The 57,671-nt window shown below is 70.4% G+C and carries 52 protein-coding genes (2 of these 52 running past the window's edge); 30 read left to right on the top strand and 22 right to left on the bottom strand.

Annotated elements, in window-relative coordinates; all coding sequences use genetic code 11:
• Positions 1 to 459, top strand: the 3' portion of a protein-coding gene (locus tag ACFOYX_RS33530) for a hypothetical protein (protein WP_322438782.1). Its footprint begins 1,767 nt before the window's first position; 459 of the gene's 2,226 nt are visible here — the last part of the coding sequence; its start codon lies off the left edge, out of view; its stop codon occupies positions 457 to 459.
• A 31-nt stretch (positions 460 to 490) separates the two neighbouring features.
• Here the strand turns inward: ACFOYX_RS33530 and ACFOYX_RS33525 are convergent, their stop codons facing one another.
• Together ACFOYX_RS33525 and ACFOYX_RS33520 are read right to left on the bottom strand one after the other, a co-directional pair.
• A complete protein-coding gene (locus tag ACFOYX_RS33525; protein WP_236648726.1) occupies positions 491 to 1,159 on the bottom strand; it encodes a spermidine synthase in 669 nt (222 codons plus the stop codon).
• A 79-nt stretch (positions 1,160 to 1,238) separates the two neighbouring features.
• Positions 1,239 to 2,177 (bottom strand): threonine/serine dehydratase, encoded by a 939-nt coding sequence (locus tag ACFOYX_RS33520; RefSeq protein WP_322438781.1) that lies wholly within the window; start codon positions 2,175 to 2,177, stop codon positions 1,239 to 1,241.
• Between the two features lie 69 nt (positions 2,178 to 2,246).
• Between ACFOYX_RS33520 and ACFOYX_RS33515 the strand changes: the two genes are divergently transcribed.
• From ACFOYX_RS33515 to ACFOYX_RS33505, 3 genes are all read left to right on the top strand, one after another.
• Positions 2,247 to 3,137, top strand: a complete 891-nt coding sequence (locus ACFOYX_RS33515; protein ID WP_322438780.1) for a LysR family transcriptional regulator — start codon at positions 2,247 to 2,249, stop codon at positions 3,135 to 3,137.
• Positions 3,138 to 3,192: 55 nt separating this feature from the next.
• Positions 3,193 to 5,664: a glycosyl hydrolase family 65 protein gene (locus ACFOYX_RS33510; RefSeq protein WP_322438779.1), complete on the top strand. Its 2,472-nt coding sequence runs from the start codon at positions 3,193 to 3,195 to the stop codon at positions 5,662 to 5,664.
• Between the two features lie 123 nt (positions 5,665 to 5,787).
• Positions 5,788 to 6,120: a nuclear transport factor 2 family protein gene (locus ACFOYX_RS33505; protein WP_322438778.1), complete on the top strand. Its 333-nt coding sequence runs from the start codon at positions 5,788 to 5,790 to the stop codon at positions 6,118 to 6,120.
• 20 nt (positions 6,121 to 6,140) lie between these two features.
• On the opposite strand, the gene ACFOYX_RS33500 is transcribed toward ACFOYX_RS33505, so the two are convergent.
• A complete protein-coding gene (locus ACFOYX_RS33500; RefSeq protein ID WP_322438777.1) occupies positions 6,141 to 6,884 on the bottom strand; it encodes an N-acetyltransferase in 744 nt (247 codons plus the stop codon).
• Between the two features lie 182 nt (positions 6,885 to 7,066).
• On the opposite strand from ACFOYX_RS33500, the gene ACFOYX_RS33495 reads away from it, so the two are divergent.
• On the top strand, positions 7,067 to 8,080 hold the full coding sequence (locus tag ACFOYX_RS33495) for an ornithine cyclodeaminase family protein (protein ID WP_322438776.1): 1,014 nt from the start codon (positions 7,067 to 7,069) through the stop codon (positions 8,078 to 8,080).
• Positions 8,081 to 8,104: 24 nt separating this feature from the next.
• On the opposite strand, the gene ACFOYX_RS33490 is transcribed toward ACFOYX_RS33495, so the two are convergent.
• The 5 genes from ACFOYX_RS33490 to ACFOYX_RS33470 all read right to left on the bottom strand — a co-directional run bounded on the left by ACFOYX_RS33490 (position 8,105) and on the right by ACFOYX_RS33470 (position 13,844).
• Complete coding sequence (locus ACFOYX_RS33490) at positions 8,105 to 8,572, bottom strand: ATP-binding protein (protein WP_322438775.1); 468 nt, start codon at positions 8,570 to 8,572, stop codon at positions 8,105 to 8,107.
• A 167-nt stretch (positions 8,573 to 8,739) separates the two neighbouring features.
• A complete protein-coding gene (locus tag ACFOYX_RS33485) occupies positions 8,740 to 8,880 on the bottom strand; it encodes a hypothetical protein (protein WP_322438774.1) in 141 nt (46 codons plus the stop codon).
• A 133-nt stretch (positions 8,881 to 9,013) separates the two neighbouring features.
• Positions 9,014 to 11,053, bottom strand: coding sequence for a multicopper oxidase family protein (locus ACFOYX_RS33480; protein ID WP_322438829.1), 2,040 nt, complete (start codon positions 11,051 to 11,053; stop codon positions 9,014 to 9,016).
• 20 nt (positions 11,054 to 11,073) lie between these two features.
• The gene (locus tag ACFOYX_RS33475) at positions 11,074 to 11,550 is read right to left on the bottom strand and encodes a DUF6220 domain-containing protein (RefSeq protein ID WP_322475069.1); all 477 of its coding nucleotides are present in this window, start codon (positions 11,548 to 11,550) and stop codon (positions 11,074 to 11,076) included.
• A gap of 143 nt (positions 11,551 to 11,693) precedes the next feature.
• Positions 11,694 to 13,844 carry an MMPL family transporter gene (locus ACFOYX_RS33470; protein ID WP_322438772.1) on the bottom strand — a complete coding sequence of 717 codons (2,151 nt, stop codon included), beginning with the start codon at positions 13,842 to 13,844 and terminating at the stop codon, positions 11,694 to 11,696.
• A gap of 274 nt (positions 13,845 to 14,118) precedes the next feature.
• Here ACFOYX_RS33470 and ACFOYX_RS33465 point away from each other — a divergent pair, with 274 nt between their 5' ends.
• Positions 14,119 to 15,369, top strand: coding sequence for a sensor histidine kinase (locus tag ACFOYX_RS33465; RefSeq protein WP_322438771.1), 1,251 nt, complete (start codon positions 14,119 to 14,121; stop codon positions 15,367 to 15,369).
• Entirely contained in the window at positions 15,366 to 16,058 is a 693-nt protein-coding gene (locus tag ACFOYX_RS33460; RefSeq protein WP_109805928.1) for a response regulator transcription factor, read from the top strand. Before ACFOYX_RS33465 ends, ACFOYX_RS33460 begins: the two co-directional genes overlap by 4 nt.
• A gap of 197 nt (positions 16,059 to 16,255) precedes the next feature.
• On the opposite strand, the gene ACFOYX_RS33455 is transcribed toward ACFOYX_RS33460, so the two are convergent.
• From ACFOYX_RS33455 to ACFOYX_RS33425, 7 genes are all read right to left on the bottom strand, one after another.
• Positions 16,256 to 16,714: a DUF4190 domain-containing protein gene (locus ACFOYX_RS33455; protein WP_322438770.1), complete on the bottom strand. Its 459-nt coding sequence runs from the start codon at positions 16,712 to 16,714 to the stop codon at positions 16,256 to 16,258.
• Positions 16,711 to 17,139 carry a hypothetical protein gene (locus ACFOYX_RS33450; protein ID WP_322438769.1) on the bottom strand — a complete coding sequence of 143 codons (429 nt, stop codon included), beginning with the start codon at positions 17,137 to 17,139 and terminating at the stop codon, positions 16,711 to 16,713. The genes ACFOYX_RS33455 and ACFOYX_RS33450 overlap by 4 nt, the downstream gene beginning before the upstream one ends.
• A complete protein-coding gene (locus tag ACFOYX_RS33445) occupies positions 17,136 to 19,571 on the bottom strand; it encodes an AAA family ATPase (RefSeq protein WP_322438768.1) in 2,436 nt (811 codons plus the stop codon). Before ACFOYX_RS33445 ends, ACFOYX_RS33450 begins: the two co-directional genes overlap by 4 nt.
• Before the next feature lie 132 nt (positions 19,572 to 19,703).
• A complete protein-coding gene (locus ACFOYX_RS33440; protein ID WP_322438767.1) occupies positions 19,704 to 20,516 on the bottom strand; it encodes an RNase H family protein in 813 nt (270 codons plus the stop codon).
• A gap of 53 nt (positions 20,517 to 20,569) precedes the next feature.
• On the bottom strand, positions 20,570 to 21,487 hold the full coding sequence (locus ACFOYX_RS33435) for a hypothetical protein (RefSeq protein WP_322438766.1): 918 nt from the start codon (positions 21,485 to 21,487) through the stop codon (positions 20,570 to 20,572).
• A gap of 160 nt (positions 21,488 to 21,647) precedes the next feature.
• Complete coding sequence (locus tag ACFOYX_RS33430; RefSeq protein ID WP_322438765.1) at positions 21,648 to 22,214, bottom strand: hypothetical protein; 567 nt, start codon at positions 22,212 to 22,214, stop codon at positions 21,648 to 21,650.
• A gap of 88 nt (positions 22,215 to 22,302) precedes the next feature.
• Complete coding sequence (locus ACFOYX_RS33425) at positions 22,303 to 22,836, bottom strand: DUF4352 domain-containing protein (RefSeq protein ID WP_322438764.1); 534 nt, start codon at positions 22,834 to 22,836, stop codon at positions 22,303 to 22,305.
• Between the two features lie 99 nt (positions 22,837 to 22,935).
• On the opposite strand from ACFOYX_RS33425, the gene ACFOYX_RS33420 reads away from it, so the two are divergent.
• The 6 genes from ACFOYX_RS33420 (at position 22,936) to ACFOYX_RS33395 (ending at position 33,893) form a co-directional block, all read left to right on the top strand.
• A complete protein-coding gene (locus ACFOYX_RS33420; RefSeq protein ID WP_322438763.1) occupies positions 22,936 to 24,876 on the top strand; it encodes an N-6 DNA methylase in 1,941 nt (646 codons plus the stop codon).
• A gap of 118 nt (positions 24,877 to 24,994) precedes the next feature.
• A complete protein-coding gene (locus ACFOYX_RS33415) occupies positions 24,995 to 26,956 on the top strand; it encodes an N-6 DNA methylase (RefSeq protein ID WP_322438762.1) in 1,962 nt (653 codons plus the stop codon).
• A 41-nt stretch (positions 26,957 to 26,997) separates the two neighbouring features.
• Positions 26,998 to 28,257, top strand: coding sequence for a restriction endonuclease subunit S (locus tag ACFOYX_RS33410; RefSeq protein ID WP_322438828.1), 1,260 nt, complete (start codon positions 26,998 to 27,000; stop codon positions 28,255 to 28,257).
• Positions 28,254 to 31,313 (top strand): type I restriction endonuclease, encoded by a 3,060-nt coding sequence (locus ACFOYX_RS33405; RefSeq protein WP_322438761.1) that lies wholly within the window; start codon positions 28,254 to 28,256, stop codon positions 31,311 to 31,313. The genes ACFOYX_RS33410 and ACFOYX_RS33405 overlap by 4 nt, the downstream gene beginning before the upstream one ends.
• Before the next feature lie 59 nt (positions 31,314 to 31,372).
• Positions 31,373 to 32,263: a hypothetical protein gene (locus tag ACFOYX_RS33400; protein WP_322438760.1), complete on the top strand. Its 891-nt coding sequence runs from the start codon at positions 31,373 to 31,375 to the stop codon at positions 32,261 to 32,263.
• Positions 32,264 to 32,309: 46 nt separating this feature from the next.
• Positions 32,310 to 33,893: a protein kinase gene (locus ACFOYX_RS33395; RefSeq protein ID WP_322438759.1), complete on the top strand. Its 1,584-nt coding sequence runs from the start codon at positions 32,310 to 32,312 to the stop codon at positions 33,891 to 33,893.
• A 31-nt stretch (positions 33,894 to 33,924) separates the two neighbouring features.
• On the opposite strand, the gene ACFOYX_RS33390 is transcribed toward ACFOYX_RS33395, so the two are convergent.
• From ACFOYX_RS33390 to ACFOYX_RS33375, 4 genes are all read right to left on the bottom strand, one after another.
• A complete protein-coding gene (locus tag ACFOYX_RS33390; RefSeq protein WP_322438758.1) occupies positions 33,925 to 34,116 on the bottom strand; it encodes a hypothetical protein in 192 nt (63 codons plus the stop codon).
• 132 nt (positions 34,117 to 34,248) lie between these two features.
• A complete protein-coding gene (locus tag ACFOYX_RS33385) occupies positions 34,249 to 36,162 on the bottom strand; it encodes a hypothetical protein (RefSeq protein WP_322438757.1) in 1,914 nt (637 codons plus the stop codon).
• A 573-nt stretch (positions 36,163 to 36,735) separates the two neighbouring features.
• Positions 36,736 to 36,951, bottom strand: coding sequence for a DUF397 domain-containing protein (locus ACFOYX_RS33380; RefSeq protein WP_322438756.1), 216 nt, complete (start codon positions 36,949 to 36,951; stop codon positions 36,736 to 36,738).
• Positions 36,944 to 37,831 carry a helix-turn-helix transcriptional regulator gene (locus ACFOYX_RS33375; protein ID WP_322438755.1) on the bottom strand — a complete coding sequence of 296 codons (888 nt, stop codon included), beginning with the start codon at positions 37,829 to 37,831 and terminating at the stop codon, positions 36,944 to 36,946. The genes ACFOYX_RS33380 and ACFOYX_RS33375 overlap by 8 nt, the downstream gene beginning before the upstream one ends.
• A 323-nt stretch (positions 37,832 to 38,154) precedes the next feature.
• Here ACFOYX_RS33375 and ACFOYX_RS33370 point away from each other — a divergent pair, with 323 nt between their 5' ends.
• From ACFOYX_RS33370 to ACFOYX_RS33360, 3 genes are all read left to right on the top strand, one after another.
• On the top strand, positions 38,155 to 38,454 hold the full coding sequence (locus ACFOYX_RS33370; protein ID WP_322438754.1) for a DivIVA domain-containing protein: 300 nt from the start codon (positions 38,155 to 38,157) through the stop codon (positions 38,452 to 38,454).
• Positions 38,451 to 38,702: a hypothetical protein gene (locus ACFOYX_RS33365; protein ID WP_322438753.1), complete on the top strand. Its 252-nt coding sequence runs from the start codon at positions 38,451 to 38,453 to the stop codon at positions 38,700 to 38,702. The genes ACFOYX_RS33370 and ACFOYX_RS33365 overlap by 4 nt, the downstream gene beginning before the upstream one ends.
• A 96-nt stretch (positions 38,703 to 38,798) precedes the next feature.
• A complete protein-coding gene (locus ACFOYX_RS33360) occupies positions 38,799 to 39,098 on the top strand; it encodes a DUF1330 domain-containing protein (protein WP_322438752.1) in 300 nt (99 codons plus the stop codon).
• 267 nt (positions 39,099 to 39,365) lie between these two features.
• Here the strand turns inward: ACFOYX_RS33360 and ACFOYX_RS33355 are convergent, their stop codons facing one another.
• Complete coding sequence (locus ACFOYX_RS33355; RefSeq protein WP_322438751.1) at positions 39,366 to 39,893, bottom strand: helix-turn-helix domain-containing protein; 528 nt, start codon at positions 39,891 to 39,893, stop codon at positions 39,366 to 39,368.
• A gap of 84 nt (positions 39,894 to 39,977) precedes the next feature.
• Here ACFOYX_RS33355 and ACFOYX_RS33350 point away from each other — a divergent pair, with 84 nt between their 5' ends.
• From ACFOYX_RS33350 to ACFOYX_RS33330, 5 genes are all read left to right on the top strand, one after another.
• Positions 39,978 to 41,411, top strand: a complete 1,434-nt coding sequence (locus ACFOYX_RS33350) for an MFS transporter (RefSeq protein ID WP_322438750.1) — start codon at positions 39,978 to 39,980, stop codon at positions 41,409 to 41,411.
• A gap of 152 nt (positions 41,412 to 41,563) precedes the next feature.
• Positions 41,564 to 42,304, top strand: a complete 741-nt coding sequence (locus ACFOYX_RS33345) for a DUF2267 domain-containing protein (RefSeq protein WP_322475072.1) — start codon at positions 41,564 to 41,566, stop codon at positions 42,302 to 42,304.
• Positions 42,305 to 42,383: 79 nt separating this feature from the next.
• Complete coding sequence (locus ACFOYX_RS33340) at positions 42,384 to 42,833, top strand: VOC family protein (protein WP_322438748.1); 450 nt, start codon at positions 42,384 to 42,386, stop codon at positions 42,831 to 42,833.
• A 33-nt stretch (positions 42,834 to 42,866) separates the two neighbouring features.
• Positions 42,867 to 43,259, top strand: a complete 393-nt coding sequence (locus tag ACFOYX_RS33335; RefSeq protein WP_322438747.1) for a DUF2267 domain-containing protein — start codon at positions 42,867 to 42,869, stop codon at positions 43,257 to 43,259.
• 90 nt (positions 43,260 to 43,349) lie between these two features.
• Positions 43,350 to 44,096, top strand: a complete 747-nt coding sequence (locus ACFOYX_RS33330) for a hypothetical protein (protein ID WP_322438746.1) — start codon at positions 43,350 to 43,352, stop codon at positions 44,094 to 44,096.
• Positions 44,097 to 44,150: 54 nt separating this feature from the next.
• Here the strand turns inward: ACFOYX_RS33330 and ACFOYX_RS33325 are convergent, their stop codons facing one another.
• A complete protein-coding gene (locus tag ACFOYX_RS33325; protein ID WP_322438745.1) occupies positions 44,151 to 45,365 on the bottom strand; it encodes a hypothetical protein in 1,215 nt (404 codons plus the stop codon).
• 113 nt (positions 45,366 to 45,478) lie between these two features.
• Between ACFOYX_RS33325 and ACFOYX_RS33320 the strand changes: the two genes are divergently transcribed.
• The 3 genes from ACFOYX_RS33320 to ACFOYX_RS33310 all read left to right on the top strand — a co-directional run bounded on the left by ACFOYX_RS33320 (position 45,479) and on the right by ACFOYX_RS33310 (position 47,431).
• Positions 45,479 to 46,060, top strand: a complete 582-nt coding sequence (locus tag ACFOYX_RS33320; protein WP_322438744.1) for an RNA polymerase sigma factor — start codon at positions 45,479 to 45,481, stop codon at positions 46,058 to 46,060.
• A complete protein-coding gene (locus ACFOYX_RS33315) occupies positions 46,053 to 46,772 on the top strand; it encodes a hypothetical protein (RefSeq protein ID WP_322438743.1) in 720 nt (239 codons plus the stop codon). The genes ACFOYX_RS33320 and ACFOYX_RS33315 overlap by 8 nt, the downstream gene beginning before the upstream one ends.
• Before the next feature lie 134 nt (positions 46,773 to 46,906).
• Positions 46,907 to 47,431, top strand: a complete 525-nt coding sequence (locus ACFOYX_RS33310; RefSeq protein ID WP_322438742.1) for a hypothetical protein — start codon at positions 46,907 to 46,909, stop codon at positions 47,429 to 47,431.
• Positions 47,432 to 47,540: 109 nt separating this feature from the next.
• Here the strand turns inward: ACFOYX_RS33310 and ACFOYX_RS33305 are convergent, their stop codons facing one another.
• Positions 47,541 to 47,960: an MmcQ/YjbR family DNA-binding protein gene (locus ACFOYX_RS33305; protein WP_322438741.1), complete on the bottom strand. Its 420-nt coding sequence runs from the start codon at positions 47,958 to 47,960 to the stop codon at positions 47,541 to 47,543.
• A gap of 138 nt (positions 47,961 to 48,098) precedes the next feature.
• Here ACFOYX_RS33305 and ACFOYX_RS33300 point away from each other — a divergent pair, with 138 nt between their 5' ends.
• The 6 genes from ACFOYX_RS33300 to ACFOYX_RS33275 all read left to right on the top strand — a co-directional run.
• Positions 48,099 to 49,214 (top strand): exo-alpha-sialidase, encoded by a 1,116-nt coding sequence (locus tag ACFOYX_RS33300; RefSeq protein WP_322438740.1) that lies wholly within the window; start codon positions 48,099 to 48,101, stop codon positions 49,212 to 49,214.
• Positions 49,211 to 49,519, top strand: coding sequence for a MoaD/ThiS family protein (locus ACFOYX_RS33295; protein ID WP_109804521.1), 309 nt, complete (start codon positions 49,211 to 49,213; stop codon positions 49,517 to 49,519). The genes ACFOYX_RS33300 and ACFOYX_RS33295 overlap by 4 nt, the downstream gene beginning before the upstream one ends.
• Before the next feature lie 810 nt (positions 49,520 to 50,329).
• Positions 50,330 to 50,581: a hypothetical protein gene (locus ACFOYX_RS33290; protein ID WP_322438739.1), complete on the top strand. Its 252-nt coding sequence runs from the start codon at positions 50,330 to 50,332 to the stop codon at positions 50,579 to 50,581.
• A 120-nt stretch (positions 50,582 to 50,701) separates the two neighbouring features.
• Positions 50,702 to 52,270, top strand: a complete 1,569-nt coding sequence (locus ACFOYX_RS33285) for a TIGR02677 family protein (RefSeq protein ID WP_322438738.1) — start codon at positions 50,702 to 50,704, stop codon at positions 52,268 to 52,270.
• Positions 52,267 to 53,628 carry a DUF2398 family protein gene (locus ACFOYX_RS33280; protein WP_322438737.1) on the top strand — a complete coding sequence of 454 codons (1,362 nt, stop codon included), beginning with the start codon at positions 52,267 to 52,269 and terminating at the stop codon, positions 53,626 to 53,628. Before ACFOYX_RS33285 ends, ACFOYX_RS33280 begins: the two co-directional genes overlap by 4 nt.
• 14 nt (positions 53,629 to 53,642) lie before the next feature.
• A protein-coding gene (locus ACFOYX_RS33275; RefSeq protein WP_322438736.1) for a TIGR02680 family protein crosses the window boundary here: on the top strand, positions 53,643 to 57,671 show its 5' portion. Its footprint extends 111 nt past the window's final position; the window shows 4,029 of its 4,140 coding nt (coding positions 1–4,029); its start codon is at positions 53,643 to 53,645; its stop codon lies off the right edge, out of view.

The raw sequence follows: 57,671 nt of genomic DNA, 5'->3' as shown, positions 1-57,671 counted from the left end.
GACGGAACCCTGGTCCTCTCCGGGCACAGCCACGGCGCGGTCCTGGCGGCGGCAACCGTACTGCAACTGCAGCCTGCCTGCCTCGACCGGATCGCGCTGCTGACCCATGCCTCTCCGCTGCGCCGCCTCTACAGCAGGCTCTTCCCCGCGCACCTGGGCCACGCCACGCTGTGCGACATCGGCGACCGGGTGAGCTGGCGCTGGCTCAACCTGTGGCGGGACACCGACCCGATCGGTGGTTGGATCTTCGCCCCGGACCCGGGCCGCTCGATCGCCGGGAGGCCGACCGACCCGGCTGATCCGGCGAACATCGTGGATCGGCGGCTGCGTGACCCGCACGGGTTGCCGGCCCCGCCGGACGACACCGTGCCGCCACCGGTCCAGGGACACCGGTTCGGCCCCGACGACGACTTCGAGGCCGCCGTCCGCGACCTGGTGGCGCGACTGCGGGCGACCTGACTGGGACCTGAACCGGTAGGGCCTTCAGGAATCACGGATTGCCGGGGGCCGCACGGCGCGCCACGTAGACGGCGTCCGGTTCGCCGCGCGGCACCTCGACGAGGTGGGTGTCGACCGGACCGATGACCGCCTCCAGCCGGGCGGCGTACGCCGGCGCGGCCGAGGCGCTCCAGACGGCCAGCACGCCGTCGGCTGCGAGCCGGTCGCGCAGCAGGGCGGTGCCCGCGTCGTCGTACAGCGCGACGTTGGGCTGGAAGACGGTCCAGTCGGGGCCGTTGTCGATGTCGAGGCAGATGGCGTCGAAGACCTCCCGGGTGGTACGAAGCCAGGCCAGGAGGTCCTCGTTCACGATCCGCACCCGGGCGTCGTCGAGCGCCCCTCCGCTGTAGGCGGCCAGACGGTGGCGGTGCCAGTCGATGAGCGTCTCCTCGATCTCCACCACCACGATCTCCGCGGGCACGCTGGAGGCCGCGGCCTCGGCCAGCGAGAAGCCCACCCCCAGTCCGCCGATCAGCACCCGCGCCCCGGGCCGTACCAGGTTGAGCGCCTCGCGCACGAGCAGCCGCTCCGACGCTCCGGCCCGGGTGTCCATCAGGAACACGCCGTTGTCGACGATCTCGAAGTGCCCGCCGGACTGCCGAAGCACCAGCTCACCCCGGTCGGTCACCACCCGCTCGACTACGGTAACCGCCTCGTTCACCAGGCCAATCTATGGCACCGGGCTCTCCCGAGCCCGCGATATTCCAGCTGCCGGCCTGCCGGCAGGGCGGGCTGCCCGTTCACCGGCTCTCGCCGGTCGGGGACCAGTCGGCGTTGGCCCCGCAGACGACCAGGCAGGCGTGGTCGCCGGGGACCTGGCCGGCCAGCCAGGCCGCGAACGCGGCGGCGCCGGCCGGTTCCACGGCCAGCCGGAATTCCTCCCAGAGCCGGTCACGAGCGGCAATCTGGCGATCGTCGACGAGGGCCAGTTGCGGGGCGGTCGCCCCGAGGATCGCGTACGGGATCCGCCCGACCCGGCTCGCGCCGAGCGCGGACGCGGCCACCGAGTCGACCGGGCTGTCGACCGGTTGCCCGGCGGCAACCGCGGCGTGCAGGCTGGCACACCCGGCCGGCTCCACACCGACGACGGCGCGCGTCCCGACCGCCAGGCTCACCCCGGCGATCAGCCCGCCGCCGCCGACGGCAACCGCCACGGTGTCGCAGTCCGGCGCCTGGTCCACGATCTCCAGGCCCACCGTGCCCTGCCCGGCCACGACGTCGGGGTCGTCGTACGCGGGCAGGTAACGCAGTCCCTGCTCGGCGGCGTACGTCCGGGCGGCGAGTTCGGCCTCGGCGTACGACCGGCCGTGCCGGACCACGTCGGCACCGGTCGCGGCGATGCGCCGTTGCTTGGCCGGTGGCACCGTCTGCGGCACGTAGATCGTGGCCCGGACGCCGAGCAGCCGGGCGCCGGCGGCCACGCCGAGCCCGTGGTTGCCGCCCGAGGCGGTCACCACCCGGCCGGTGCCCGGCCCGCTCAGCAGCGCGTTCAGCGCGCCGCGGACCTTGAACGAGCCGGTGAGTTGCAGGTGTTCCAGCTTCAGCGTCAGCCGGCGGCCGTCCACGTCCGCTTCCAGTACGGGCGTACGCCGGATGTGCGGCGCGATCCGCTCGGCGGCCCGTCGGACGTCCTCGGCCGCCGGCAGCGTCGCCGCCCCGATCTGTGCGTGTCGGATCATGCTCCTACTCTGCCCGTCCTCGGCCCATAAGCTGGAGCGGGACTTACTAACGGGAAGTAAGGAACGCTAATGGGACTGGACGTGGAGCGGCTGCGAGTCCTCGTCGAGGTCGCCCACGCCGGCTCGATCGCGGCGGCGGCCAAGCGCATGGGATTCACCGCCTCGGCCCTGTCCCAGCAACTGGCGAAGCTGGAACGGGAGGTCGGCGATCGCCTCGTCGACCGCGGACCCGGCGGGGTACGGCCGACCGCGACCGGCGAGCTGCTGGTCCGGCACGGGGAAGGTGTCCTCGGCGCTCTCCACGACGCCGAAGAGGCCGTCCGGGGCGCCCGCCGGCTGCCCCGTGAGCACCTGTCCGTCGGCACGTTCGCCAGCGCCGGTAAGGCGCTCGTCCCCACCGCACTGGCCACGTTCCGCCGCGCCCACCCGCAGGTGCGCCTCACCCTGCTGGACATCGAGCCGCCCGACGGGTACGGCCTGGTCACCTCCGGCGACCTCGATCTGCTGATCACGCATCGCTACCCCGACGTGCCGCTGCCGCCCGCCACCGGCCTGCACCGGGCGCACCTGATGGCCGACCCGCTGCGGCTCGTGCTGCCCACCGGCCACCGCCACGCCGGCACCGACCGGCTGACGTTGGCCGGGCTCGCCACCGACGAGTGGATCTCCGGCGGGCCCGGGGTGCCCAACCGGGTGGCCCTGGACGGGGCGGCCCGACGGGCCGGCGTCGAGCTGCGCGTGTCCTACGAGACCCGGGACTACGCGGTCACCCTCGCCCTCGTCAGCGCCGGCATCGGCGTCGCCGTCGTCCCGGACACCACCCTGCGCTCCGCCGAACCGGGTGACTACGTCGTCCGCGACCTCGACCAGCCGATCGCCCGCGACATCTTCCTCGTGCACCGCCCGCGCCCACGGCCACCCGTCTCCGACATGGTCGCCCACCTCCAGGGCGTCACCTGACCGGCCACCCCTCCTCGAGTTTGGCGAGCCCGAGCCGGGGAAAGGGCAGCGCGCCGTGGGAGAGGAGTACCGGGTGCCGGCGGACGTGGACCCTGGGTGTGAGCTGTGCACCGAGAGTCTGCCGGGCGGCTGGGTGTTGGCGTACCGGAACGGTGACGGACCGGGTGAAGGTACGCGGGAGACGATGCTGACCCTGGGCAACGGGTACCTGGCCACCCGGGGGGCGGCTCCGGAGGCCTGGGCCGACGGGGTCCACTATCCCGGCACCTACCTGGCCGGTTTCCACAACCGGCTCTCCGGCACCGGCCTGCCGGACGGCACGGAGAGCATCGTCAACCTGCCGAACTGGCTGCCGTTGACGTTCCGTCCCGCCGGCGGGGACTGGCTCGCACCGGGGCAGGGGCACCGCGTGCACGAGCACCGGGCGCTGGATCTGCGGTGCGGGCTGTACCGCCGGGAACTGCTCGTGGTCGACCGGGACCAGCGGCGGACCCGGATCCGCCAGCGACGACTGGTGTCGATGGCGAATCCCCATCTGGCGGCGCTGGAGACGAGCATCGTCGCGGAGAACTGGTCGGGCCGGTTGGAGATCAGGTCGGGCATCGACGGTCGGGTGGTCAACGCGAACGCGCCGGCGGAAGCGGGCGGTTGCGGCCGGCACCTCACCGACGTGGCCACCGGCGAGGACGACGGGGAGACCATCTGGTTGACGGCGGTGACCACCTGCGCACGGCACCAGGTGGCCGTCACCGCGCGCACCAGAATCACCGACACCGCCGTCGCCCACAGCACGCCGGCCGCCGTCCACGAGCCGGACGACGTGAGTCAGATCATCGGGATCGACGTGACGCCCGGCGAACCGGTCTGCGTGGAGAAGACCGTTGCGGTGTTCTCCACCCAGGACCTGGCGGTGTCCGAACCGTTGACGGCCGCACTCGAAGAGCTGCGCTACGCCGGGACGTTCGGCGCCTTGCTGGCCGAGCACGCCGCCGCCTGGGCCCGCCTGTGGGAGCGTTTCCGGCTCGATGTCGGCGAGGAGCACGCCTGGCAGTTGTCGGTACGGGTGCAGACTTTCCATCTGTTGCAGACGCTGTCGCCGCACACCCTCGATCTGGACGCGGGCGTGCCCGCGCGAGGGCTGCACGGCGAGGGCTACCACGGACACATCTTCTGGGACGAGCTGTTCGTCTACCCGTACCTCAATCTGCGGTTCCCGGAGCTGACCCGGGCCCTGCTGAAGTACCGGCACCGGCGGCTGACCGCGGCGCGGCGGCAGGCGGCCACGGCGGGCATGGCAGGTGCGCTGTTTCCCTGGCAGAGCGGTGACAGCGGCCGGGATGAGAGCCCCGACTGTTCGCCATCGCCCGTGACCGGACAGTCGGTGGACGACTACACCGGCCGGCAGCAGCACGTCAACCTGGCCGTGGCCTACTGCGTGTGGCGGTACTGGGAGACGACCGGTGACCTGTCCTTCCTCGCCGGGTGCGGGCTGGAACTGCTGACCGAGACGGCGCGACTCTGGGCCGGACTGGCCACCTACCAGCCGTCCGACGACCGGTACGACATCCGCGGCGTGATGGGACCCGACGAGTACCACGACGGGTACCCGGGCCGGCCCGGCCAGGGCCTGGACAACTCGGCGTACATCAACGTGATGGTCGCGTGGGTGCTCGGCCGCGCCGACGAGGCCACCGCGATCCTCAGCCGGCATCCCGGCATGATGCCCTGGCCCGACGTCGCCGCGACGGACGACGAATGCCGCCGGTGGCGATACATCGCGCGCCGACTACGGCTGGCCTTCCTCGACGACGGGATCCTCGCCCAGTTCGAAGGGTACGGCGATCTGGCGGAACTGGACTGGGACCGGTACCGGCGGCGGTACGGCGACCTGCGGCTGCTGGGGTCGATGCTGCAGGCCGAGGGCAAGGACCCGAACCGCTACAAGATCTCCAAGCAGGCCGACGTGCTCATGCTGCTCTACCTGTTCAGCGCCGACGAACTCGCCGGGCTGGTGCGGGGCCTCGGCTACGATTTCGACCCGGCCCGAATCCCCGCCACCGTCGACTACTACCTGTCCCGCACGGCACACGGATCCACCCTGAGCCGGGTCGCGCACGCGTGGGTCCTGGCCCGGACGGACCGTCGTCAATCCTTCGAGATGCTGCTGACCGCGCTCGGCACCGATCTCGCGGATCCGGAGCACAGCTCGACGCGCAACGGCATACATCTCGGCGCCACCGCCGGAGCGCTGGACATCCTGCAACGGTGCTACACCGGACTGGAGGTCCGCGGCGACATGCTCCGGCTCAACCCGCTGCTGCCGGACGGGCTCGACGGGCTCGACTGCGTGATCCGTTATCAGAACCAGCTGATTTCCCTGCACGTGGATCACGAGCGGTTGCAGATCTGCGCCGCCCCCGGAGCGGACCAGCCCGTCCAGGTGGCCGTGTGGGGCAGGTCCTTTTCGCTCGCTCCCGGCTCGACCGTCACCGTCGAGCTGGACCCTCCGCCCGGGGCGGCAGCGTGACCGCCGCGCACGCTCAAGCTCTCGCCGGCCGGCCGGCCGGCACCGGCCGGGCCGGCGCCGGCGACGGCGGGAATGACCGGTGTCTCGTCGGGTAAGCGGGCGGCGACACGCGAGGAGAGCGACATGACCCAAACCGTTCCCGACGTGATCGTCCGCTACTACCAGTTGACGGCCGAGCCCGACGTCGACGCCTTCGTCGGCTGCTTCACCGACGACGCGATCGTCGCCGACGAGGACCGGACCTACGAGGGCCCGGCGGCGATCCGGGCCTGGCGCGAGCGGACCGCGGCCGAGTTCGACTACAGGGCCATACCGGAGGCCGTCGCGGAAGAGGCCGGTGGCAACCTGGTCGTCACGACACTGGTCACGGGCACGTTTCCGGGCAGCCCGGTCCGACTGCGCCACCGGTTCACGCTGCGCGACGGGCTGATCGGCGCCCTGGACATCCGGCCGTAGGGCAGCCGTCCCGGCCTCGCCTACAGCCGGTGGCGGACCCAGACGTTGGGTTCGACGTAGACGGCGTGGTCGTGCGCCACGTCGCAGTGCACCGGCACCAGGGCTCCCGGTACGAGCACCGGCCCGCTGGCGTCGAACGGCAGGCCGGTCCAGGAGCGCCACTCGGCGAGCGTCCCGCTGATCATCATCGACCGGGTGGCGACCCGCTCGATGCGCCCACCCGCCTGTACGTGCACCCGCAGCCACGGGTCGACGGGCAGGCCGTCCTCGCGGACCTGCGCCGCGTACGCGGTCATCGGCAGCTCGGGGCGGGTGTGCTTGCCGCTCGGGCGGACCGGGGCGACCAGGGTGTCGTAGCCGAGTTCGGCGACGGCCTGCCGCATGGCGGCGAGCATCAGGGCGGAAAGCCCCGCGGCGCGCCGGTCGGGCCGGATGCAGATCTCGATGGCCGAGACGATGTTCGGGGTCGTGCCGGTGAGCCGGGTGATGGCGGCCCGCTGGATCACCCGGTCCCAGCCGCCGTCGGGAAGCTCCGGCTCCGTCCAGCGCAACGGCACGGCGTACGCCCGGGCGACGGCGCGACCGGGCTCGGCGGAGTCGACGGCCGCGAACACGAACTCCGGGTAGAGGTCGTGGGCGACGTTGTAGTACACCGCGCCCATCGGGTCCCAGAGCATGAACTGCGGCCACGCCCCGTCGAAATCCTCGTCCAGCAGGGGAGCGAGGTCCGGCCGCTCCCCCAAGCTCACGATGTCGATCGTCACGCGCGGAACCGTAGAGCGCCGAGCCGCGCACCGCACCTCAATTCGCGACTACGGGGTGGCGGTCAGCACGGCGTCGGCCGACTGGAGGCGGATCGCGCTGACGTTCGTGCCCCCGATGGGATCCGTGATCGACCGGATGGAAATGTCGGCGCCCTCGAGTTCTTCACATAGCGTCGGGCGCTATGAACGAGATCAACGAGGATCCCACTCGCTCCGCCCCTCCTGTCCGGCAGTTTGTCGGAATGCACCTGATCTCCGGAGACGACGTCGCGGAGATTCCGATCCGGGACGCGGTCAACGCCCTGGAGACCGCCCTCCGCGGTGGCCTCGATCCCGAGCAGGACACACCCCGTTCCCGGGTGACCACCCAGGCCGGCGAACTGCTCGTCATGCCGTCCACCCAGGGAACGTTCTCGGGCGTGAAGCTGCTCTCCAGCACCCCGGACAATCCCCGCCACGGACCGCCGCTCATCCAGGGGGCGTTCATCCTCTTCGAAGGTCCCGAGCAACGTGCGGCCGCCATCATCGACGGTGTCGCCCTGACAAACCTGCGCACCCCCGCGGTCTCCGCGCTCGCCGTACGACACCTCCTGCCCGGCAAGGGGGCCGGCCCGCTCCGGCTCACGGTGTTCGGTACCGGACCGCAGGCGCGCGGCCACGCGGAGGCGATGCTCGCGCTGCACGAGATCAGCGAGGTCTCGCTCGTGGGACGCGACAGCGCACGCCGCGACCGTCTCGCCGCGCACCTCGCCGGCACCGGCGTCCCGCTACGGGTGTCCGGCCCCGACGCGTCCGCGGCGGCGGTGGAGCAGGCGGACATCATCTGCTGCTGCACGAGCGCACCGGCGCCGCTCTTCGACGGCACCCTGGTCAAGGCGGACGCCGTTGTCGTCGCGATCGGCTCACACTCCCCGCGCATGCGTGAGGTCGACGACCAACTCGTCAACCGCGCGAGCGTCGTCGTCGAATCTCGCGCCAGCGCGTTACGCGAGGCGGGCGACGTCGTGATCCCCCTGGCCGCCGGCGTCGTGCGCGAGGAGGACCTGTACGCGCTGCGCGACGTCGTGACCGGCAGCGCGCAGATGTCCACCGGTGGACCCAGGCTGTTCAAGGGGACCGGCATGCCGTGGCAGGACCTCGTGGTCGGCGCCGAGATCTACCGCAGCTACGTCACCGCGCACGACGGTGCCCCTTGATCCGGGGAGGTGCGGTGTCACCCCTCAGCCTGGCATCGGCTCGACCTGGAACCCGCCCCTGCCGTCGAACCGGACTTCGTACAGCCGGTCGAATCCATCGGCCCGCCGAGGGCGTCGGAGCCGCTTGAGCGTGTCATACAGCCCAACGTCCGGCACCCGGGCTCGATCCTCGCGCGCCGCGTTGCGGTCCAGCGCCGCAGGCAGATCGGGCGGGAACCAGTACCCGACCGTCATCGCGCCGTGGGCGCGGGCAGCCTCGATCAGCGGTTGCCACTCGTGAGGTGAGGGATTGGTGTTGTCCACCACGACGCAATGCCTCGTGGCCAGGGCCTCGTTGACCAGCCGCATCTGACGGCTTTGGCGATGGCGGGCATTCGGGAAGGCGTCCTTGCTGACCACCACATGATTGTCGGTCAGCAGGCGGCGGCGAAACGTTGTCTTGCCCGACGCCTGCAGACCGATCAAGATCGCCAGTTCCAGCCGATCAACCACAGACCGCCTCCGGTACCCGCATCGCAGTCACCGGGAAGTGCTGCGGGGCGAGCGGTGAGCGTTGTTGTCCCGCCGTCCGTCAGGGCCGCCCGGCGGGCGGTTCAGCCTGATTATCGCCCGCCCCGAGAGTTTTTTGGTGGCTGGTGGGGCGGACCGGTGGGACCGCGTCACAAGTCGACCCTGTGGGTGTCGAAGAGCCGCAGCAGCGGTGCGGTGTCCTGCGGTGCGTTGCGCAGCCGAGCGAGAAGCAAGGACTCAGCTATTTCCTCCAGGGTCGCGGCGATGACGTCCAGGTCCGCCCGACGCAAGGAGGGGACTTTGCGGGCCAGGCGCCGCAGTTCGGCATCGATGACGGTGCGGCTGTGGCGGTATACCTGGGCAACGAAATCCGACCTGGGATCGTCCGGGCACCGGGCGGCGTGTCGAGTAGGGCACGGTGGATCAGTGTCCATGCCGTGGACTCCTGCCCGTTCCGGTGTGGGGGGTGTGCGAGCCGCCGAATGGCGTGGTGACTCCGTCATAGTGGAGTTGCAGCATCATCCCCTGATGTGCGTGGGGCAGATTGTGACAATGGTTCATCCAGATCCCGGGGTTCGTGGCCACGAATGCCACCTCCCACACCTGCCCGGGACGGACATCGAACGTGTCCATCCACAGTGGGCTGCCCGACGACGGCCTACCGTCCGTGGACATGATCAGCACGGGATGGCCGTGCAGATGCCAGGGGTGAGTCTCCAGGCTCCGGTTGACCACGGTGAACCGGACGATGTCGCCTTCGGTGACGAGCTGATCAGCGATCGACGGGTGGCCACGGCCGTTGACGGTCTGCGCATACGCCGGCGCACCGTCGACCATGGCCACCGCACGGTCCAGGACGATCGTGAAGTGCCGGTCGGCCTTGCTGGCATCCAACGGCACCGCGGCCGGCTCTCCGTACTGCAGAAGGTCGAGCTCCGGCCAGCCGGAGGTGTCCTCGACGGCCGGATCCTCACCGGCGGCGGCGCCATCTGGACGCAGCCGCACGCCGCCGTCGTGATCGTGGTCGACAACGAGCGCCACCGCGGTGTCCGGCATGGCGAAGACCAGGTCGTGCCGTCCGCCCGCGGGCAGGCGAAGTCCCACATCACGAACCTCGCCAGGTTGGTGGAGATCCCGGCCGTCGACGGCCGTCACCCGGAAGGGCGTGCCGGCCAGCGTGAACCGGTGTGGATCCGAGTCGGTGTTGATCAACCGCAACCGCACGGGCGTACCGGCCGGCGCGGTCTGTTCGGTACGCCCGTCCTGACCGGCGATCACCACGGTGCCGTCGAATGTGTGCACCGGCAGAGTCAGATCCAGGTGCTGTGCGGGAGCGGGCTCGTCCGCCTGCTGCGTGTCGCGTGGTGTCACGACGAGGGTCCCGTACAGCCCCTTGCGCACGCCACGGTGCGAGGCCTGGTGGGTGTGGTACCAGTAGGTTCCCACCTGATCGGCGCGGAAGCGGTAGACGAACTCCTCGCCGGGTGCCACCACGTCCTGGGTCACGCCCGGTGCGCCGTCTTCACCACACGCCACGTCGTAGCCGTGCCAGTGCAGGGTCACTCCGTCGTCGATGTCGGTGTTGCGCAGCGTCACCTCGATCAGATCGCCGACGGTGGCGGTGATCGGCGGACCGGGGGCCCGGCCGTTGTAGGTCCATGCCTGGATCTCACGTCCCGACGGGAGCCGGACGGTGGCGGTCTGCGCGGTGAGTACGTACTCCCGCCTCGTGCCGCCCGGCGCCGGTGCGCCGGCCCCCCGCAGGTCGGCCACGGACACGGCCGCTCCGGAGTTGGACGGCCGCCCGGGACCGCCTCCGGTGGTGACGGATTCAGCCGGCATGAACAACAGGCCGACGCCGGTTGTGCCGGTACTCGCCACGACTGCTCCCCCCGCCAAGCTGATGAACCGGCGGCGCGAGAACCCCGGCTCTCCGTTCGGTGCCTGTATGGGCGCGATGTCGGCGTCGCCGGTGCTGTCGGCCGGCGTCGCTGCGACGCGCGCGGTCAGCAGCGCGGTCGCGCAGACGAGGGAACTGGCGATCAATGCGGTGCTCCAGGTCAGGGGGTACCCGGCCAGGAAGGTCACCACGAGCCCGGCCAGGGCCGCGTATCCGGCGGTGAGCAGCAGGACCACGCTGCTTGCCGGTATCCCGTCGCCCGACGCCCGGCTGGCGAGTATCCCGGCTTCGGGCGCGCTCCTCGCCGCCGTGAGCAGCCGCGGGCCGGCGATCAGGACGGCGGCCACCCCGGCGGCTGCCAGCATCGGCAGGCCCAGCAGCAGCTTCTCCTGGACGAACCACCAGCCCCGAGCGGCCAGCATCGCCACCGTGGTCACCCGGGCAAGGGTTACTAGCACAGCCGCAGCGAGAAGGCCGAGCGCCAGCCGGGCGCGCCGGAAGGCCACAGCGACGCCGGCCGTGAGCCATGCGGCGACGCTCAGCAGCGCGACCGCATGGTCCACGATGATCAACTGACCCGTTGTCATGATGCCGGCTGAGCCGATCCGGTTGCTGGTCCGGGCATCCCCGCGTCGTCGCCCGCGCCGGCCGGTCGATCGGTCACCGCGGGCCCCGGCAGCGCTCGCGCCTGCCGGACGATCATCCCGACCACGGCCATGATGACCAGACCGTTGACCGCGTGCAGACCGAAGACGAGCTGGCCGACCGTTGCGCTGTCCCCGTCGTCGAACGCCTTGGCGAGTTGCGCGATGACAACCTGGACCACGGTCAGCCCAGCGACCAGACCGGCCATCCCGACCAGTCGCCCTGGCATCCGGGCGAGCGCGGCGACGATTGCCATCAGGACCGGCAAGAGGAAGATCACGTACCCCAGCGCGCGATGCGGCCGGAAGGACTCGTCGTTGGGCGCGGTGCTGAACGCGCCGCTCCCGGCAAAGTAGAACTCTGCTACGACGGCCAGCATCAGCAGGATCGCCAGGCCGGCAAATACTCTCCGCACAATGTGCTCCTTCAGGTTGGTTGAGTCACGAGATGTGATTCGGGCGTCGCCGCCCTGTGGACGACGGCTCGTGGCCGACTGTGACAGCTGGCCGTCGTACCGGCGGGCCGCTGCCGGGGGATGGCCGGTAGACGCTGTCTGCCTCACCGGGACGGGAGCAGTTCCGCGTCATCGATGGGGCGCAGGAACGTATCGGGCGGTCCTTCGACGTGCAGCTGGGGCAAGCGCCGCTCCATGACGCGAGGAAGCCACCAGTTGCTGCGGCCGAGCAGATGCATGATCGCCGGCACGAGCAGCATCCGGACAATGGTCGCGTCCACCAGGATGGCCGCGACCATGCCCAGCCCGAAGACCTTGATGAAGACCTGGTCACTCGGGACGATCGCCGCGAAGACAACGATCATGATGGCTGCGGCGGCGGTGATCACCCGTCCGGTGCTGGCCAGTCCGGTGACGATGGCCCGGCTGTTGTCCTGGGTACGCACCCACGACTCTCGCACCCGGCTGATCAGGAAGACCTCGTAGTCCATGGAGAGGCCGAACAACAGCGCGAACATGATGACCGGGACGAACGCGGCCATCGGGGTGGCGGTGTCGATGCCGACCAGCCTGCCGGCCCAGCCGCCGTCGAGGAAGAAGGCCACCACCCCGTACGCCGCCGCCACCGACAGCAGATTCATCACGGCAGCCGTGACCGCGATGACGACGCTGCGGAAGGCCACCAGCAAGAGGAGCATCGACACGACGACGACGCCACCGATGAGCAGCGCGAGCCGGTTGGCGATCAACGCGTTGAGATCGATCACCGCCGCGGTTGCGCCGCCGACATGTACTTCTGTGCTGGTGCCCTTGGTCGCGGCCGGGATCACGTCGTCGCGCAGGGTCTGGACGAGGTCTTCGGTGGCGGCCTCCTGCGGTCCGGTGGTGGGCACGACGACGATCAGCGCCGTGTCACCGGCAGGATCGAGCCGTGGCGGCGATACCGCTGCGACGCCCGCCGTGCGGCCGAGCTCGGCTTGTAGCCGCTGGAGGGCCGCGTCGCCTTCGGCTGGCGACACCTCCGCCGCGACGAGCAACGGCCCGTTTTCGCCGGGGCCGAATCCCTCGGCCAGCATGTCGTACGCCTGCCGATTCGACGTATCCTCGGGGTCGTTGCCTGCGTCGGGGAGACCGAAGTGGACGCCGAGGAACGGCGCGGCCAGCACCAGCAGCAGAGCGACACTCGTCACGATGGCGAGCACGTTGTGTCGCTGCACCAGCCGGCTCCAGCGCGCCCAGCCGGCCGCTGGCACCAGGTGGCCGTCGGCGGAGATCTGGGCGGCACGACGCCGTCCCAGCGGCACCCGGAGCCGGTCGATGCGCCGCCCCAGGTAGCCCAGCAACGCGGGAAATAGTGTGATGGCGGCGACCATCACGACCAGGGTCGCCACCATGGTGACGACGGCGGTGCCGTTCATGATGGACAGGCCCACCACGAACAGCCCTGACATGCTCACCATGACCGTGCCACCGGCTACGAGGACCGCACGGCCGGCGGTGTCGAGCGTCGCTACGGTCGCCGCTTCGGGGTCGAGTCCCAGCGCCCGCCATTCGCGGAACCGGGTCACCAGGAGCAGCGCGTAGTCGATGCCCAGGGCGATGCCCAGCGTCATGCCGATGATGGGCGCGAAGTCGGGCACGTCCACCACGGCCGCCACGACGCCGACCAGGCTGGCGCTCACCGCCAGCGCACCGATCGCCATGGCCAGTGGTAGCCCGGCCGCCACCACCGACCCGAACATGATCAGCAGGATCGCCGCGGCCGCGAGCAGCCCGATCAGCTCGGATCCCGACCGGGTCGCCTCGGCGAGTTGCACGGCCCGTCCACCGAGCGCGATCTCCAGCCCGTCGCGCTCGGCCGCCTCGGCGGCGGCCAGCAGCCGTTCGGTGTCTTCGACCGGCATGTCGTTGGGGTTGGTGACATCGAGATAGACGCGTGCGGCGAGCGTCCGGCCGTCCGGCGCGATGGAGCCTTTGGCGGAGTACGGATCCTCGACCGACGCTACGTGCGGCATGCGTCCCAGCTCGCCGAGCAGCGCGCTGACGCCACGTCGCACCTCGGCGCTGGTGACCTCGTCCGCACGCACCACCACCCGCACCGTGTCGCCGGACTGGCCCGGGAACCGCTCTCCCAGCAGGCGCTGTGCCTGCTCGGAATCAGAGCCCGGCGCGGAGGAGGCGTTTGCGAACTCGCCCCCGAAAGCCGTCGACAGCCCGAAGGCGATGACGAGGCCCACGGCCCAGGCGATCAGCACTCTTCCCCGCCGGCGAAAGGCCAGGCCCGCGAGTCTGCCCAGCGGTCCCGGCCGCGGTGCGTCGGGTGACCGTTGGCGATTGTCGCGGGCGGGCACCGCATCAGTCATTGGAACCGTAATTGGTTGATTCACGGAAGCGATCGTCGCGTCGCCGACCCGCGCGCGTCCTCGGGCAGCGGATGGCAGTTCCTACGCAGATTTGCGTAGGCGGCCCGCACCTGGTCACGCCCGTCGTCGTAGCCGGTCACCCGGGCGCGGCCACTATCATCGCAACATGAAACGCCGAGCGGCGCCGTTCCGCCTGCCTGTCCTGGCACAGGACGTCCTGCTCGGACTCTTCGTGGCCGTGATGCAGGTTCAGGGCACCGCCGCGAAACCTGCAGAGGTGGGGTCGCGGCCGCTGGCCGATCTCGGGCACCTCGGGTACGTCCTGCTGATCGTGAGTGGCCTGGTGCTGGCCGTGCGCCGCCGCTGGCCGGTGCCGGTGTTCATCACGGCCGCTCTCGCCAGCCTGGTGTACTTCGGCGTCGACTTCCCGGATGGGCCCGGCTGGCTCGGGCTCTTCGTCGCCCTGTACACGCTGACCGCCTACGGCGATGGGCGCCGGTCCCTGGTGACAGCCGGCGTGGGTATCACCGTGCTGACCATCGGCTGGCTGGTCGCGGCGGCCGACATCGAACCGCGGGAGGCCATCGGGTGGGTGTTCTTCCGGATCGGGGCGTCGGTGATGAGCGCTGCCCTTGGTGAGTCCGTCCGATCCCGGCGGTTCATCGCAGCCGAAGCGCAGGAGCGTGCTGAACGGGCTGAACGGACTCGGGAGGAGGAAGCGCGTTCGCGGGTTGACGCCGAGCGGCTCCGGATAGCGCGGGAGGTCCACGACACCGTCGCTCACGCCATCGCGATCATCAACATCCAGGCCGGTGTCACCGCGCACGTGCTCGACAAGCGGCCGGAGCGGGCGCGCGAGACACTGGTGGCCATAGAGCAGACGAGCTCCCAGGCGTTGCGGGAGATGCGGGCCATCCTCGGGGTGCTTCGTGATTCCCACGACGGGCGAGTGCCGCACCCGGGCCTGGAGCAGATCGACGAACTCACCGCGAAGGCGCGCGATGCCGGACTCGACATCAAACTCGAGGCGACGTCGCCAACGGCGCCACCGCCGAGCGCGGTGGGCGGTGCTGCCTACCGGATCTTGCAGGAGTCGATCACCAACGTGATCCGCCACGTCGGCCCGACCCGGGTGACGGTAGCGCTGAACTATGGAACCGATGTCTTGGAGATCCGTGTGATCGATGAGGGTCGCCGGCATGCACCAGGTGATGACGCCACGGGCCCGCACGTACCAGCCAAGCATCCGACCAGCAACGGCACCGGCAGCTCGGCCGAGCTGGGCAGCGGGATCCTCGGAATGCGCGAGCGCTGTCAGCTGTTGGGCGGGGAACTGGTGGCCAGGGCCCTGCCGGGCGGCGGGTTCGAAGTCAAGGCACGTCTGCCCCTGGCGCCGACCGGAACGGCGCACCTGTGACCGCGGCAGCCGCGTCGTCGCCTGGCAGTGCTCCGATCAAGGTTCTGCTCGCCGACGACGAGGGTCTTGTGCGATCCGGCTTCAAGGTTCTGCTCGACCTCGAAGACGACATCACGGTGGTGGGGGAAGCTACCAACGGTGCCGAGGCCGTGGAACGAGCCCGTGCCATCCGGCCCGACGTCGTGCTCATGGACATCCGCATGCCGAAGGTGGACGGGATCCAGGCCACCAGCCAGATCGCCAAGACGTCCGGACTTCAACAGGTCCGAGTCCTGATCCTGACCACCTACGAAACCGACGCTTACGTCTTCGAGGCACTGCAGGCCGGCGCAAGCGGCTTCCTGCTCAAAGACGCCGGACCGGCCGAGCTCCTGCACGCCGTCCGGGTCGTCGCCGCCGGAGACGCGTTGCTCGCGCCGCGGATCACCCGACGCCTCATCGCCCAGTTCACCGCGCAACGAACAGCCACCCAGGCAGGGGAGAACCGACTGGCTGTGCTGACGCAGCGCGAGCGGGAAGTGCTAGCCCTGGTGGGACAGGGCCTGAGCAACGACGAGATCGGCGCCGAGCTGTTCCTCAGCCCGGCGACCGCCCGCACCCACGTCAGCCACGCAATGGGGAAACTGGGTGCGCGCGACCGCGCGCAACTGGTCGTCATCGCCTATCAGACAGGGCTGGTCAGCCCGTAGAGTCGGCGCTGACTCTTAACCCGACCAGGACGACGCTGCGCCTCTCTGCCCGGTGGTCGGCGTGCAATACGCCACCTCGGCGTACGACGGACAGGCGTCGAGGTCGATTCCCAGCTCCGTCGCGCCCCCGCCAGGATGGTCCGTGGGCGTGGCTCCATCGGCAGACCGCCGCCAGGTGCGGCGCGGCTTCGACGATGTCACCCGGCGCCCACGACGCTGCCGAAGAACACCATGACCGTGAAGGCGATCATCGGGCCGACGAAGACGTAGCCCAGGACGAGACCGGCGACCGCCATGCCGTGCCCCGACCTCCTGCCGTCCCGGGTCTCCGCCAGGGCGACGTGGCCGAGGATGACGGCCAGGATGCAGGGAAGCCCGAACAGGCACCAGCCGCCGAGCACGCCGAGAATCCCGAGGACCAGCGACGCCGTCGCCATGCCCGACGTCAGCGGCGCCTGCACCGCGATCCGCTGCCCCGCCGGCGGGTAACCGCCGGGCTGGTAGGGCACGGCCGAGACCGGCGGATACGGCCCGGGCAGGCCGGAGGCCGGCGGGTACGGCCCGGGTACAGCGGACACCGGCGGGTACAGCCTCGGGACGCCGGAGACCGGCGGCTGCGGGCGGGTGGGGTCGGGGCCGGACTGCGGGTACGTCATCGTTCGGGGTCCGTTCTTCCATTGAGCTGGGTGAGCAGAACACTCACCTCGGTGTGCAGGCGACGCAGCTCGGCGGCCGTCGGCGCCAGCTCGTAGCAGTGGTGGTGGGCGGCGGTCGACAGGGTCGCCCAGGTGAAGGCGACGCGGCGGGCGACACCGACGCCGGGCCCGAGCCGGCCGCGCAGCATCAGCTGCTTCGCCCGGCCCTGCCGGCACGAGGCGACCGGCGGCTTGACCCGCCGCCAGTAGGCGTCGATGCCGCCCTCGAGCGCCAGCCGGATCAGGCAGGCGCAGGCCCGCGGCCACCAGCCGGCGGTCACCGCAGTCGTGCCGAGAGCACCGGCGCCGCGCAGCAGCTGGTCGGCCGCCGCCAGGCAGCGCTGCGGCGTCGGCGCGGCCGCCCGGGCACCGCCACCGGCGGTCACGACAGGACCGCCGCGAGGTGGCGGGCGTCCGCGACCAGGCCGGCCAGGTCCGCCAGGTACGCCCCGTGCACGCCCTCCCTGCACGCCTGGTACGCGCCCACCGCCCGCGACCCGTGCCGGCGACTCAGATACCCGAGCACGTCACCGCCCCGCTCGGCGTCGTCGAAGACCGCCAACGCGACCGTGGTGGTCAGCCGCCGGGACGCGGCCACGATGGCCGCCTCGATCTGGTCGTGCGGCACCCCCCGGGCCACCCGCTGCCGCCAGACGATCCGGTGGCAGGCCGCCTCGATCGCCGAGCGGCACAGCTCCGCCACCACCGGACCGCGCACCTCGGCGGCGATCTCCTCGTTGCGCGCCAGCGCGTACGCGTCGTCCAGGTAGCGGGTCACCGGGTCGGAGCCCGGCCGCAGCGTCACCACCGACCGCTCGGCGCGGGCCACCTCGACGATCCGGGCCTGGCCCAGGTTCAGCCGCTCCACCGCCTCGGGCAGCCGGGTGTCGTGGGTGAAGACCACCACCTGCCGCTGCTCGGCCAGCTCGGCGAAGACCCGCGCCAGCCCGTCGACCTTCGACGGGTCCATGCTCTGCACCGGGTCGTCGACGACGATGAACCGGAACGGGCTCTCCGGCGCGCAGCCGCGCGGCAGGAACGTCGCCAGCCCGAGCGCCTGCATCTCACCCTGACTCATCACACCCAGCGCGGTGCCGTTGTCGGCGCCGTCGACGCTGACCGGGAAGACCACCCGCCGCCGGGTGTTCGCCCCCTCCAGGGCCATCGCCCCGAGCTCGACGTTGCTCTCCTGGCGCAGCTGCGCCCAGATCCGCTGCGAGTGCGCGGCGAACGGCGCCACCCGCTGGTTGCGCAGCTCGGTCGCCGTGGCCTTCAACCAGTTCCGGGCGGCCTTCAACCGGGTGAGGGTCCGCTCCCGCTCCGGCAACTTTCCGGCTGCCGCGAGCCAGGTCCGCAGGTCGCCGGCCGCCGCCTGCCAGCCGGTGTCGCGCTGGCGGAGCAGACCCTTCGCGTACGCCTGCGCGGCCTGCGCCGCCGCGAGCACTGCCGGGTACCGCGCGGTCAGATGGTCGGCCAGCTCCTCCGGTCCACCCGGCGCCAGCCGCAGCGCCGCCGCGGCCGCCTGCAGCCCGACGACCGGCACCCCCGCGGCGCCGTCGTCGGGCACGTCCAGGTCGTCGATCAGGTAGTGCGCCCGCTGTAGCAGCGCGGTCAGTCGCGCGGCGCTGGCCTGGGCCGCGAGCGTACGGTCGCGCAGTTCCGCCAGGGACGCGGCGGCGCTGGTCCGCCAGTCGCCGTCGAGGCTGCCCGTCGCGCAGACCGGGCACGGCCCACCACCTCGGTCGTCGTGGTGCTCGATGGCGAGTCGGAGCAGCTCGGCGCTGCGCAGCGACGCCCGCGACCGCCCGCCGTCGTGTCGGCGCGCCTCGGCGGTGGCCTCGCGCAGCTGCCCGGCGAGCCGGGCCACCTCGTCGGCGTCGGGCAGCTGCATCCCCACCAGCCGCCGGCAGAGCAGCACGGCCTCGTCCGCGGTGGGCTCCTCCGGCTCGTCGAGGATCGCGGTCAGCGCCGCCAGGTCGGGGCGGCTCGCGGCGAGCAGCGCCGCCGCCCGGCGCGCCCGGTCGTCGGGCACCTCGGCCAGGGTGGTGGCGAGGGCGGCGCGCTGTCCGCGTACCTCCTTGATGGCGGCGTCGATGGGCCGCGTGGCGGCCATCAGTCGGCGGTCGGCGTCGGTGATCGCCTCCAGGCCGAGGATCGCGGAGATCGCGTCGAAGAGCTGGCTCTGCGTGCCGGCGGTGAGCCGGCCCAGCTCGGCGGCGGTGAGGAACGGCCGGTACAGCTCCAGCGGCCGGGCCAGACCCAGCTCGGCGAGATCCTTGTGGCTGTCGCGCGCGCTGGTCACGGTCACCTCGGCCTCGCTCAGCTCTGCCCCGACTGGCCAGGAACGGACCACCCGGGTGGGCGTGGCGACCCCGTCGACCCGCAGCTCGACGGCGATCCGACACGGTTCGCCGGCGTGCAGGTTGCGCCACCCGGTACGCCAGACGCTGTTGCGGTCGACCCAGCGGGCGCTGTCGCCGGTCAGGGCCAGCTCCACCGCCTCGGCGAAGCTGGACTTGCCGGAGCCGTTGCGGCCGACCACCACGGTCAGACCCGGACCGGGTTCGATGGCGAGGGTGCGCTCCGGGCCGACGCCGCGGAAGCCGGCGACGGTGACCGACGAGAGCCAGATCCGCTCCTGCGGCTGGTCCGCCGCCGGACGCTGCGGCTCCAACGCGGTCGGCTCGCCGGCGAGCGCGGCGTCCAGGTCGGCCTCGCCGCTGAGCGCCGCGAGGACCACGTCGGCGGTGTCATCGGGTACGCGGTCGGCGGCGAGCCGGTCGAAGATCAGCTCGACCAGGGGTTCGGTGCGGTTCATCAGGCGACCTCCGACGGGTGGTGATGCGGGTTCGGGGACGGCGTGCGGGGCCGACGGTTCCGGCTCGTGCTGGTTCGCTGGCGGTGGTGGCGCGGCGACGCTGTGGAGTTGCCGTCGTCTATAGATCGGCGGTCAGGCCGCCTGCGCAACGTGCCAATCGCGCAGGAACGCCTCGGCCAGGTCGTGCGCCCGGGGGCGTACGTCGAACGGCTCCTCGACCCGGCGGCGCGCCATGTGCGCCAGGCTGTCGGCGGCCTCGTTCAGGGCGTGGTGGGCGTGCGCCTTGACGTGCGCGAACCTCAGGTCCGGGCGCCTGGCGACGAGCTCGGCGAGCCGGACCAGGGTGGGCTTCATGCCCGCGCGCCGCGGGCGCAGGTCGTAGCTGGCGGGCATCGCGCCGGTCTCGCCGCCCTGCCAGCGATGTAGGTATCTCAGCGCCGGAAGGCTGTCCACCAGCACCGTCATGCCGACCGGCGGCGTGTCGTACGCGGTGAGCAGGAACTCGACCGCCCGCAGCTCGCTGACCAGCACCCGGGAGAACCCGGTCGGGTCGACGCGGCCCGGGCGACGGCTGCGCAGGCCGTAGCGGCCGTCGCTGGCGACGTACCCGATGCCGCCGGCGCGCCCCTTCCAGCTGGCGTCGGTGGCGGCGATCAGTGGCGCGGACGTCGCCGCCCAGCGGCGGACCTGGCCGCGGCCCGGCTGGTGCTCCGGCCGGCAGGCGAGGTTGTGCGGGGTGGCGAGCTGCTCGGCGGTGTCGAGCAGCTGCGTCGCCGACGCGAGCTCGTCGTAGTGAACGGCGGTCAGCGCCAGCCGGACCGCGTCGCCGACGGCCTGGCAGGTCTCACAGCGCCGGAGCCTGACGTAGCCGCGGAGGGCGAGGGCGCGGTCGTGCAGCGGAGCGGGGAGCAGGTCCAGGGCGCGGAGGAACTCATCGGAACGCACGACGCCTCCTGACGTCTTATTGTCGGGCAAAGAGGCTGGCCGGGAAAACGGCGTCAGCGAGCGGGGCGCCACTCGCCGCAGTTCTCGGAGTGGAAGGCGTAGTCGGAGGAGCGGATGGTGACCTGCACCCGGCGGGCGCCGTTGGTGAAGTAGTTGTCGATGATGTCTCCGGAGCTGTTCTGGCGCTCCCAGTAGCAGCCATCGACGTCGTGGGTGACGTAGGTGCCGGGCTTGATCTCCTTGCCGACCCGGTAGGTGCCGGATTCGAACAGCCGTCCCTGGGCTTCCAGGTCCGCGTCGGCCTGGCCGCGCTGCACGGCCTGCCGCCACTTCTTCGCGTACGGGTGCTTGGGGCAGAGGGTCAGCGCTGCTTTGATTTCGGGGATCTGCTCGCTGCTGGCGGCGAAGCCGTTCTCGGCGTACGGGTCGTCGGTGTCGACCTCGCCGCACATCTCGTACAGGACGGCGATGTTGCCGTCGTCGTACTTCGAGGTCTTGTAGGCCGCCTTCTCGACCGGGCTGACCGGCTGGATCTCCTGACCCACGTCGCAGGAGACCGCCTTCGCGGCCCAGACCTCCGTGAAGTCCGGCCGGCCATCCTTGCCGGTGAGGATGGTGAACGGCGAACTCTCGCTGAAGTCATCGGTGACGTAGCAGGTGAGGACGAAGGGCTCCTGCTGAGGGACGTTCTTCGGGTCGTCGGGGTAGGTGTCGCTGCTGTCGGAGATGCCGTCGCCGTCCCTGTCAGCGGGCGGCGTGGGGCTCGGCGTCGGGGTCGGGGATGCGCTCGCCGAGGCCGAAGGGCTGGCCGCTGCGGTGGGTGGGCTGGCGATGGTCTTGTTGTCGCCTCCGCAGCCGGCCAGGCCGACGGTCGCCAGCGTGGCGGCCAGCAAGAGTCCAGCGGGCCGGCGCGGGCACAGACCGGGACCGGCCCACACTGTGCGTACCGAGTTGGGACGGGGGAGAGTCATCGTCGCCTCCAGGCGCGTGGTGTTCGCGGGCCGACGGCTCGTCGGCCCGCCCGGCGGGCGGTGGCTGAGGAAGGAATTGCCGCTGTGCGCTATGGAGCTGATGTCGTGAACGAATCAACCGCCAGCCGGCCGCGGGCCGCAGGGATGGGACCGGGTCAGATCAATCGGCGAGGGTGAAGACCATCTGCAGACCGCTGTCCGGGTGGTAGCTCCAGGACGCGTGGACGCCGTCCCAGTCGCCGCTCTGCCGGCCGTCGAGAGCGCGGGTGGCCAGGAGCTCCTCCTTGACCGAGTCGGGCATCTTAAGCTCCGACCAGTAGCACTCCAGCTTGCCGAAGCTGAGGCCGCTGCTCTCCTTGCCGTCTCCGTGCAGGGTCAGGGTTCTTCCCTCGTCGCCCAGCTCGACGTCGCTGCCGAAGGTGCTGCCGCACTTCTCCTTGGCCAGCACGAACGGCGACTTCTTCTCGACGAGGGGTGACGGGGCTGGACTCTTCTCGGAGAGGGCCAGGAAGAGGCCAGTGCCGGCGACCAGCAGCGCCGCGACAGCACATGCTGCGATCAGCAGGATGGTGCGACCGTTCAGGGCATGGACGGGACGGCGCTCGACTGTGTCCGGTTCGGCTGCACCGGCGAGGTGTGCGGTCTCGGCCGGCGGCACGAGTTGAATCGGAGCGGCGGAGTGCTCGGCGGGTTGGCCGGGCGGGATCTGGGTGGTCGGGTCCGTCATGACGGTCTCCTCTGTGAGCTGGCGCGGTGGGCGGTGTGCCCGGGGGAGCGGGGCGGGCGGTGTCGCCCGCCCCGGGTCCAGCGGTGGATCAGGCGAGAGAGACGGTCACGCCGCCGGAGAACGCCGAGTCGTGGAGCTCGAGCTTGGTGAGCTTCACGTTCTTCGGGATGTCGAAGACGAACACGCCGGTCACCTGGTTGCCGGGGTTGATCTCCTCGAAGAAGGTGCTCGCCTCCTTGTTGGCGTAGAGGCCGGCCTCGGTGTCGGACGAGTACTCGGTGCCGTTGGCGGTGTAGGCCTTCTGGCTGCTGCCGTCGAGGGTCTGCGGCTCCTTGCCGATGTTCTTCACGTTGATCGTGATCAGGCAGAACTGGCCCTGGGCCTTGTCGCCGAGCATCGAGGTGCCGACCTTCGCGACGCCGCACTTCGACGACTTGACGGTGAACTCGAACTTCCCGTCCCGGGCGGCCTGGCCGATCTTCGCGGTCTTCGCCGGCTTGTCCTCGCCCTTGGCGCCGCCGGCGTCGGCCTTGCTGCCGGTGGCGTCGTCGGTGGCGCCGGAGCCGCAGCCCAGGGCGACGAGGCCGGTGGCGATCAGGGCGAGGGTGGTGGTCTTACGCATCGTTTTCCTCCTGCTGTGAACGTGGCGGGGTCAATGAGAGCACCATCTGTGAACCGTGTCAACAAGCGCGATGCTTGACAGGTGTGACACACTTCGGAGGTGCATGAGACACCGACCATCACGGCAGCGGAGATCGCCCGGCTCGCCGGGGTCGGTCGCGCCGCAGTCAGCAACTGGCGTAAGCGGCACCCCGACTTCCCCGCCCCGGTCGGCGGGACCCCGGCCAGCCCGGAGTTCGACCTGATCCAGGTCGAGCAGTGGCTGCGCGGCCAGGGCAAGCTCCCCGAGGTCTCACCCGTCGACCGGCTCTGGCGCCATCTCGCCCCGACCACCGACACCGCCGCCGACGCGCTCGCGGCCGTCGGCGCCCTGCTGCTCGCCCGCCAACGCGGCGAACGCCCCTCACGCCGGCAGGTCGACCGGCGTGTGGCCGACCTGCTCCCCGAGATCGACGCCCTCGCCGAGGACCTCGGCCCGCAAGCCGCCTTCGACCAGCTGTGGCAGCGGTTCTCCGCCCCCGGCCCCGGCCGAACCTGGGCCACCCCCGACGACCTGGCCGACCTGATGGTCGGGCTCGCCGACGTCGGCGGCGGCGCCGTCCTCGACCCGGCCGCCGGCTCCGGCGCCACCCTCCGGGCCGCCGTCCGCGCCGGCTGCACCTGTGCGTACGGGCAGGAACTCGACGAATCCCTCGCCCGGCTCGCCGGACTCTGGCTCGCCCTGCGGGACGTGCCCGGCGAGATCCGCCCCGGCGACTCACTACGGGCCGACGCGTTCCCCGGCCGCACCGTCGACGCCGTGCTCTGCCACCCGCCCTTCGGCATCACCACCTGGGGGCACGAGGAACTCGGCTACGACCCGCGCTGGGAGTACGGCCTGCCTCCGCGTACCGAACCGGAGCTGGCCTGGGTGCAGCACGCCCTGGCCCACCTGCGTCCCGGCGGGCACGCCGTCCTGCTCATGCCCCCCACCGCCGCCGGCCGCCGCGCCGGCCGGCGGATCCGCGCAGAGCTGCTGCGCCGCGGCGCGCTGCGCGCCGTCGTCGCGCTACCGCCGGGGGTGGCCGCGCCGCACGGCGTACCACTTCACCTGTGGGTGCTGCGGCGGCCCGCGGCCGACGCGCCGCCACCGGCGCGGGCGCTGCTGATCGACGCCGCCGACGGCGACCTCGCCGAGCTGTACGCGCGGGTACTGACCACCTGGCGGGCCTTCACCGCCGCTCCCGACGTCGAGATCGAGGAGGTCGGCTTCGCCCGCGCGGTATCGGTCATCGAGCTGCTCGACGAGGAGGTCGACCTCACCCCCGCCCGCCGGCAACCCGCCATCGGGGGCGAGCAGAGCGGAGAACATCTGGTACGCACCAGGGAACGGCTGGCCGCCATCGTCGGCGAGCTGCCGGCGCTGATGCCGCAGGTCACCCCCACGCCCGACGGGGCTGCCGCCCTCACCCTCTCGGTCGGCGAGCTGGCCCGGACGGGAGCGCTGCAGCTCCTCGGCCCGATCCGGACCGCCTCATCCGACGGCGACGGGACCTCGGGTGACGGGCCACCCGTGCTGACCGTGCAGGACGTGCTGAACGGTGAGGACGCCTCCGGGCGGGACGACGGCAAGCTCGGTCAGGAGATCCCCGTCGCCGTCGGGGACGTGGTGGTACCGATGATTGCCCGGACGCTCACCGCCCGGGTGGTCAGCGCCGAGGGGGCGCTGCTGGGGCGCAACCTCTACCTGCTGCGGCCCAACCCGGCCGCGCTCGACTCGTGGTTCCTCGCCGGGCAGTTGCGGACGTCAGCGAACGAGAAGCAGGCGTCGAGCCTGTCGGGCACACTGCGGTTCGACATCCGGCGGGCGCAGGTGCGGCGGCTTTCTCTCGACGAGCAGCGGGCGCACGGGGAAGCCTTCCAGCGACTGGAGGCCTTTGAGTCGGCTATCCGACAGGCGGCGTCGCTCGGCGCAGAACTGGTCCAGCTCACCGCCGACGGCCTCGCCCGCGGGGCGCTCCACCCCGATCAGCGACCATCCCGTAAGCGGCCAGCTAGGTAAGGACTACAGGGGCTTGCCTCCACTGACGGATCGGACGACGACCCGCACCGGGTGGGGGCTACAACGATGCACAAGCAGCAGCCATACTCCTTGACTTAAGGCAATCGAAAGGAACCTGGTGAGTACCAAGCACCAAGAGCTCGCGAACTTCATCTGGTCGGTGGCCGACCTGCTGCGCGGCGACTACAAGCAGTCCGAGTACGGTCGGGTGATCCTGCCGCTGACCGTGCTGCGCCGGCTCGACTGCGTGCTGGAACCGACGAAGGACGCGGTGCTCGCCCGGCACGCGCAGCTCAAGGAGCTGGGTGTGCAGAACATGGACCCGGTGCTGCGCAAGACCGCTGGCCTGTCGTTCTACAACACCAGCGAGATGTCGTTCCGCAAGCTCCTCGGCGACCAGGACCACGTCGCGCTGAACCTGCGGGCCTACATCGGCGGCTTCTCGCCAGGCGCGGTGGACGTGCTGGAGAAGTACGGCTTCGACACCCAGATCAGCCGGCTCGCCGAGGCCGGCCTGCTCTACCAGGTGGTCGCGAAGTTTGCCGACATCGACCTGCACCCGGACGTGGTCTCCAACCATCAGATGGGCTACGTCTTCGAGGAGCTGATCCGCCGCTTCTCCGAAATCAGCAACGAGACCGCCGGTGAGCACTTCACCCCGCGCGAGGTCATCAAGCTGATGGTCAACCTGCTGCTCGCCCCCGACGAGGACGACCTCGTCACCCCCGGCATCGTCCGCAAGGTCTACGACCCGGCCTGCGGCACCGGCGGCATGCTCAGCGAGGCCCAGGACCACATCCAGGAGCACAACCCGCACGCCACCGTCGAGGTGTACGGCCAGGAGCTCAACGGCGAGACGTACGCGATCTGCCGGTCCGACATGATGCTCAAGGGCGGCGACCCGACGAAGATCGCCTACGGCAACTCGTTCAGCCAGGACGGCCACGAGGCCGAGCGCTTCGACTACATGCTCGCCAACCCGCCGTTCGGGGTGGAGTGGAAGAAGGTCGAGAACTACATCAAGGCCGAGGCCGCCCGCGGCCACGCCGGTCGGTTCGGCGCCGGCCTGCCGCGGATCAACGACGGCTCGCTGCTCTTCCTCCAGCACATGATCTCGAAGATGAAGCGCCCCGAGGACGGCGGCAGCCGGCTGGCGATCGTCTTCAACGGCTCGCCGCTCTTCACCGGCGCGGCCGGGTCGGGGGAGTCGGAGATCCGCCGCTGGATCCTGGAGAACGACCTCCTGGAGGGCATCGTCGCGCTGCCCGACCAGCTCTTCTACAACACCGGCATCTCCACCTACTTCTGGATCCTCACCAACCGCAAGGAGCCGGCCCGCCGGCGCAAGGTCGTGCTGCTCGACGGCCGGGACTACTGGACCAAGATGCGCAAGAGCCTCGGCGACAAGCGCAAGATGCTCACCGATGACCACATCGACGAGCTGACCCGGACGTACGTCGACGCGCTGTCCATCGCGGACGACCCGGAGCACCCGCAGCACGCCAAGGTAAAGGTCTTCACGACCACCGACTTCGGCTATCAGCGGATCACCGTGGAGCGCCCGCTGCGACTGTGCTTCGAGGTCACCGAGGAGACGATGGCGCTGCTCGCGGAGGCGCGGGCGGTGCTCAAGTACGCCGAGCGGGAGTCGCTGCTGGGGGCGGCGAAGTCGCTGATCGGCACACAGTCGGCGAGGCGCGCCGAGTTTGCGATGAAGCTGAACGGGCTCGGCAAGCTGCCGGCGCCAGTGGAGAAGGCGGTGTGGGAGGCGTTCTCGGTCAGTGACCCCGGGGGAGAGGTGCAAACCGACCGCAAGGGCAAGCCGCTGGCGGACGCGGATCTGCGGGACAACGAGAACGTGCCGCTCGACGAGGACATCCACGACTACCTCAAGCGCGAGGTGCTGCCGCACATCCCCGACGCGTGGATCGACGAAACAAAGACCAGGATCGGGTACGAAATCCCCTTCGTACGCCACTTCTACGTCTACCAGCCCCTTCGGCCGTTGGCCGAAATTGACGCTGAAATCAAGGCATTGGAAGCGGATATCCAGGTCCTGCTCGGCGAGGTGACCAATTGAGTCGCATTGCGCCATGGCTAGCCGGCTCCCGCTGGGCGACAGTGCCGATCAGGTATGTGGCGAAGCTGGGCACAGGGCACACGCCGAGCCGTCAGAAGCCGGAGTACTGGACCGACTGTGACGTTCCCTGGGTAACGCTAGCTGACGTGTGGCAACTTCGGGATGGAACCCTCCACCACGTCCATGACACAAAGGAAAAGATCAGTAAGCTTGGTCTAGCCAACTCCTCGGCCGTCAGGCATTCGGCAGGGACTGTGATCCTGTCGAGGACGGCCTCGGTTGGGTTCTCGGCAATCATGGGCAAAGACATGGCGACGAGTCAGGATTTTGCTACCTGGACTTGTAATCGCGAATTGGATCCGAAGTTCCTGCTCTACGTCCTGCGGGCGATGGCTCCAGATCTCAGACGAGTCGCTGCGGGATCAACGCATAAGACTGTCTATATGCCAGACATCGAGGAACTCCGCACGCCGTTGCCGTTGCTTGACGAGCAGCGGCGCATCGCCGCCTTCCTCGACGCCGAAACGGCAAGGATTTGGGGGCTTATCGGGGCCCGTCAGCAGCAGTTAAAGCTGCTCGAAGAACGTGAACTGTCGCGGGTATTCAATTCCATTGCCGGGACGGAAGAACCAGGAGCAAGGAAGAGCAGCGGGCTCAGATGGCTAGGCGACGTACCGGTTGATTGGCCAGTGCTTGCCGTTTCAACCCAGTACGAGGTCCTGTTGGGCAAGATGCTTAACCAGGAACGGGCGCGCGGCGAATATCTTCGGCCATATCTGCGCAATTTTAATGTGCAGTGGGACCGGATCGACGCAGAAGATCTCCTGTACATGAACTTTCCTCCGAATGAGCGGTCGCGGTACGAGGTCCGTCCTGGGGACTTGCTGATCTGCGAGGGTGGACAGCCCGGGCGCAGCGCCATCTGGGACGGAACCGTTAGCGAGATTTACTACCAGAAGGCGCTTCACCGGGCGCGGTCCCGTGGCCGAAGCTCTGTCCGTTGGCTCTTCTATTGCCTGCGGGCTGCAACGGCATTGGACGTTTTTTCGGTCGAGGGAAACAGCACGACCATCGGGCACCTCACGGGGGAGCAGCTAAGGGCGCATCGCTTCCCCTTCCCAGAGAGAAGAACCCAAGATCGGCTAGTGTCGCAATTGGAGGAGGCGGCAGAGCAGGCGAAACGGACAGGTGAGCTGCTCGCGAGTCAGGTCGAGCTACTAGCCGAACGTAGGCAGGCCTTGATCACCGCGGCCGTTACCGGCCAGATCGACGTGACGGCGGCCCGGGGGGTGGACGTATGAGCCGCGTGCATCAGGAGCAGTCGTTTGAGAAAGCGATCCAGGCCGGGCTGCTTGCCTCGGGGTGGCTGCGCGGCGTGGCGAGCAACTACGACCGCCAGCTGGGCCTCGACACCGCCGAGCTGTTCGCTTTTATCGGCGCTACTCAACCAGACGAGTGGGCGAAGCTGTTGGCCTACCACGGGAACAACCCTGACGAGGCGCAGCGGCACTTCGCTCAGTACCTCGCAAAGCAGATCGACGAGCGCGGCCCCCTCGACGTCCTCCGTCGAGGCGTCAAGGACAAGGGCGTCTTGATTCGGCTGGCCTACTTCAAGCCTGCCCACGCCATCACCGACGACGCGCTCAAGCTCTACCGCGCCAACCGCCTCACCGTCACCCGCCAGCTCGCCTACTCGACGAGCAACAACAACACCCTCGACCTGGTGCTCTTCGTCAACGGCATCCCCCTCGCCACCGCCGAGCTGAAGAACCCGCTGACCGGCCAGACCGTCGAGGACGCCAAGAAGCAGTACCGGGAGACCCGCGACCCGAAGGAACTGCTCTTCGCGAGGCGTACCCTCGTGCACTTCGCCGTGGATCCCGACCTGGTCTTCGTCACGACGAAGCTGGCCCGCGACAAGACCCGGTTCCTGCCCTTCAACACCGGCTCCGACGGGCCGGGCGTCTCCGGTGGGGCCGGCAACCCTCCCGCTGGCGAAAAAGGCTACCGCAGCTCCTACCTGTGGGAGCAGATCTGGCACCCGGACACCTGGATGGACCTGGTCCGGCGGTTCCTGCACACCGACAAGGACTCCGGCAGCCTGATCTTCCCGCGTTACCACCAGTGGCACGCGGTCACCAACCTGGCCGATCATGCCGCCCGCAACGGCGCCGGCCACAACTACCTGGTGATGCACTCGGCTGGGTCGGGCAAGTCGAACACGATCGCCTGGCTGGCGCACCGGCTCTCCAGCCTGCACACCGCGCCCACGCTTGACGACGACGCCCGGGCCAAGGGCCTGCGCCCCAACGAGCCGGTCTTCGACAAGGTCATCATCATCACCGACCGGGTGGTGCTGGACCGGCAGCTCCAGGACACGGTCTTCCAGTTCGAGCACGTGCCCGGTGTGGTGCAGCGGATCGACAAGGACTCCGCGCAGCTCGCCGCCGCCCTCCAAGGTGAGACGGCCAAGGTCGTTATCACCACCATGCAGAAGTTCCCCTACATCCTCGACAAGGTGAAGGGGCTGCGCGGTAAGCGGTTCGCGGTGATCGTCGACGAGGCGCACTCGTCGCAGTCCGGCGATTCGGCCGCCGCGCTGAAGAAGGTGCTGCTGAAGCTCGGCAGCGACGACGTGGACGAGTCGGGTGACCTCCTCACCGCGTCAGCGCTGGCCCGCGGCCGGCACGAGACTCTGTCGTACTTCGCGTTCACCGCCACGCCGAAGCCGAAGACCCTGGAACTTTTTGGCACGCCGCACCCGGTCACCGGCAACCCGCAGCCGTTCCACACGTACTCGATGCGGCAGGCCATCGACGAGGGCTTCATCCTCGACGTGTTGCGCAACTACGTGACCTACAAGTCGTACTGGAAGCTGGCCAACGCCAACCCCAACGACCCGGAGGTCGACCCGAAGAAGGCCGGCGCCCAGCTCGCCCGCTTCGCCAGCCTGCACCCGACCATGCAGGCGCAGAAGGCCGAGATCATCGTCGAGCACTTCCGCAAGCACACCGCGCCGCGTCTCGGCGGCCGAGCCAAGGCCCTGGTGGTCACCGGCTCCCGCGAGGCCGCCGTCCGCCTGCACACCGCCGTCAAGAAGTACGTCGAGATGCACGGCTACGTCGGCTGCGACTCCCTGGTCGCCTTCTCTGGCGACCTGGAGGTCGACGGCGTCGAGTACACCGAGGCGCGGGTCAACGGGTTCAGCGAGGGTGAGCTGCCCGAGCGGTTCGCCTACACCGCCGCCGACGACAAGTACGCCGGCACGCCGAAGGCCAAGCAGGACACCGAATACAAGATCCTGGTCGTGGCCGAGAAGTACCAGACCGGCTTCGACCAGCCGCTGCTCACCACGATGTACGTCGACAAGCTGCTCAAGAACGTCGCGGCCGTGCAGACCCTGTCCAGGCTCAATCGCACCCACCCCCTCAAGGCCCAGGGCGACGTCTTCGTCCTCGACTTCGTCAACGAGGCCGGCGACATCGCCGAGCAGTTCAAGCCGTACTTCGAAACCGCCGCCACCACCCCCACCGACCCCAACCTGCTCTACACCGCCCAGAACGCGGTGACCGGCTACCCCGTGTTGGTCGACTCGGAGATGCAGGCGTACGCCGAGGCCCTGCTCGCCGCCGAGCAAAAGGCGACGAGCGACACCGCCCTCCAGCGGGCGCACGCCGCCCTCTACCGCTTCACCGAGCCGGCCGTCCAGCGCTTCAACGCCCTGGCCGCCGACGACCCGGAGGCCGCGGACGGCTTCCGGTCCGCGCTGCGCGACTACACCCGGATGTACGCGTTCCTCAGCCAGGTCGTGCCCTACCACGACGAGGACCTGGAACGGCTCTACCTGTACGGGCGGGCGCTGCTCAACCGACTGCCCCGCCGGCAGGACCCGTCCGTCGACATCGGTGAGGTGGCGCTCACCCACCTGCGGGTCAGCAAGACCGGCGAGCACGACGCGTCGCTCTCCCCCGAGGGCGAGCAGATGCTGCTCGGCTTCGTCGGCGGGGGAGCGGGCAAGCAGCACGACCTGGACAAGGTTGCGTTGTCAGAGCTGATCGACGTGTTCAACGACAAGTTCGGCATCGGGCTGGGCGAGGCCGACAAGGTCTGGGTCGAGCAGCAGATCGTCGCCTTGGCCGAGGACGGCACCCTGGAGGCCGCCGCCATGGTCAACGACGAGAGCAACTTCGGCGTGGTCTGCGACAAGCGGATCGAGGACGTGATCCTGTCCCGGCACGACGACAACGGCAAGCTGATGCAGCGCTACCTCGACGACGAGAGCCTGCGCTCCCAGCTCAACCAGTTCGCGCGTCGGCAGGCGTACCAGATGATCCGCCGCCGCAAGGGCATCGCCTGAGCGACCAGCCACTAGTAAACCCGTAGGCCGCACCCGATCACGAAAGGCGATCCATCCCCTTGGACTCGTCAGAGCAGTCGTTCCACCTGTGGATCGCGAGTGACGCACAGACCACCGCGGTCGCGCTCACCCCGGTGGAGGTGACCGGTCGCACTCGCGTGCACGGGTGGGGCAGTGTCACCGACATCAGCCCGGAAGCTCCGATGACATCGGATGCGGCGAGTGGCCGAGCCGCCAAGCAGATCATGCTCATCGCGGTGGTCGCCGCTGGCCTCTGCATGGTGGGCGGTGCACCTTACGCCGCGATCATCGTGAGCGGTGCCCTCGTGCTCGGAGTCGCGGCCATCGTCGGCTCGTTCATGGCCGAGCGGCCGGGCAGAGTGAGGACGCCGGACCTCAGGAGCTTCCCCGAGATCCACCGCATGCTGACCACGCCGCAGGAACAGCGGTCCTTTCGGGCGCTGGTCGGCTTGGCGGAGCGGGTAGGCCGGACGCTGCCCGCGCTGGATGAACTCGTGGATCCGAGTGCGGCAGGCGAGCTGCTGGCGCAAGCCCTGTGGGACGGCGCGAAGAGCCTGGCCCGCAAGCAGGAGATCCGGGCGGTGCGCGACGAGCTGCGGCACCACGAGGACCATGTCTCCGGCGAGTCCAGCCGATCGCAACGCGACTTCCTGCACCAGCAGCAGCAGGCCGATGCACTGTGGAAGGAGGTCAACACTGACCTTGCCAAACTTGTCGCCCACCTGACAGCAGCGGTTGAGTCAGGGGAGGCGTTCATCAGGGATCGCGAGCTGGACGACACCCTGCAACGTACCGAGAAGGCGCTCGCCGAGCTCTCTGTCGACCTCATGTCCGGTCCGTCATCAGCGAGTGAGCAGCTCGCTGACGAGACGACCGCGGTGCTCGACGCCTATCGGGGACTGAACGACTTGTACGGTGGCAAGTACTAGCAGCATCGATATCTGCAACTGATTGCGACGCAGGGGTGGGGGCTTGATGCGGGCGCAGGAACGCGTCGCCGATCGGTACGAGCTGACGTACCCGCTCGGCCACGGCGGCATGGGGGAGGTGTGGGCCGGCTTCGACGAGAAGCTCGACCGGCCCGTCGCGATCAAGTTCCTCCGCAAGCTGACCATCCCCGAGAGCGAGCGGGAGAACGCGGTCGAACGCTTCATGCGCGAGGCCCGGGTTACCGCTCGACTCGACCACCCGGGCGTGCCGAGTGTTCATGATGTCGGCTACCACGGTGACGACATCTACATCGTCATGCAGCTCGTACCGGGCATCGTCCTCGCCGACCTGATCGCCGAGCGCGGCTGGCTCGCCGTGCCGTGGGCCGCCGCGATCGGCGCGCAGATCTGCTCGGTCCTGGCCGTCGCGCACGCCGCCTCCCTCGTACACCGGGACCTCAAGCCGCAGAACCTTATGGTCACCCCGACCGGATCGGTCAAGGTCCTCGACTTCGGTGTGGCCGCACTACTCGGCCCCGACGTGCCCAGGCTCACCGCCACCAGCCACACCCTCGGCACCCCCACCTACATGGCCCCTGAGCAGGCGCTGAATAGCGCCGTTGGACCGCGGGCCGACCTCTACGCGCTCGGCTGTGTTCTATTCGAGGTGCTGACCGGCAACCCGCCGTACCGCGCGGACAGCGCGCTCGGCCTGCTGCACCGACACATGAACGACTCCATCCCGTCGGTCAGTAAACACCGGGCCGGCGTGCCCGACGGCTTGGCACAGCTTGTCGGCCGGCTGCTCGCCAAGGACCCACAGGGCCGTCCCAGTTCAGCCGCCGAGGTGTACGAGATCCTGGCCCCGTTCGGCGCGGTCGAGCATGATCTTTCGGGCGATCTCGCGATGACCGTTGCCGACGGTCAGGCGATCGACCCGACGATGCCGTACCGGTACCCCTTCGGCCCGTTGCCGCCCCAGGCGCTGCTCGCACCGACGCGGGTGGACATCGTTCGACCACGTACCGCGCCGGAGGTCGTCGAGCCGCCGTCGCTCGAAGAGTTGACCGAGGTCGAGGAGCGCGCCTGGGAACTCGCCGAAGAGGGGCGCTTCACCCAGGCCGCCGAGCTGCTCGAAACAGCACTCCGGCCGGTGTTGAAGGGACATGGCGCCAAGCAGCCGAGGATCCTAGAGCTGCGGCTGAACCTGGCCAACCTGCACGTCCTCGCCGGCGCTTATCGGCAGGCTCTGCCGGAGTTCACGCGGCTCGCCGCCGACCTGGCGGAGCGCCCGGTGCCTGATCAGGAGCTGATTTGGCACTGTCGGCATCAGGCCGCCGTGTGCCAGGCGGAGATGGGCGAGGCGACGGCGGCGCTGCGGGAGCTGCAGTCGTTGCTCGCTGACGAGCAGCGGGTCGTACCACCCGACTCTCCGGCGCTGTTTGCCCTCCGCCAACAGATTGCGATGATCGCAGCTGGTCTCGGCGACCTGGCCGCCGCGCGGCCGATGTTGCTGGCGCTGTCAGCCGATGTGGGACGACAGTACGGTGTGGACGCCCCTGCTGCGGCGGAGGTTCAAGCGCTTCTGACGCATCTGCAACGGCTGGACTCGCCTTCCGAGGCCCGATAGCTTCACTTGCAGGCCATTCGGCAGCAAAGGATCATTCATTCTTGTCCGAGGGTGGCGGAATCGCGACCTTCGCCAGGCCCTGTACGGCCAGTGGGTAGAACCTGTCGAAGAGATCAAAGACCTCGTTGGCCTGCTCCAGCGTGAGGTCGTTCTCGCGTGTACCGGCTGGCCAGTCGTGTGACGACACGTGATATTCCGAGTCAGTTGACATCGTCTTCACCACCCCTCCAATCCAACTCAGTTGTGGAAGTTCTACGAGGTAGGACGCAGGAAAGCAACCACAAGGATCACTCGGAGAAGAAACTTCACCTTATCTAGCTGTCAGGTGGCGCCGAGTGTAGCATCGAGTGTAGCGTCAGTCCACGATCTCCTTCGGACCGCCGAAGGTGTTCGGTCGGCTCGAAAGGTGCATGAACTCCCAGCTCCTCGCAAGGTATATATACCCAATCGAGGTTGCGTTGAGTATTGCAACAAGCGTCAGGCCGCTCCAAGCCAGGGACTTTATGCCCAAGATGCGCATGTCGAAAAAGTTGTCCCACCGAAAGTACAGCAAGTTTGCTTTGTAAACCATGAAGAGCCCGCTTGCCGCGATGGAGCAGAGGGCCGTGGTAACCAGGGAGATTCGGGCTGCAAGGGTTCCTTCGAGAAGCCGCCGCGGCTGCCCGTCGAACCCGAGCCACGCGGCCGCGACTGCGGGGAATACAAGGAGAAAAGCAGGAACGTCGGTTCCTGGGTCGGCCTTCCGGGAAGCCACGAACCCGATTAGCCAGATCAGTAGCGCGGCGGCGCATCCGGTTATGACTGCGCGAAAAACCGAGCCCGGTGGTACCTCGTAGAACCTAAAACGCACCTCGGGTACGCGATTCCCCCTTGGCAGTTCCTCGATGGGCTCAGGAAAGAAACGGGTGTAGAAATGGGCGTACCGCTGACCAGCACGTCGCCGGAATCGGTAATAGGGCGGGGGCGTGGTCGCCTCGGTCGATGACTCACCTCGGGCAACCGCTTGTTGAACCTGCCCATTCCTTGCCCTCTTCTTCCTGATTCCCTTCACGCGATTCCAGTGCGCGGTGAGGTATTCGAGCAGATCTGTCGACTCCTGGACTCCGACGAAGACCCCATCTTGTGCGTCGATGACCAGGTGGTAGCTCTGTGTGGTCCATGCACTGTCCAGCGATATGGCAAAGTCGACCGGTCGAGACCCAAAAACGAGTCGTGCCCTGGCTTTCATCCAGTTGAGAATCCCCTTGGACAGCGGTGCCAGCTCAAGAGCTGGCGTCATCATGCGCTCATAGGAAACGACAAAACGTCCGTCGGGCGGGCAAGGAACTGCCGCGACGACCGCGTAGTGGGATGTGAGCTTCTTAACGAGTTGGGCTGCAAGAGTGAGTGCGGCTTCATTGACAACTTCAGGTCCCACATCCGCGTCGGCGACTATGCTCAGTTCATGGCTACCCGAATCGTCGTCGTCCTTGTCGATGATCTCAGCTCGTCTCATCACTGCCCGAAGCGCAAGCTGCTCGGCCTTGAAAGCCTCACCGTGGGTCTCCGCAGAAATGTCGCGCCCGTATGCGATATCGAGCATTGTGCGCAACACCTGAGCGACGAGCTGGAGATACTGCCGGTACGAGAGGATTGGCAAAGCGCTGCCGTCTGCGGCCAAGACGCGCAGGTTGTCCACCATCTCGCCCTTCAGTGGAACCAGCACCGGAAAAAGGATCACAGACTGACCGTTGGAATCGGGTATTGCCGATGCTGTCGGAACGCCATGCTCTGCACCGTGCGGAGGCGGAAACTCTACTGAAGGTTCCGACCGTTGCGCCGGAACTGTCAACCGACGTTCTGCGGCCGAAACTTCATCAGGGTGAAGGATCTTGCGAACTACTCGTGGCGACAGTTGGGCGTCAATCGTGACCCGCTGCATCAGCGTTCTCTGACCGGGTTCGTAACGCTCGGTGATCCTCTGGCGGACGCTGGCCGGAAAGATGATTGCCGAGGTGAATATACGGGCGCGGGCGGAGTCCGCCTCGTTCAATCGCGTGAGGGCGTTGCTGTGCCCCGCGCTGCGTTGCAGGATGTTGACCTGATAGTCCGGCAGGCGCCAGACCTTGGTGGGCCGGTGAGACTTTGTTTGGGGGAGGTAGTAGCGACGCCTGGTATGCCAGACAAGCAGCAGCACGAGCAGGACGCCGGCGAGCGCTCGCGCTGTCCACCTTAAGCTCGCGTCCCCAGTTGGCGTGCCCGCAATGATGAAGATGAACAGGGCTGCCATGAAGATACAGATGACGAAGGTGGAGCCTTGGGATGGCAGTGTGGCGGCTCGGGAGATGTCCGGGTGGACCTCGTCAACTTCAGGGTCCGCTCCGTGATCCTCGTTTGCCCTAGCTGATGAGCGCTCGATGCTCGAAACCACATCCACCCCCTAGCCGGCCCCGACCAACGCCAAAAAGCGTTCATGTTTAGCTCTTGTTCACGACACTGGCAGTGACGGTGGTCACACTGAAGGTTTCTGTCGTCGACACGACAGGCCTGGTATTCCCTGACGTGCTTCCGGTGACCGGTGACCGGTGATCGGTGAGCTGGAGCCAGATTCGTGATGCCGCAAGGCGGCTTACATGTTTTATGTCCGGAAAGTGCGGGGTTCCTGGACGTTGATCTTGCCATAGTGCGTTTGCATTCCCGCGTCGTTGGCACCGCGCCAGGTGTCTGCTGCCTGTCGCGAGAATTGGGCCCGGCAGTTGGGCACCCGGCCGACGCCAACACGACGAGTCAGGAAGGGTGGGTGGCCTGCGGCGGGTCGAGGCTCTGCGACTCCGACGGACGTCTTGTGCCAGCGCTTGCCCGTTCAGCTATGAGCAGCCAGGTGGTTAGGGCGGGTTCTGATGGCGGCCACGAATGCTGTCCAGACGGGTGGCGTGAAGGTGAGGGTTGGGCCGCCCGGATCTTTCGAGTCACGGACGGCGACCACGTAGGGGAGGTTGTCGGCGACCTCGACGCACGCGCCACCGTTGTCTCCGCTGCGAGTGCTCTTGCGCCAACGAGCGCCGGTCAGGTCAGTCATGCCGTATCTCCCCGGTGATTCTCTTGATCATGTCCTTCGATTCTGCCTCACTCAAGGCGAGGGCATCCAGGCCGTTCCAGACCCGCTGGTACGCGGCAAGCTCGTCGGCCTTGTCGAGGTAGAGCGCTCCGGTCAGCGACTCGCTGTAGACGATTGGCGGTTCGGGCGCGGCTCGGCCGCCCTTGGTTGCGGGGAAGTCGAGAATCATGAAGGTGCCAGCGACCGCGCCGGGCTGAGGACCTGCCGCGAGTGGCAGCACCCTGACCGACACGTTCGGCAGGTCGGTCAGCTTCGCGAGGTGGTCGAGTTGCGCGGTCATGGCGGCCGCGCTGCCAACGGTGCGGCGGAGCACCGCCTCGGACAGCACCGACTCCAGCCGTGGCGCCGCCGGGAGCCGTCTGGTGAGCAGCGCCTGACGCTGTAGCCGCACCTGGACGGCGCGCTCACGCTCCTCGTCACTTAGGGTCCGCCCGAGACGGTAGAGCGCCTGGGCGTAGTCCTTGGTTTGAAGGATGCCGGGGATGAGCGACTCGTCGTAGCCGCGAAGGCGGGATGCGGCGGATTCCAGGCCGACGTACAGCTCGAACCAGTTCGGCACCGCGTCCCCGTACGCGTGCCACCAGCCCTTCGACTTCGTCTCCGCGGCCAGCCCCCGCATCGCCTCGGTCATCTCGGCCGACACGTTGTACAGCTCGCACATCGCCTTGACGTCGAGCACCCGCACCGCGCCCAGGCCGCACTCGATGCGCCAGATCTTCTGCCGGCTGTATTCGAGCGCCTCGGCGGCGGCGTCGAGGGTCACGCCGGCCTCGGTGCGGAACTGGCGCAGCAGCCGGCCGAGCTGCCGGCGCGGCACGGTCGAGCCGATGTCCTCTGCCATCCGAGCACTCCCTGATTCCGTCCTGCAACACTGCGTGACGCCGCTCTGCAAGTCGTACAGGTTTCAGTAAAAGAAGTCAATACTTCTGGCAAGAATTCTGCCGTGGAACGTTGCGCTTCCACTTCGCACTGTCACATGCTGACTACAAGGACGCGGCTCGGTGCGGCGCCGACGGTAGCTACCAGGACCGACAAAACGATCCATGAGCAGCCCTGGTGCCGTACTGCTGATCGAAGCTGCGGCGGCAGGGCGGGGTGGGTCCGCCCGTGCGGGGAGGGCGGGTGGCCCACCCCTTCCAATCACGACGAGAGGCAGGCCAGCGTATGAGCGTCCGCAACCAGCGACCGACGTGGGGGAGCGGGGCAACCTACCGCTCCGGCGCGTACACCAGTCTGCTGCCGTGGCAGGTGCGCGAGCGCCGCTTCAAGCTGGCCGGGCTCGGACGCCGCGGCCTGGCGCCCGACGACGTGTACGCCTTCCTCGACCGGGTCGCCGGCGACATGGCCGCCGTCTACGCGGCCCTGGCCGCGAGCCGCCGGGAGACCGCCGTCATCAAGGACGCGCTGCGCCGCTGGCAGTCCGACCAGGCCCGCGCCCGCGACGCCCGGGGAAACGAGCGGTGACCCAGCGGTACGTCATCCACCTGCCGGTGGTCGCGAAGGACCTGCCCGGCGCGCAGCGCCTGGCCCGGGTGGTCGGCCGCTGGCTGCTCGTCCTGCCGCAGACCGACCCGGGGGAGACCACCGTCTCCGCCGAGGACGACCAGAACGTACGCCATCGGGTCTTCTGCGACCTGCTGATGCCCGGCGGCCGACGCTGCCTACTCCGCGCCGACCACGACGGCCCCTGCTCCCGCCGCCTGCGCCGGTGAGCTGGATACGGGCGTGCCAGTTCCCGCGTCACCTGCCGTCGGGTCCCCGCGCTCGTACGGACAACCGGCGAGGCTACCGTTGAGTAACATGAGCGGGTGACCGTGTACGCGCTTGCGCAGATCTCCATTCATGACCGGACGCGTTACGACCGGTACGTCGCCGCCTTAATGCCGGTCCTCCTCAAGTACCAGGGACGCCTGCTGTCCGCGGACGAGGCCCCGCAGGTTGTCGAGGGCACGTGGCCCTACGACAAGGTGATTCTCCTGGCCTTCGACAGCCGCGAGAGCTTCGAGCGGTGGGCCAACTCCCCGGAATGCCAGGAGATCTCCCGCGACCGGGTGGCCGCGACAGACGGGGTCGTCCTGGTAGCCGATGGCGTCCCGGGCCGTCGGTGATCGATGGGGGAGGACCTCCATTGAGGAAGTGCCGCAGCGCGGTGACCACGTTGGCCACGCCCAGGAACGACAGCACGGCCACGGTGAACGCCACCATCGCCGGTAAGGACGTGCTGCGCGGCTGATGCCCGGCGGTCGGCGGTGCCTGCTCCGCGCCGACCACGACGGTGAGTGCTCCCGCCGGCTGCGACGCGGACCCCGCCTTGTGACGGCGGCCCATCGACCGAACGCGCCCCGGCGACGCGTCTCGGCCGCCCGTGGCCGGGCTCAGAACAGCGGTTGGAGGAGCCGGTGCGGGCGCTGGCGCAGCGCGACGCTGACCGGGTCCTGGCGCGGCTGGGCCGGGATGCCCGGCCCGGTGTGGGCCTCGACGTCACCGGGTGGCACGTCGGCGTGGCCGCAGGCCGGGCAGCGGCTGGCCGGGTCGAGTTCGGTGCCGCACGCGGCGTGCCGGAAGGTCCGCAGCGACTCGCCGGTGGCGAAGTGCCGCTCGCCCCAGCGCATCAGAGGGTAGATCACGGACCAGAGCTCGGTGCCCCGGTCGGTGAGCAGGTATTCGTCGCGGGGCGGGGAGTCCTGATAGCGGTGGCGCTGGAGGATGCCCGCCTCGACGAGGGTGGCGAGCCGGTCGGCGAGGACGGCCCGGGGGATGTCCAGGTGGGCGAGGAAGTCGCCGTAGCGGCGTACGCCGTAGAAGGCGTCGCGGACGACGAGCAGCGTCCACCGCTCGCCGACCAGTTCCAGCGCCCTGGCCAGGGAGCAGTGCTGCCCCTCGTACTTCTTCCCCAGTGCCACGCCGTGATGCTACACCCGGTCGGTTCAATCAACGAACTGTCTCTGCTAGTGTCGGTTCGTTCACCGAACCGAGAGGCCTTCCGCATGTCGACACCCGCCGGCGTCACCGCACCGTCCGCCGCCCCGGTCCCGGACGCGACCCGTTCCGGCTCCCGGGCCCTCTTCGCGGTCTGCGCCGCGACCCTGCTCGTCCTCATGAACTACACCGCACCGGTGGCCGTACTGCCGCAGACCGCGCGGAGCCTCGGGGCCGGCATCACCACCCAGACCTGGCTGATCAACGCGATCACCCTCGGGCTCGCGGCCACCCTGCTGGTGGCGGGCAGCCTCGGCGACGATTTCGGACGGCGCCGGATATTCCGGGCAGGCCTCGCGCTGCTCGCCGCCAGTACCCTCGGCGGCGCCGTCGCCCCCAACGCCGGCACCTTCGTCGCCGCCCGGGTGCTGCAGGGCGTGGCCAGCGCCGCGATCCTCGCTGCCGGGCTCGGCCTGCTCGGACACGCCTTCCACACCAACCATGGACGGTCCCACGCCACCGCCCGCTGGGCGTCGATGCTCGGCGCCGGCATCGCCCTCGGACCGCTGACCTCGGCCGTCCTGACCAGCCTCGGCAGTTGGCGCTGGTCCCACCTGATGCTCGGGGCCCTCGCCGCGGTGCTGGCGGCGCTCACCGGCCGGCTGCTCGCCGAGTCCCGCGCCGACCGGACGGCCCGCATCGACGTATCCGGGGTACTGACCCTCGCCGCGGGCCTGTCGCTGCTGCTCGTCGCCATCACCGCCGGACGCACCGGCTGGCTGCGGCCCGCGGTGCTGATCCCCCTGGCGCTCGGGGCGCTGCTGCTCGCCGCCTTCGTGGCGATCGAGGCCCGCGGCCGGGCGCCGATGCTCGACCTCGCCCTGTTCCGCCGGCCGGACTTCCGGATCGCCACCATCGGCGCGTTCTTCACCGGGCTCGCCGCGATCGGCCCGAGCACCGTCCTGCCCACTCTGGTGCAGCGGTTGGTCGGCATCAGCGCGCTGGGCACCGCCGGCCTGGCCTTCCTCTGGGCGGGGGCCTCGTTCGTGGTCAGCAACCAGATGCGCCACCACGGCACGCGCTTCGCGCCCACCCGGCAACTCGTCCTCGGCTTCGCCCTGACCGCCGCCGGCTACCTGGCCATGATCGGCTACGCCGATGCGCACTCCTGGGTCCGCACCATCCCCGGCCTGCTCATCTCCGGGGCGGGCAGCGGCCTGCTCAACGCGGCACTCGCCCGGCTCGCCATCACCAGCGTCCCCCTGGACCGGGTCGCGATGGGCTCCGGCGCCAACAACACCGCCCGCTACGTCGGGTCCGCCCTCGGCGTCGCCGCCAGCATCACCGTGGCCTCCAGCCTGCTGCCGGCCGGCCAGACCAGCGGCTTCAGCGCCCACGGCGCCGACGCGGTCCTGCTGCTCGGCGCCGGCGCGGCCGTGCTCGGCGGCGCGGCGGCCCTGATCCGCCGCCGGGTCACCGCACCGGCCCCGGCCGCGGGCTGACCCGGCGACCGGCCGCGGGCCGAGCCACCGGTCCGCGGCCGTGACGGGCGAGGGCAGGATCCTGTCGTCCTGGGCCGCGGAGGCGGAGACCGCCATCCGAAGCCACGCTCACGACACTGGCGGAACGGATCAGTGGCATTCGCCCGATCGGGGTGAGGCAGGGTCACCCCCCGTCCCGGAATGCTGTCGAGGTACCAGTTCGCTGCGCGACAACCGGGTTGAGGATCACGGGTGAGGTCAAGGAGCGCGAACGCAGGGGGAGCCTCCGTCGCTGGGAACGCAGGGTCGGCCAGTTCGAACCCGTCGCGACGCTGCCGTGGGACGTCGACTCGAACAGCGTCGACGCGGGTCTTTCCGGCGGGCTGTTGGCCGTACGCGTGGGCAAGGTGCACCGAACCGAACCGCGGCGCATGGGGTCAGGGGCTCGCAACTGGCGGTTCGACGGCGATCGGGCCGGAGAGGAGAATCAGGTGGAATACCAGGATTTCATCAACGCAGTAGCCACGCGGGCAAAGGTGTCGACCGATCAGGCGGCCGCACTCACCCGCGCGACGTTGGAGACATTGGCGGATCGGATCAGCGCCGGCCAGGCTGAGGACCTTGCCTATCAGCTTCCGGAAGGGCTTGACGATCCCCTGCGCAAACCGCCACCGCTCAGAGGTAGAGGGGAACATGCCAAGTCGCTCGGGCTCGAGGAGTTCGTGGATCGGGTGGCGGCGCGCCCGGCCGTCGACCGTGCGCTCGCGCGTGCCGGGGTCCGCGCGGTGCTCACCACGCTACGTGAGGCTGTTTCCCGTGACGAGTTCGAGAACGCGGTGGCCCAGCTTTCGAAGGATTTCTGGCAGGTGATCGAACCGGTGGGTGCCGGTGGCGGGCGGCGCCCCGGCTCGTAGCACGCACAGTTGAGGCAGGAGCAGGTGTGCCCGCGTCGCACGCGGGTACGCCGCTGCCGACCGGACCGGGGAGGCGTGGATGGCGATCGAGGCGCCGGACTACTTCCAGCCCGAGGGTGGACTGGTGCTCACGCACCTGCTGATCGTGCGGGATGTGGACCGTTCACGGGAGTTCTACCGACGGGTGCTGGGAGCGACGGTGGTGCGGGAACGGCAGCCGGCGATCCTGCGGTTCCACAACAGCTACCTCGTGATCAACAGCGAGGGCGGTCCGACCGACGACAAGCCGGACGTACGAGCACAGGCGCCGCCGGATTCGCACACGCTCAGCAGCGCGATGAACATCCGGGTCACCGACGTCCGGGCGGTCTATGAGCAGTGGCGGTCACGGGGTGGGGAGTTCTTGACCGAGCCGAAGGATCACGGCGTCGAGATCCGGTGCTACCTGCGGGACCCGGACGGCTACCTGATCGAGCTCGGTCAGGCCACCGGGATCCTCGCCGAGATGGGTAGGGGCGCCGCCGCCTGACGGGACGCGACGCACGGTCCGGAAGGAGAACGCGTGAACCACGCCGAGTTTCTGGCAGCGGTGGGGAAGCGGGCGGGAATGCCGGCGGCGGAGGCGGAGACCGTCATCCGAGCCACGCTCACGACACTGAGGGAAAGGATCAGTGGCGGCGAGGCCCGCGACCTGGCCACGCAGCTCCCCGAGGAGTTCCGCGGGTACCTGCACAAGGAAGTGGACTTCGCCGAACAGCTCGACCTCGTGGAGTTCCTCAACGAGGTACGGGCGCGCACGGGAATGGATGCCCAGCGGGCCGCTGACGGGGCCCGCGCGGTACTGACCACCCTGCGCGAGGCGGTGAGCGCCCAAGAAGTCGAGGACCTGGAAGCCGAGCTGCCAACGGTCATCCGGCAGCTCCTTTACCCGGTTGGCCGCGGAGTCGGGGCGTGATCCGAGCCGTCCCCTGGCGCGGTCCGAGGCGATGGGCGGCGCTGGTCGGGGCAGGCGTTGGTCGCCGGTCGTTTCGGGTACCCGGACCGAATGGCTGAGCTGCTTGAGGACGGGGACATCTACTTCCTCTACCGTCCGCGCGTCGAGCAGGAGCACGTCGACTCCCTGGACGAGGTGCAGCGGCTGTTGGTGGTGATGCACCCGTGGCAGGGGCGGCACCTGCGGCTGCTCGTGGTCGGGCGTAAACGGCTGCCCGACATCGACGAGCACAACCGGTTCTGGGCGTTCGTCGACGAGGTGGTGGACCGGCCCGAGCAGTTGCACGAGGCACTGCAGGCACGCAGGTACGCCACGAGGACCCGCGCCGAACGGGAGCAGCCCCCGGCCCGGCCCGCCGCGGAGGGCGCTTACGTGATCGCGCGGCATGACGACCACACCCATCTCGCGTACGAACTCGAACTCCCGACCCGGCCCGGCGAGGCGCAGCACGACCTCGGCATCGAGTCGGAGGCGAGTTACATCATCACGGTGAAGAACCCGCAGGCGCCCTCCCCACCGGGCGTCGGTCTGCGTGGTTCCCAAAAGGTCAAGCTGCCCGCTCCACTGCAGAAGACGTTCCACGGTCGACGCTTCGCCCCGCTCGACCCGCCCGGCTTTCTCGACCACCCCGGGACCGAGATCCTGCTGATCGGCGCGGCCCACGACGCCTCCGAGGAGTTGTGCATCGACCTGGACGCGGAGGTCGAGCGAGCGGACCGGAGCACGATCTTCGGGGATCTGCGGATCGGGCGTCGGGAACGCCCGATCGCCCCGCTCTTCGAGGGCGAATGGGCCTGACCCGCACGACGTACGTACGTGCAGGTGTGACGGGCCAGACCTGCATCCGCACCGTCAGGCGTGGCCGGCCAGGCCGTGCACGCCGACGAGACCGGGGACAGCGACGCGGCCCAGCTGGGTGCCGGTGCCGGGATCGTGCCAGCTCACGCCATCGTTCTGGCCCACGTAGAGGCGTCTGCCGTCGCGGCTCAGCACGAGGCCGGACACGGGTTCGCGGACCCGCCAGTCAGCCGTGCGGCCGAGGCGCGTGAGATCCATCGCCCGTACCGCCGTACCGGCGCCGATGAAGAGGCGGTCGATGTCGGCGGCGGCGTGTGCGGTCCCGGCGCCCCGGGACTGCGGGGCTGTCCGGCGTACGGTCAGCTCCTCGGTGTCGATCTCGGCGACGGTGCCCGACGTGACGTCGGCGACGAAGAGCCGACGTCCGTCGGGGCTGATCGTCATGGCGTGGCCGTTCGCGGCCGCCTGACCGAACGGGTGCGGCAGGTCGACGCAGTACGCCCATCGCTCGTTGACGCTCAGCGTGTGGACGAATGCGTGCACGTTGCCCGGTCGCCCGCTGACCAGGTTGCGGGTGTGCTGGTGGTCCGGCTGGTGGGTGTAGAGCGTGTAGAGGATGGTGCGATCCGGCGCGAGCACGGCCTGGCGCCCGTCGCCGCGCATCTCCTCCTCGGCGCCGGGCGGCACCGGCGTCTTGGTTCGGGTGTAAAGCGGGCCGGGCGTCCTGGTGGCGAGGTCCACGACGCGGACCCGGTAGCGGTCCGGTGCCGTCGCCGGGAGCCACTCGAGGACGAAGAGCCCGGCGAGATCTCCGGTGAACGTCTCCGGTACGAAGTTGCCCCGCAACTCCAGCCGGTGCTGGACGCCGGTGACGTCGGCGATCAGCACGGGGGTCACGTCCCGCCCCTCCGGGCGCCCCCTGGTGGCATTCACCTCGTTCGAGGTGAGCGCCACCGTCGTACCGCTCGCCGAGACGGCCCGCGGCACCCAGCGTCCGGGCAGCTTGACCCGAGTGGAGGTGCCGCCCGTGGCGGTGTCGATCCGCCAGAAGGCGGTGTCGGCGCCCTCGGGTGCGGTCGCGTAGATCGACCGCCCGTCGGCGGTGGCGAGAGAACGCGGGATGGTCTGCCGGTCCGCACCACGCAGTACGCCAAGCCCGTCGTCGACCTCGACGAGCAGTGCGTCGGGGATCGTGACGGCGCGGGCCTGGTTCGGGCGCCGAGCTGGATCGCAGCCGACCAACGCTGCGGCGCCCGCACCGGCGAGCACGGTCAGAACGGTTCGACGCGAGATCCTTGTCGTGGTCATCATGCCCCGGTGACACCGCCACACCCGTCGAGGTTCCACGCCGCGCCTGGAACCCACACGGTGCGGGCGGTGTCATGAGGGTGATCCCACCGGAGGTTCCACTGGACGACGAAGCGCTCGTCACCCGCGCTCGGGACGGTGACCTGGGGGCGTACGACCTCCTGGTCGCCCGGCACACCGCGTCCGCCTATCGGACGGCGGTGCTGCTCGGCGCGGGTTCGGATGCGGAGGACGTCATCCAGGAGGCGTTCGTGAAGGGATACCGCAACCTGTCCCGCTATCGGGGAGAGTCGTCCTTTCGCTCGTGGCTCCTCGCGATCGTCGCCAACGAGACCCGCAACCTGCACCGTTCACGCAGCCGCCGCGACGGACTCGTCCTGCGGGCCGCGGCGGCGAACCCGGAGTCGGAGATCGCCGAGGACGGCGCGGTGGGCGGGGTGCTCGCCGCCGAGCGCCGGGCCACGCTGGTGCGGGCCCTGCGGCTGCTGCCGGCGAAGGACCGTGAGGTGATCGTGTGCCGATTCCTCCTTGATCTCAGCGAGGACGAGACCGTGACGATGCTGGGCTGGCCCCGAGGCACGGTGAAGTCGCGGACGTCCCGAGCGCTGGTGAAGCTCCGCGGCCTGCTCGAGCGCGAGGAGGTGCGCCGTGGATGACCTCGAACGGGAGTTGCGTGACCTCGCCGCGTGGCTGGCCACACCCGACGCGCCCGACGTGGCCGACGAGGTACGCGCCCGACTGACCGCGCCCGCGCGGAGGCGACGCCGGTGGCGCTACTACCTCGCCGCAGCGCTCGTCGCCCTGCTCGTCGCGGTGCTGCCACCGGGGCGCGCCGCCCTCGCCGACGCCGTGGCCGGGCTGCTGCGCTTCTCCGGAATCATCATCGACACGTCGTCGGCGCCGGTCCCGCCCACCGGCAGCCCGTCGCCGCTGCCGTCGCAGCGGCCCGCCTCCCTCCACGAGGCGCAGGGGATGCTCCGCTTCCCGATCCGCCTCCCGGCCAAGCTGGGCCCGCCCGAGCAGGTGCTGGTCGCCGACGTCGATGGCACCGGCGCCTACCGGGTGGTCACCCTGCTCTACCGCGGGGGTGCGCTGCGCCTCGATGCCTTCGACGGTCGCCTCGATCCGGTCTTCCAGAAGCAGGCCGCCGGGCCGGGAGTGGACTGGGTCCAGGTCGACGGTGGCTTCGCGGTCTGGATCGGCGGCCCGCACGCGCTGGCCTACGTGGATCGGGCGGGCATAGTCCACGTGGAGACCGCGCGGCTCGCCGCCTCGACCCTGATCTGGGAGGAGGCGGGCGTGAGCTACCGGCTGGAAGGCGACCTCACCAAGGGCGAGGCGATCGAGATCGCCAACTCGCTGAATTGAGGGCGGGATGGCGATCGCTCGGGGTGACAGTCGGGCCGGCAGATCGGGTGGGGAACTCGGAGGGCCCGACCGGTGTCCTGATGGTGCGAGGCACGAGTCATCGGCGGGCGCGGCGTTTGTCCGGAGGGCGCGAGATGGGTTCATGGGGCAGGGTGTTGCTGGGTTCGGCGGTCCTCTTGGCGGCCTGCACGACCACGGGGCGGTCGGCCACTCCGGTCGGCGCTGCGGCCACCACGGCCCCGGCGAATCCGCCGGCGAGCGCCGCGACGGGCTGCGGCTCACGGGTCGAGACGGGTGTCCTGCCTGACTGGGCGGACGGCGGGTTCAGTGGGGAGGCCCGGATCCCGCACGTCTTCGGCGCGAACGGGGACATCGTCGCGGTGCTGTTCGGTCACCCGCTGGCGCTGGGCCGGGACGAGGGGCCCAGCAACAAGATCCTCTGGGTCGCCAAGCCTGCGGCGACGTCGTCCGACCCGGCGTCGCCCGCCACCCTGGCGATCACCGCGACGCTGGACGGGACCGACACGCGGGTGACCCGGGAGGTTGCCGGCGGCCCCGGCCCGTCGATCATCGACCTGCCGCGGGCCGGCTGCTGGCACCTCGAACTCCACTGGTCCGGGCACACCGACACCATGGACCTCGTCTACGCCGAGGGCTAGCGTGATGCCGAGCACCGTTGTCGACGGCGTGGCGACGTGAGACGTGGAGAGCCTACGGCGGTAACCGATGATGCTGGCGACCCGTGGGCGTCGGACGCCCGGAGTTCGGCTACTCGAGATCGATCGGCCGGTCGACCAGGGCGGCCAGCCGCTTCGGCGCCAGGACGCAGTAGCTCTCCGTGAGCAGCTCGGCGACCTCCTCCCAGTCGACGCCGTCGTCGAGCACCATGCCGACGACGTCGGCGCCCCAGCCCGGCTTGAAGAACGGGTGGCCGCTGGCGATCAGCCCGGCGATCTCGTCGCCGGGCGACCGGAACGTCAACACGCAGATCGGCTGGTCGCTCGTGGCAGCTCGGGCGTAGGCCGCCTGGTGGTCGGGGTCGGCCGTGAGCACGTGGGCGAACGTGCGTTTGCGGATCCGCCAGCGCGTTCCCACCCACGCCGGCTCCTCGTAGGTCTCCGGCAGCCCGAGGCAGACGGGCCGGAGCCGGTGGAGGATCTCGGGTGGGACGTCCCCAGGGCCAGTCATGTGCGGGACGCTAGCCGGCCCCTCCGACAGGCCGGAGACGTCGATTCGTCGTACCTGGGGAGTACGACTGACGGAGACCGATGAGTATCGGCGTGGTGGACGGTCTACCCAAGGGAAACGAGTGGAAAGGATGAGGGTATGAGTGGCGTACGGGTGCTGGTAGGCACGCGCAAGGGCGCGTTCACGTTGACCTCGGACGGCAGGCGCGGCGACTGGACGGTCGAGGGACCGCATTTCGGCGGCTGGGAGATCTTCCACCTGACCGGGTCGCCGGCCGACCCGAACCGGCTCTACGCGTCCCAGTCCGGTGGCTGGTTCGGGCAGTTGATCCAGCGCTCGGACGATGGCGGCAGAAACTGGACCACCGTCGGCAATGACTTCGCCTACTCGGGCGAGGTCGGTGAACACCTGTGGTACGACGGGACCCCACGCCCGTGGGAGTTCAAGCGCGTCTGGCACCTCGAGCCGTCCCGCGACGACCCCGACACGGTGTACGCGGGTGCGGAGGACGCCGCCCTCTACGTCACCACCGACGGCGGTCAGAAGTGGACGGAGCTCACCGCCCTTCGTACCCACCCGACCGGACCGTCGTGGCAGCCCGGCGCCGGCGGGATGTGCCTGCACACGATCATCCTGGACCCGGTGAACAAGGACCGGATCTACGTCGCCATCTCGGCGGCGGGCGCGTTCCGCAGCGACGACGCCGGCGCCAGCTGGCTGCCGATCAACAAGGGTCTGCGCTCCGGGGAGATCCCCGACCAGGACTCCGAGGTCGGCCACTGCGTGCACCACATCACGCAGCACCCGTCCCGGCCGGACACCCTGTTCATGCAGAAGCACTGGGACGTGCTGCGCAGCGACGACGCCGGTGCGAACTGGCGCGAGGTCAGCGGCAACCTGCCGTCGGACTTCGGGTTCCCGATCGCGGTGCACGCGCACGAGCCGGAGACCATCTACGTCGTGCCGATCAAGAGCGACTCCGAGCACTACCCGCCGGAGGGCAAGTTGCGCGTCTACCGCAGCCGCACCGGTGGCGACGACTGGGAGCCGCTGACCAAGGGCCTGCCGCAGTCCGACTGCTACGTCAACGTGTACCGGGACGCGATGGCGGTGGACACGCTCGACCCGTGCGGGATCTACTTCGGCACCACCGGTGGCCAGGTCTACCACTCGGCCGACGGAGGCGACAGCTGGGCGCCGATCGTACGGGACCTGCCGGCCGTGCTCTCCGTGGAAGCCCAGGTGCTGCCGTGATCCGGGTCGTCCTCCCGGCCCACCTGAAGAACCTGGCGCATGTCACCGGCCCGGTAACGCTCGAGGTGACCGGTCCGCATGCCGGGCCGGTCACCCAGCGCCTGGTGTTGGACACCCTCGAGGCGCGATATCCGATGCTGCTCGGCACGATCCGCGACCGCCACAGCGGCAAGCGCCGCGCGTTCGTCCGCTTCTACGCGTGCGAGGAGGACCTGTCCAACGAGTCGCCCGACGCGCCACTGCCCGAGCGGGTCGTCGCCGGCGAGGAACCGTTCATCATCCTCGGAGCGATGGCCGGGGGATAGGCCGGCAAAAGGACATCCGGCAGCTCCTTTGTCCGGTTGGGCAGCAGAGTCGGGGCGTGATCCGAGCCGTTCCCTGGCCCGGCGGCGGTCGGCCGGCGCTCGGACCACGGTCACAACGTGCTGTTGGAGGACTAGGCTAGGGGACGTGGTCGTCTGATCATGTTTCTTGGCTCAGGGTGGCCAACCGGCGGGCATCGCCGTTTTGTCCATGGTTTCGTCCGGCGGATCGCGGCTGGCAGTCGCCACCGCGGACCGCCATCCTGACGTTGTGTGTGGGAAGGGTCGATATGTCCGACAAGTCTCCCCAGAAGAGCAGTATGAAGAAGCCAGCCATGACTTTGAAGGAAAAGCGGGCGGCAAAGAAGGCCAAGCAGGCGGACAAACCTTCCGCGATTCCGCCAACCGGCCACTGAGAGAACGTACGGCCGCCGCTCGCGCGAACCGACGTTGACGTGGCGGTGAGGACTTGGGGCGGCCCGGGCTGATCAGCCAGTTGTGAGCCGGTCGAGGGTTTGTGGCGGCCGGATGCGGGTCCGGGCCGTAGCCGATGGTGGAGGCGAGGCGCACGTCGGCGGTGAGCAGCCCGCGAGCTGCGCGCCGTCGCCGGCCAGGTGCACCACCGACCACCCCGTTCTGGTACCTCGGCGTCCTGGGCACCCATCCCGACCAGCCGGTCGTCGCCGGGGCCACGCCGTCATGGGGGCCGGATTGCGCCGCGCCGCGGCGGAGGGCGTGCCGGCGCATCAAGGACGCGCTGCGCCGCTGGCAGTCCGACCAGGCCCGCGCCCGCGACGCCCGGGGAAACGAGCGGTGACCCAGCGGTACGTCATCCACCTGCCGGTCGTCGCGAACGACCTGCCCGCCGCGCAGCGCCTGGCCCGGGTGGTCGGCCGTTGGCTGCTCGTCCTGCCGCAGACCGACCCAGGCGAGACCACCGTCTCCGCCGAGGACGACCAGAACGTACGCCATCGGGTCTTCTGCGACCTGCTGATGCCCGGCGGCCGGCGCTGCCTGCTCCGCGCCGACCACGACGGCCCCTGCGCCCGCACGCTGCGGCGTTGAGCGGAGAGCGTCCCGGCTGACCGCAGCGGCGTCCGACACTCGTCGGCCGTACGTTGGGCGTGTCAGCGGGCGTCGGTAGGCTGGTCCGACCCGGGACTCAGCCCGCCTGGAAGGACGACGATGACCGCACAGCCGTCGAGGCACACCTTCGGCCTGGACGAGTTCGGGCTGGACGACCGGATGCGCCTGTTCGGCTACGTCACCGCGGAGAACCGGTTCGCCTACCTCTGGCTGCTACGCGCCTTCGACTCGGCGCGCTCCAGCTATCACGTAATGCTGCACACCGCCGACGTGGCCGCGGCGATGGAAGCATTGCACGAGGCCAGCCCAGACTGCCCAGACCCGGCCGAGCTGGAGCTGCCCCGGCTGCTCGACGCGCTCGTGGAGTGGGGGATCCTCGACCGGGGCCAGGACGCCACGCGGGCGACCACCCTCGCGGAATACCGCAACCGGCACTCCGTCTACCAGTTCACCGAGGCCGGTTACCGGGCCCACCGGGCGGTGGAGGCCGTGCTCACGGCGACGATGGACGACACCACCCTGTCCCGCCTGGTCTTCGCCGACCTGCTCGCCGACCTGACGGCGCTGGCCGCGGCCAACGAGGCGGGAGACGCCGAGGAGGTCTACCGCAAACTCAACCGGCTCGACCGGGCGCTGGCTGACATCGCCGAGCGGGCCGCCCGCTTCTACCACATGCTGGGCGACCTGAGCCGCACAAACGACGTACGCCCGGAGGCGTTCCTCACCCACAAGGACGCCCTGCTGGCCCACCTGCGAGACTTCCACGACGAACTGCAGCGCTACACGCCGCGCCTGCGGGCGGCGGTGCACGAGGTGGAGGCGACCGGCCTGGACCGTCTCATCGAGGCGGCGGCCGAGGCCGACGAGCGGCTCTTCCACACGCCGGTGGAGCGGCTGGAGGACTGGCGGCGTCGCTGGCGCGGGCTGCGGTCGTGGCTGGCGCCGCCGGGGATGGCGGAGGCCAGCGAGGCCGACCGGCTCGCCGACGCCACCATCGCCGCGATCGGCGACGTGCTGGCGCTGCTGCGCCGGGTGACCGAGGCCCGCCGCGGCGGGGTGAGCCGCGAGTCGCAACTGCGCCACCTGGCCACCTGGTTCACCCGGGCCGGGTCGCAGGAGGCCTCCCACGCGCTCTTCGACGCCGTGTTCGGCCTGGGCGGTCCGCGGCACGTGGCAGTGACCCATCCGGACCCGGAGGCCATCGCGACCCGGCTGTCGTGGTGGGAGGCGCCGGCGGTCGAGCTGTCGCGCACCCTGGTGGCGACCGGCCGGGCACCCGGCCAGGGCCGCGGCCGGCCGGCCCGGGTCGACCGCGGCGACGACCGCCGGCACCGGCTGCGCGCCGACCAGCTGGCTCGGGAGCGCCAACTCGCCGCCGCGGCGACCGTCCTGGCGGAGGAGGGCCTCGCCGGGCTCCGGCTGGACGAGGCGCAGAGCGGTGTCCTGCTGCGCCTGCTCGACATCGCGCTCGCCGCCCGGGTCGGCGGCGCCGCGCCGGCGCCGCTGGCCGCGGCCGCGCACGGCGTCCGGCTCACCCTCACCCCGACGCCGGGTCGGTTCACCACGGTGGCCACCACCGCCGGTTGTCTCCACCTCGACGGGTATGCGCTGAGCGTGACCGCCGCGACGCACACCGCGGTCCGCCGCCTGGAGCTGGTCTCGGCATGACCGAACCGACCCGTCACCGGTTCGCCGCCGACATCAGCGACCTGGAACTGGCCGACTACCAGCGCGCCGTCCGGCTGGTGCTGCGCCACCCGCTGATTACGGCGACCTGGCCGGACGAGCGGGCGCTGCCACGGGTCCGGCGGTTCGCGGCGACCCTGGGCCGGGACCTGTCCGAGGCGTTCGGCTACCGGCTGGAGTTGCACGGCGCCACGGCACGGCTGGTCCGGGCGAAGGACCGGTTGGATCCGACCCAGCCGGCGCTGTCGCGCACCGGCCGCGCGTTCGACCGCCAGCGGTACGCGTACCTGGCGTTGTGCCTTGCGGTGCTGGGCCGCACCGGTATCCAGATCACCCTCAGCGAGCTGGCGGACTCGGTGGCCGCTGACGCGAACCGGATCACCGGCCTGGGGCTGGACCCGGACCACGGCGCGGACCGGCGGGCGTTCGTGGACGCCGTCGGCTGGCTGGAGGAGCGCGGTGTGCTCCGGCTCGCCGACGGTTCCAGCGTCGCCTGGGCCAGCGACCCCGGTGCGGGCGAGGCGCTGTACGACGTGGCGCGGGACGTCGTGCTCGCGCTGTTCCGCCCGACCCGTGTCCTGCAGCATGTCGAGTCGGTGACAGCGCTGCTGGACCGGACGATGGCCAGCAGCGGCAACGCCGAGCGGCGTCAGGCCGCCCAGGTCGCCCGACGGGCGGTGGTGGAGGGCCCGGTGGTTTATCTGACCGACGTCGAGCCGGCGGTCGCCAACCACCTGCGGGGCGCGGCGCTCGCCGCCGACCTGGTCCGGCTGACCGGGCTTCGGCTGGAGCGACGCGCCGAGGGCGTGCTGCTGGTGGACACCACGGGCTTCACCGTCGAACGGTTCCCGGGCACCGGTTCGGTGGCGCAGGCCGCCGTGCTGCTCGCCGTCGAGATGGCCGACCGGGCCCTCGACCCGGACGGCCGCCGGGTCCGGCGGCTCGCCCCGCCCGACCCGCACGCCCGGCAACGCGCCCTGGTCGACCAGCTCGACGCCGGCCTGCCAACCGCCACGCAGGTGCTGCTCGACGACGCGGTGTCGCTGCCCCCGACCGGGGACGACCCGGTCGACGCGACCGGCGAGGGCCGCCTTCCCCTCATCACCGACAGCTTCCTGCGGGACGCGGTCGGGGAGATTCTGCGACGGTACGGGTCCGCGTTCGGGGCGCAGTGGCACGCCGACCCGGAGCGGCTGCGTACCGAGGCGGTGGCGTTGCTGGAACGGTTCGGCGCGGTCATCCGCGTGCCGGGCGGCGTCCTGGTCCAGCCGCTGGTGGGCCGCTACCGCCACACCGTCGCCGCGGTCCGGCAACGGGCCGTCACCGAGACCCTCTTCTGACCTTGGAAGCCTTCGTGATCGAACAACGCGCCGTCCGCCGCTTCGCGCCCACCCGGGCCGGGATTATCAACCTGTGGGACTACCGCGACGAGGAGTTCCTCTTCGTCGACGGGTGGTTGGTGCTGCGCGGGCCGAACGGCTCCGGCAAGACGAAGGCGCTGGAGGTCCTCTTCCCGTTCGTGCTCGACGGGCGGATCGAGCCGCGCCGGCTCAACCCGTTCGCCAGCGAGGACCGGACCATGAAGTCGAACCTGCTCTACCGCGGGCAGGAGGTGGCCCACGCGTACGTGTGGATGGAGTTCGGCGACGGCGACTCGTACGTGACGGTCGGCATCGGACTGCGCGCCCACCGGCACGTCGACCGGGTGACCCGCTGGCACTTCGTCACCGACGGCCGGATCGGCGTGGACTTCTCCCTGCTCGACACAGACGACCGGCCGCTGACCCGGCGCGACCTGATCGACCAGCTCGGCGCCGACGCGGTGCGGGACTCGCCGGAGGACTACCGGCATCTCGTCGACGCCCGGCTGTTCGGCCTCGGCCCGGCCCGCTACGAGCAGCTGCTCGACCTGGTGCTGACGCTGCGCAAGCCGCAGTTGGCCAAGGACCTCAACCCGGTCGAACTCTCCCGCACCCTGCAGCGCGGGCTGCGGCCGGTCGAGGACCACCTGCTCGTGGAGGCCGCCCGCTCGTTCGACGACATGGAGGCCGTCGCCCGTACGCTCGAAGGGCTGGCCGCGGCGGACGCCGCCACCGCCGCCTTCCTCGCCGTCTACTCGACCTACCTGCGCACCCACGCTCGCGCGGCGGCCGACCTGCTGACCGGGCGCCGGGACGCGGTCACCGGCCGGTCCACGGCGTTGGCCGACGCGCGTCAGGAGGCCGTCGTGGCGGCCGAGTCCGAGACCGCGGCCACCGCGCGGCTGCGGGCCGTCGAAGGCGAACCTGGTCGCCTGCGCGCGCACCTGGACAGCCTGAAGAGCTCGGCGGCCTACCAGTCCCACGAGCAGCTCGCCGACTTGGAACGGCACGTGCACGACCTGGCCGACGCGGCCGAGCGGGCTCGCCGTACCGTCGCCGTCGAGCGGGACGCCACCGCGCGGCGGCGCGGCGAGTGGGAACGGGCCGCCGTGGCGACCCGCGACGCGCGGGCGACCGCCGACCGCCTCGCCGCCGAGCTGCTGCTCGACGCCGAGACGGCCGGGATCGCCTGGACCGCCGCCGACGGCGGCACGGACGGACTTCCCGCGCGGCTCGCCGCCCGCTCCGGCGCCCGCCGCGACGACGTGCGCGCCGTGCGCGAGCAGGCGGCCCGGCACGCCCAGGCCGAACGTGACCACACCCGGGCGGCCGCCGACGCGGCCGGCGCCGCCGACGCGCTCACCGAGGCCGAGCAGGCTGAGCAGCGCGCCGAAAGCGCCCTCGCGGAAGCTCGCACGCGGGTGCGCGCCAGCGTCAGCCGGTGGGCGCAGGACAACGACGCACTGCTGCCCCACCTCGACCGGCCGGACCTGCCGGCCGTGCTGGCCGCCGCCGTCGACGCCGCCGGCGAGCCCGGCGCCCCGACCCTGCGGGAGGTGTACGCCGAAGCCACCGCTTCCGCCGTCGCCCGGCATCGCGACCGGCTCGCGGAGCTGACCGCCGACCGCACGGCGTTGGCCGGCCGCCGGGCCGAACTGGCGGCGGTACGGGACCGGATCGCGGCCGAACAGGACGACGCCCCGCCGACCCCGGTGACCCGTCCCGCTCCGCGCGCCGGCCGCCCCGGCGCGCCTCTGTGGCGGCTGGTCCGCTTCGCCGAGGTGGTGCCCGGCGCCGACGCCGCGGCCGTCGAGGCGGCCCTGCACGCCGCCGGCCTGCTGGACGCCTGGCTGCACCCCGACCCGGGCGCCGCCGCGGACGCGGTGGCCGGCGACGACCGGGACGGCTACCTGTTGCCCCTGCCACCGGACCGGCGTCCGGCCGGCGCCACCCTCGCCGACGTGCTGGTCTGCGAAGACCAGGACGAGGTGCCCGCCGAACGGATCCGCGACGTGCTCGCCTCGGTGGCGTTGGCCGACGTGGTCGACGCGCAGTCCACCGCTGCGGTGACGGTCGGTGTCGACGGGCGTTACGTTCAGGGCGTCGGCGTCGGCCGGTTCGCCAAGGACCGCTGCGAGTACATCGGCGCGACGGCCCGGGCGGCCCGGCGCGCCGCCCGGATCGCCGAGTGCGACCGGCAGCGCGCCGCGCTGGACGCCGAGCTGCGCACCCTCGACGAGGAGCGGTCCGCGATCGAGCGGCTGCTGGCCGCCGTGGCGGCCGCCGGGCAGTTGCCGCCCCTCACCCCGATCCACACCGCGCTGCGGGAACTGGACCGGGCGGCGGTCACGCTGCGGGCCCGGCAGGAGTCCGCGGCCGCGGCGAACGTGCGCCTGGACCAGGCGCTGGCCGAGCGGGCCGCGGCCGCCGCCGCACTGCGCCGGGTCACCGCGGAGCGGTCCCTCCCGCTGGACCGCTTGGACGCCACCGCCGACGCCGTGGACCGATTCGAGAAGCGGGGGGTACGGCTGGAGAGCGCCCGCCCAGCCGCCGCCCGCGCCGCCGACCAGGAGGCGCAGGCGCAGCAGCGCCACGACGAGGCGGTCGAGCGGCTCGCCGCCGCCGAGGATGCCGCGCACACCGCGACCGACCGGCACCGGGAAAAGGCCGAGGCGTACCGGACGCTGCGGGCCAGCGTCGGTGCCGAGGCGGAACGGGTGCTGGCCGACGTGGCACGTACCGCCGACGAGATCATCGACGCGGAGGCGGCTGTCGAGCGGGCCCGGACCGACCTGGGTGCCGCCCAGCAGCGGCGGGCCGCCGCGGTGACCCGGGTGGAGCTGAGCGAGCAGGCCGTCGCCGCGGCGGTGGCCGAGGCGCACCACGACGCGTTGCGGCTGCGCCCGTACGCCCGACCGGACCTGCTGGGGCTGCTGCGTTGCCCGACGGAGCTGCGGTGGCCGGCCCGGGCGACCGACGACGGACCCGGCTCGGACCTGGATCCGCAGGTGACCGCTTTGCACGAGGCGATCCTCGCGGCCACCCGGGAGCTCAGTCCGACCGAGACCTCGCTCAAGCAGAGCGCCACCCGCCTCACCACCGCGCTGACCGAGCTGCAGGCGCAGCTGCCGGCGGCCGGGCTCGACCAGCGGCCCGAGTGGGACACCGACGACGGGGTCATCGTCGTCCGAGTCGTCGACGAGCAGGGGCTCACCCCGGTGGCGCACTTCGCCGACCGAATCGCCCGCGAGCGACGCGACCAGGAACAGCTGCTCACCGATGCCGAGCAGCGGGTGCTGGAGGACGCGCTGCTCGGCCAGCTCGCCCGGCAGATCCACCACCGCACCATCGAGGCCCGTGACCTGGTGGGAGCGATGGACACCCAGATGCGGGCCCGCCGGATGTCCTCCGGGCTCACCGTCGGCGTCGGCTGGCGGCTCGCGGACGATCTCGACGCTGAGCAGCGGGAGGTCTGCAAGCTGCTGGAACGGGATCCGGCCCGGCTGGGGCCGGCGCAGCTCACCACCATGCGCCGGCACTTCGCCGCCCGGATCAAGGCGGCACGGGCGATGCACCTCGAGCGGCCGTACCGGGAACTGCTGGGTGAGGTGCTCGACTACCGGCAGTGGCGCACGTTCGCCTTCACCCTGCACCGGCCCGGCGGCGGCACCGAGGCCCTGACCCGGGCCCGGCACAGCCAGCTCTCCGGTGGCGAACAGTCGGTGTCGCTGCACCTGCCGCTGTTCGCCGCCGCCAACGCCCTGTTCAGCTCGGCCCGGCTGGACGCGCCCCGCCTGCTCGGTCTGGACGAGGCATTCGCCGGGGTGGACGACACCGGCCGCGGCGAGCTGATGGCGCTGGCGAAGCAGTTCGACCTGGACCTGTTCATGACCGGGTACGACCTGTGGGCCACCCACCCGGCGGTCGGCGGCGCGGCACACTACGACCTGTCCCACTCCACCGTCGAGCACACGGTCTCCACCCTGCTGCTCGTGTGGGACGGCTCGGTCAACATCGCCGAC

This window comes from Micromonospora sp. GCM10011541 (genome assembly GCF_042650725.1).
Taxonomy (GTDB): Bacteria; Actinomycetota; Actinomycetes; order Mycobacteriales; family Micromonosporaceae; genus Micromonospora; species Micromonospora sicca.
This window is presented reverse-complemented; position numbering and strand designations above follow the sequence as displayed.

Coding starts and splice junctions, on each gene's coding strand:
- ACFOYX_RS33520 (WP_322438781.1), bottom strand. CDS start 2,177: ATGATCCGACACGCACAGATCGGGGCGGCGACGCTGCCGGCGGCCGAG.
- ACFOYX_RS33515 (WP_322438780.1), top strand. CDS start 2,247: ATGGGACTGGACGTGGAGCGGCTGCGAGTCCTCGTCGAGGTCGCCCAC.
- ACFOYX_RS33505 (WP_322438778.1), top strand. CDS start 5,788: ATGACCCAAACCGTTCCCGACGTGATCGTCCGCTACTACCAGTTGACG.
- ACFOYX_RS33495 (WP_322438776.1), top strand. CDS start 7,067: ATGAACGAGATCAACGAGGATCCCACTCGCTCCGCCCCTCCTGTCCGG.
- ACFOYX_RS33465 (WP_322438771.1), top strand. CDS start 14,119: ATGAAACGCCGAGCGGCGCCGTTCCGCCTGCCTGTCCTGGCACAGGAC.
- ACFOYX_RS33455 (WP_322438770.1), bottom strand. CDS start 16,714: ATGACGTACCCGCAGTCCGGCCCCGACCCCACCCGCCCGCAGCCGCCG.
- ACFOYX_RS33445 (WP_322438768.1), bottom strand. CDS start 19,571: ATGAACCGCACCGAACCCCTGGTCGAGCTGATCTTCGACCGGCTCGCC.
- ACFOYX_RS33435 (WP_322438766.1), bottom strand. CDS start 21,487: ATGACTCTCCCCCGTCCCAACTCGGTACGCACAGTGTGGGCCGGTCCC.
- ACFOYX_RS33430 (WP_322438765.1), bottom strand. CDS start 22,214: ATGACGGACCCGACCACCCAGATCCCGCCCGGCCAACCCGCCGAGCAC.
- ACFOYX_RS33425 (WP_322438764.1), bottom strand. CDS start 22,836: ATGCGTAAGACCACCACCCTCGCCCTGATCGCCACCGGCCTCGTCGCC.
- ACFOYX_RS33405 (WP_322438761.1), top strand. CDS start 28,254: ATGAGCCGCGTGCATCAGGAGCAGTCGTTTGAGAAAGCGATCCAGGCC.
- ACFOYX_RS33395 (WP_322438759.1), top strand. CDS start 32,310: ATGCGGGCGCAGGAACGCGTCGCCGATCGGTACGAGCTGACGTACCCG.
- ACFOYX_RS33385 (WP_322438757.1), bottom strand. CDS start 36,162: ATGGCAGCCCTGTTCATCTTCATCATTGCGGGCACGCCAACTGGGGAC.
- ACFOYX_RS33380 (WP_322438756.1), bottom strand. CDS start 36,951: ATGACTGACCTGACCGGCGCTCGTTGGCGCAAGAGCACTCGCAGCGGA.
- ACFOYX_RS33375 (WP_322438755.1), bottom strand. CDS start 37,831: ATGGCAGAGGACATCGGCTCGACCGTGCCGCGCCGGCAGCTCGGCCGG.
- ACFOYX_RS33370 (WP_322438754.1), top strand. CDS start 38,155: ATGAGCGTCCGCAACCAGCGACCGACGTGGGGGAGCGGGGCAACCTAC.
- ACFOYX_RS33350 (WP_322438750.1), top strand. CDS start 39,978: ATGTCGACACCCGCCGGCGTCACCGCACCGTCCGCCGCCCCGGTCCCG.
- ACFOYX_RS33340 (WP_322438748.1), top strand. CDS start 42,384: ATGGCGATCGAGGCGCCGGACTACTTCCAGCCCGAGGGTGGACTGGTG.
- ACFOYX_RS33330 (WP_322438746.1), top strand. CDS start 43,350: ATGGCTGAGCTGCTTGAGGACGGGGACATCTACTTCCTCTACCGTCCG.
- ACFOYX_RS33320 (WP_322438744.1), top strand. CDS start 45,479: ATGAGGGTGATCCCACCGGAGGTTCCACTGGACGACGAAGCGCTCGTC.
- ACFOYX_RS33310 (WP_322438742.1), top strand. CDS start 46,907: ATGGGTTCATGGGGCAGGGTGTTGCTGGGTTCGGCGGTCCTCTTGGCG.
- ACFOYX_RS33305 (WP_322438741.1), bottom strand. CDS start 47,960: ATGACTGGCCCTGGGGACGTCCCACCCGAGATCCTCCACCGGCTCCGG.
- ACFOYX_RS33300 (WP_322438740.1), top strand. CDS start 48,099: ATGAGTGGCGTACGGGTGCTGGTAGGCACGCGCAAGGGCGCGTTCACG.
- ACFOYX_RS33285 (WP_322438738.1), top strand. CDS start 50,702: ATGACCGCACAGCCGTCGAGGCACACCTTCGGCCTGGACGAGTTCGGG.
- ACFOYX_RS33280 (WP_322438737.1), top strand. CDS start 52,267: ATGACCGAACCGACCCGTCACCGGTTCGCCGCCGACATCAGCGACCTG.